This is a genomic window from Candidatus Nomurabacteria bacterium (assembly GCA_023898565.1).
Classification (GTDB): Bacteria; Patescibacteriota; Minisyncoccia; order Phycocordibacterales; family UBA918; genus OLB19.
In genome coordinates this window covers 114976-172646 of the sequence record CP060228.1, presented here as the reverse complement: position 1 = coordinate 172646, position 57671 = coordinate 114976, and the positions used below count along the sequence as shown (strand labels likewise).

Here is a 57671-nt window from a genome sequence, read left to right as displayed (position 1 = left end):
CAGCTTGCTTTCACTGTTCCAGTCAAGCTCAACCTTCGCCGGTACCGGCCTTGAGATGAATTTTGGTAATGGCACGGGGTCATTCTCTTCGTCCACATCTAAGTACCTCGACTTCCAAAACGGCGGCGCATCGGTCTTTACAGTATCAGCCTACGGCACGACTACCATCGGTGATGGTACCACCAACCATCTTGCAGGACTTCAGATTGGTTTTGGTGGTATTTGTGTCGATAATGATGGTTCGTGTACTGCTTCTACGTCAGGGCGCATCACTTCAGTAGAAAGTCTGACTGGAAATTCTGACCTCGCAGAAATGTATTTCAGCAGCACCAATCTCGAGCCAGGCGAAGTGGTGGTGCTTGATGGTGAGCTTTCAATTGATCGTGCAGAACAGGGAAGTGACATGCCGGTTCTTGGTGTGGTTTCTACCAAGCCGGGTCTGCTTCTTGGTTTTGACGATTCCTCACTTCGTGCCGGAGAGCGTGGGTACCCACTGGCGCTATCTGGACGTGTGCCAGTGAAGCTTTCAACCGAAAACGGTCCAATTAAGCGTGGTGATTCACTTATGCTTTCATCTCTGCCGGGCGTAGCCATGAAGGCAACTGGCACGGGAGCAACTATTGGTATTGCTCTAGAGGACTTTGATGATGCACGCAAGTACAGTGAAACATATCTCAATCAATTTGGTGACGACATGGTGGAGCCAGTGTATGAGCCAATTTATACCAATCTTGATCCGCGACTTGATGATGGTTGTTATTACGGTGGTGGTAATGCGGTAGGCGATGAACCGTGTGTGCCGCTCTCGGCCACCACTACACAAGGTCAGATTGATGAAGCAAACCACATCGCTGAAGCAGAGAGTGTGGCTGAGCAAATGGACGCGCTGCGTGATGAGCGAAGTGAAACAAAGCGATTGGCGGACGGTACGGCAGTGAAGGTCGGTCGCGTGGTAATGTTTGTTGATCGAAGCTACCGCTGGTTTGATGATTCACAGCTTGCGTCGCTCGGCACACTCTTTAGCACCTCATCGATTGAGACGGTTGGTGATAATGAAGACGAAACAATCTTCGATCGCCTAGTGACACTTGCCAACAACTTCGTAGACGGCGTTCTTTCAGTCTTTACACTTAAGGCAGACAAGGTTGAGACTAGTGAGCTCTGTGTCGACGGAGTGTGTGTCACCGCTGATGACTTGCGTACTATGCTGAACACAAATTCTAGCGCGCCAGTGAGTTCAAATAACTCACCAGTGACAGGAGAGGGTAGCGAATCCTCTGAAGAAGGTGCTGTATCGGAGCCACCAACTGAGGTGCTCCCTCCGAACTCCGCCACTTCCACCGACGAGGTAGCCACCACCACGGAAGAGCCGCCGGCGCCAGTGGAGACGGCTACTTCTTCATCTGAAACAGAAGCTGAGCAAGGTGTGCCTGTGACAGAAGCAGGTGAAGGGCTTGGGGACGAAGTCGTGGCAGAGAATGAAGAAAATATAGTCATAACGGAAGATGAGTCGCTGGAAGTACCGGAGCCGCCGGCTGCAGATACAACGGAAGCCGACCCCGTTTCGGCAACTGAGGAAGTAGAAGCAGAGTCTCCACATAGCGAAGATGCTGTGTAGTAAAGAAAAATTGTATGACAGTAGCCATTAAAAACATCATTGAGTACGTTAAAGCCGCGGTTGTCGCTGGTTGTGCTGTGATTGTGTTTGCGCCGATGCTGGCTGAGGCAGGTACATTTACGATTTCAGGTACAATTTATGATGATGAAGGTGCGACAGCTGCTTCATTTGCAGAATCTTTGTTTTTAGCAATTGGTACTTCGACTGTCAGCGTGCAGGCGACTTCATCAGACAATAGCGGGAATTTTAGTTTCACAGTTGATAATAGTAATGGTGTTGGTGTCGACACGCCATTTGTTATCTGGATTTGGAATTCTGGTTTTGACGAAGGAACTGTTGTGTCAAAATTTGCCTCGTCAACTGAGAATCTAACTGGCGTTGATATCTACAATAATCGGATAATTGTACGTCAGGAGGGAGCAACAAGTACTACGTTGGCTGATTTGGATACGTATGATGCAAGCCAACATGCTGATATTGGATACACCGCCTCTACTACGGGTGACACTCTTACCGTTGAAGACGGTAAGGAGTTATATATTTGGAGTAGTAGCACTTTCGTAAATGCTGCGTCATCTACCTTCTCTGGTTCATTCCATAACGACGGCGGAGTGTTTGATAATAATGGTGGTTTAGCAAAATTCACCGGCACCAGCAAAACGCTCTCTGGCACCCTCACCGGCTCTTCAGCTTTAGGCGACATCTCTATTGAGGGTTCATACACTGCCTCAAACAATGCGTCTACCTCAAACCTCACCATCTCTGGCTCTCTGGTCGCGCCAAGTCTTCTGACTATCGGTGGTGACTTTAGCCAGAATGGCACCTTTGATAACAACGGTGGCACAACCTACTTCACTGGACCAGATCCGCTCGTGATGGGTGACTTGGTGGGAGCTAACGCACTCGGAGATGTGGTGGTGGCGCCGAGTAGTGGAGGTGGGGCATGGACCGCGCGCAGTGCTGCGGGGGATAATGATGACTGGTATGATGTTACCTACGGCAACGGCCTCTTCGTGGCGGTGGGTTGGGCTAGTAATGGCGCAGACGACGTCGTCATGACCTCACCCGACGGCATCACTTGGACCGTCCGCTCCGCCGCCGGGGATAACGACAGCTGGCAATCAGTCACCTACGGTAACGGTCTCTTCGTGGCGGTAGGCAGCTCCGGCGACCGCGTCATGACCTCACCCGACGGTGTCAATTGGACGGTGCGTTCAGCCGCCGGAAATAACGACAGCTGGCTATCAGTCACCTACGGCAACGGTCTCTTTGTAGCGGTGGGGTACTCTGGCGACCGCGTCATGACCTCACCCGACGGTGTCAATTGGACGGTGCGTTCAACAACAGGCTCATGGAACTCGGTGGCTTACGGCAACGGTCTCTTTGTAGCAGTTGGAGCAGGCGCAGATCGCGTCATAACCTCACCAGATGGTATTACGTGGACTGTTCGCGAGGGTCTTGGCAGCTGGGAATCGGTTGTGTATGGCGATAGTTATTTTGTGGCGGTTGGTTGGAGTGATGATAATGTGATGCGAAGCGTGACTCCATCGCTAACAATCTACGATGCATTAAGCCTTGATTCTCTGACTAACGCAAGTACCAGTTATGCGACTGTAATTAGTACGTCTACAGTAACTGTCTCAGATTCTCTGACCAACGACGGTTACTTAAACCTGACTGACGCGACACTTTCTGTGGGTGGAGATTATACCAACAACGGCATCTTAGCAGCTTCTACTTCAGAGGTGATTTTCTCGGGTGTTACGCAACAAACCGCCACGGGTACATTGTCTGGTGACAGTGCATTCTATGATCTCACCATTTCAAACACGTCGCAGGATGGTACAACTACCCAATCAGTCATTTTCGGTATGCCGGTAGAAACAACCGGTACGTTTACCATGACTGCAAGTACATCTGCTCAGTTTGTGGCAGGCGCTACGAGTACATTTGAGAGCGTAGACTGGCAAGGCGGTGCTTCTTCTCCTGTGTGGCTTCGCTCAAGTGAGCAGGGTACGCAGTGGTACCTCGATATTCCAGGTAGTCAGCTGAATGTTCGATATGTAAATGTAGAAGACAGCGGCGCTTCGTCGACTGTTGCTGCTCTTGATTCGGTCGATTACGGAAACAATGTCAACTGGACGTTCAGCACGTCATCTCTCGTTGTTGGTTCCACCACGATTACAAATCATGACGACACGCAAGTGAATAATGCCTTTAACTTCCAAAACAAAACTGATGAAGCACTCTTTGCTTTCAAGCTTATCCCGGAGAGTGGTTCTGCTACGGTGACCGACCTCACTATTACCGTCAGCGGTGCGAAGAAGATTGATGCGAGTGACTTCTCAAATATTCGCTTATTCCGTGACCACAATAATGACGCTCTCTACGACGGAGGCGATGAGCAGGTTGGTGGTACAGGTGTTTTCACACTTGATGACAAGACTGGCACGATTGTTTTCACAACTGACTTCCTCTCTACTACTACCACGAACTACCTTGTAATTGCAGACTGGAATGCGCCGGAAAATGGCGCTGCTATGATGCTTGCGCTGTATGCGGATGATCTGGCAGTGGCGGATGAAGTGGGAGTACAGGATGTGTACGGTACTGTCGACTCAGTGCAGCACAATCGCAACAATCAAAGCGGCGGAGGCGGCAGTAGTGCAGCTGTCGGCGATTCGGCACCAGAAGGTCGTTCGGTCGAGACTGGCGGCACCGAAGAGGCAGGGGAACAGATTGGGGATGATCCAAATTACAAGTGGCCAACTGCTCATGCTGGTGACTTCACTACCGGTGCCAATGCCTATGACCAGACCGACGGCACCTATGCGACAACCAACACCACTAATGCCTCTTCTTCATACTCAGCGTACGGCTATGCGCTTGGCGGCAGTAGTGTGGTGACCGGTATTGAAGTGAAGCTCGAAGTGTCTGGTACTACCGCCGCCGGCGACATTGGTGTTCAGCTCTCGTGGGACGGCGGTACCACGTGGACTAGTGCCAAGACAACACCAACACTCACGACCGCTGATAAAGTCATTACACTCGGCGGTGCGAGTGATACCTGGGGCCATGGCTGGAGTGCTGGTCAGCTCAGTAATGCTAACTTTGCGGTACGCATTGTGGGTAATCCATCCAGCAATACAGTACAGGTTGATGCGATTCAGGTGCGGGTGTATCACTACGTTGGCGGCGGCGGGGCCGGCGGCGGCGGGGCTATTTAAAGTGTATAGTATGCTTACTTTATACACAGGCACAGCTCAAAACGGGCCGTAGGTGGCAGAAAATTGCTATAATTAATAGGTTAAAAACGCAACAAATTAATCATGAATTACAATCTTAAACATTTTGCTCAGTCTGGAATATTTGCTTTCTGGGCTAGTGTCACTATGGTAGCGACGCTTTTTGCGACGTATTTCCTAATCGAACCGGCAATCAGTCACGGCGACGAAAGTGTAGATATTACTGTTCGAGCCCAGATCACTGACGAAACCTCATTCTTGGTGCCGCCAGCAAACGTAACCATGGCTGGTACACTGAACGGTGTGACTGGTGGTCAAGCAACCGGTACCACACAGTTTGTGGTACAAACCAACAACACGGCAGGCTATTACGTAACGATCGATTTCTTTGATAATGGATCAGCGGAAGCAATGCAGGGAGACACCTCACTTAGTGATGCGATTCATGATTACCAGGGATACACCATTGGACAGCCAACCTACGGCTATGTAGCTAGTACTTCAGCTCAATTTGCGTACACCGTGACCGCTTCTTCTACTTCAGATCTTGATCAGTCATTCTTGAATAACGGCGCCGCTTGTAACTTGGGTGGTTCACAAAACGGCGCAGTAAGCTGTTGGATGGCGCCGAGTACCACAGCGTTCCGTATCATGGACACGTCAGCTGCTGCGGTGACCGGTGCCACCTCAACAGTAACCTTTAATCTCACTGTACCGAGTGGTGCCACTCCGGTGCCACAGGCAGAATGGTATACTGCAACAGTGACCTTGTCGGTTATTGCTAAGTAAGCTATTCTGTAGTCACTCTATGACTACCAGAACACAGATTCTCGTTGCGTTTATTTTTACTCTCATGCTCACACCTCTCTGCTTTGGAGAGGTGTTTGCGCAGTCTATTGGCGGTACAGATGTAGCAGATGAACTGGCTGCTGCCAGCTCTACCGAGGCTATCGCGTCAACTACAACACAAACAGTAGCTGTGACTGATTGGTATAAAGTGGAACGTATTTTTGGTAATGTCGAAGTGGGTGATTTTGTGGTTGGGCCTGGTCGAACAGAAATCGAACTTAGTCCGGGCCAAACGGTCGTGCGTGAAATCACGGTTGCCAACCGTGTGGCTAACGATAAAGAATATTTGCTAGAAATTGAGGACGTTGAGGGTTCGGCTGACGGAAGCTCAGCGGTTACGCTGCTTGGCGATAAAAAGGGGCCATATAGTGTGCGTGATTTTATCTCATTCCCAGAAGACACGGTGAGACTTAATTTGGGTGAACGAGCACGAATCCCGATCACTATTAGTGTTCCACCAAATACCAGCCCAGGCGGGTATTATGGTAGCGTATTGGTATCTACGGTGCAGACCGCCCCTGCAGAGGGCGAGGGAGTGGTGCCACGTTCTCCGATTATTGCTCGTGTTGGTTCGTTGTTCTTCATTCGCGTAAAAGGAGAGGTCGATGAATCTGGACAGACTAAATCAATTGATTTGATTGATGACAAGATGTGGTATGAGTCGGGACCGGTTAACATGGGTATTTTATATGAAAACACTGGTACCGTTCACCTTAATCCATACGGTGAGATTTCAATCACTAACATGTTTGGAGAAGAGGTCGGATTTGTTGAGCTGGAACCTTGGTTTGTATTGCCAAAATCGCTACGTGTGCGTGAAATTGAGTGGAATCGAGAGTTTTTACTCGGACGTTATACGGTTACTGCTCGGGTTAATCGTGGGTACAATGATATTGTTGATGAGGTGGCAGTTAGCTTCTGGGTGCTTCCTTGGAAGATTGTCGGGGGCGTGTTTTTGACTTTATTTATTATAATTTTCAGTGTGAGAGCATTTTTCCGTACGTTTGAATTTAAACGAAAAGATGCGTAAGCATGAAAAAAACTGTTCTTTTGCGTAGCATATTTGAAGCGGGGGCAACAACAATGATTGTCTTGTTGTTGCTGAATGTGAGTTTGGCCCAGGTGCGCTCGAGCGCAAGCTATCAATTGCAGAGTGATAGTCTTAATGTGGGTGGTGGTTTGTCTACGTCTACTTCATACATCAGTGAAAGTACCGTTGGCGAAGTTGCAACAGGAGAATCGAGCAGCGCGTCATACATGTTAAAAGCGGGCTATCAGCAAATGCAAGAGGTCTTTATTGGTTTGACTACCACGGGTAATGTAATTATGGATCAGTCAATTCCGGGTATTACCGGAGGTGAAGCAAATGGATCCTCAACGTTTACCGTTGTGACTGATAGTCCGTCTGGTTATCAGCTTACAATCAAGGGACAAAACGATCCTGCTATGCAAAACCCTCCCTATAGTATTGCCGATTACAATGAGGGAGCTGAGCCAGACTACTCCTTCACTGTTGGGGCAGGCGAGGCGTACTTTGGATACACTCCCGAAGGGATTGATATAACTCAGTTTTTCAAAGACGGCGGCGGTATTTGTAACACCGGCTCGCTAGATACTGCTTTTGCGTGTTGGGCTGGTGTGTCAACGACTGCTCAAGTAATCGCGGAGGGCGCAGGAGCGAACCACCCAAGTGGAGCGACAACTTCCGTGCGCTTTCGAGTGGGTGTCGGAAGTGGGGCAGGGGTATTAGATGGCGTGTATATCGCAACCACTACAATCACGGCTTTGCCGTTATAATGGGTTGATGAAGTATTTAATCACACGCGCACTGATTGTTTGCTTTTTTGTTGCCGCCGCGAGTTTTGCATCAGCTCAATCTGATGAAACCTTTGTAGTGCGTGTGTTCGGTGGAGTGGATGCTAACCCGCCGACTACACCAACGTTGCTTTCTGTCATTCCGGTTGCGTCGACACAAATTGATATTACCTGGTCTGCAGCAACAGACGACACCATGTTGTCAGGTTATTCGGTCTTGCGTGACGGCGTCCCAATTGCGACCACTACACTACTGTCATATTCCGACTCTGGTTTGGTTGCAAGCACCACCTACAGCTACGTAGTTCGAGCATTTGATCCATCATTTAATTACTCGTCTACTTCAAATGCTCTAGCAACTACCACACCAAATCCACCCGTGGTGCCGCCGGTGGCCACCACTACAGAACCAGTAAGTGGTCAGAGTGGAACCGCAGCGCGTGTAATAGCTGAAGCAATCGCGATTGATGTCGGTATGTCTACTACTAGTTTGCTTGTGACAACTGCGCATCAGGCTCGTCTCGAGGTGCGATGGGGAAGAACAGGATCGTATGAGCTTGGGTATGTGGTGAGTAGTGTATTTGCAATGGATCATACGGTGCTTTTGACTGATCTTGAGCCAGGCACCGAGTACGAGTATGAAATTGTTGGGTACACTCCATTTGGAGTTGCGACTGTAATCAAGCAAGGTTCATTTACTACGGTAAAAGACGAAGGACAATATGCGGTTTCAAACGTTGAACAATTTAGTGCGATTGCAGTAGACACCAATGTGCTGCTCTCATGGAAATTGCCTAGCCAGCCCGATCTTGCGCACGTTCGGATTGTGCGCAGTCATTTGGGGTTCCCAGAACATCCACAGGATGGTGCGATTGTGTACCAAGGAATAAAAGAATCTGCCACCGATGAGCGCGTGCTTAATCAGTACTCGCCTGTGTACTACACCGCTTTTGTGTATGATCAGTTTGGCAATATTTCGTCGGGAGCGGTGGCTGTTGTATATGCGGCTACTGTATTTCCTGGCGCAGGTTTTGAACAGACTGGACCAGGTCAAGGGCCGATAATCGGAGTGCCTGTGCCGGACACGAATGATGCCACGTCTTCGATTGATACTAAGCGGTTCACGGTTGAAATGAAAATGCCTCTGTTGTCTGAAGTGTTGGTTGCTCAGGGGAATCTTACGTATTTGTTTACCGACGCGCCAATTCAGCTTGATGCCGCTACTGCCTTTACCGTGTCTGTGCCGCGGACTGCGGTCGCGGGTAATTTGAAGTCGCTTATTGCCACGATTCAAAATCCAGTCGATCCTGAAAAAACGTATTCTTTCCTGCTTCGCATCAATCGAGATCGAACTGCCTATGAAGCACAAATCCCGGCCTTGTTTGTAGTGGGTCAATCACTGCTCATTTTAGAGATTTACGATTATGAAGCATTTGTAGTTGGTACGTACCAAACACCAGTAATCTTTATCGAAACGATTGATGAAACAAAAACACCGGTGATTTTCCCAGACTTACTTTTTGCATGGTGGCCATCAGTTGCGCTTGTGCTGGGAGTGTTACTTGTACTGCTTATTCTATTCCTTCTGCATAAACGACGAACTGAGGATAACGCGTGATGTCGAGTTGTCTGATTGCTTGTATAGTTACAGGAGTTAATTAATTTGTTTATTTCTTATATATGGTACGTGTAGCAATCAACGGTTTTGGTCGAATTGGTCGCAACTTTATGCGGTCTGCCTTTGGGCGTTCAGATTTTGAGATTGTCGCGGTCAATGATCTCGGTAGTCTCGATAATTTGGCGTATCTGCTTAAATATGACTCAGTCTACGGCCGTGCTCCGTTTGAGGTGGAAGTGATGGAAGGTGGTCTTAAGGTGGGTGGAAAGGAAGTAAAGTTCTTAAGTGAACGAGAGCCTGCTAAGCTACCGTGGAAAGATTTAAATATTGATGTTGTGGTTGAATCAACTGGCTTCTTCACTAAGTTTGGTGGTGCGAAGCAACACATGGATGCTGGAGCTAAGCGTGTGGTCATTTCTGCACCAGCTAAAGATGAACCAGCAGAATCTGGCGTGCGCGGCGCAACCGTCTTGATGGGGGTCAATCATGACCAGTTGGCTACTTGTGATATTTCTTCAAATGCATCATGTACCACTAATGCGACCAGTCCGGTAGTGGCCGTCCTCAAGGAAACAATTGGTATCGAGAAAGCAATTCTTAACACTGTGCACGCATACACGGCAACCCAGTCATTAGTGGACGGTCCGGCCAAGAAAGATTTGCGTTCTGGACGAGCTGCCGCTCTCAATATTATTCCGGCTACAACGGGTGCGGCTGTTGCTACAACAAAGGCGCACATTGAACTTGAAGGGAAGTTCGATGGAATCGCTATGCGTGTTCCGGTACCGGTTGGCTCAATTGTAGACCTTACCTTTATCGCGAAGCGCGAAACGACCGTCGAAGAAATTAATGAAGCATTACGTAAAGCGGCTGCTGATCCACGTTGGAAGAATATTTTAGCAGCAACCGATGAGCCGATAGTATCAACTGACATTATTGGTGCGCGTGTCGGTTCAATTGCTGATCTGTCATTCACACGCGTGGTTGGTGGTAACCTGGTGAAAGTGCTGGCGTGGTATGACAACGAAACCAGCTACACACAAACGCTTGTCGAACATGTGGCAGAGGCCTCCAAGTACATTTCGTAATTTACTATGGTGATTCATCTTGCTACAGATCATGCCGGACTTGAACATAAAGATGCGGTTTTGGCATGGCTAGAGCAAGAGGGGTTTGAGGTGGTAGATCATGGTGCGAAGGATTTTGTTTCTGATGACGATTTTCCAGATTTCATTTCAAAGGCTGCGGCGGCGGTGAGTGCTGCTGCAGAGTCGAGCCGCGGTATTATTTTTGGTGGTTCAGGGCAAGGTGAGGCTATGATGGCAAATCGGTTTCCGCACGTGCGAGCGGCTGTATTTTATGGAGGAGACAAGTCTATTGTGCCGCTTTCTAGGCAACACAATGATGCGAACATACTCTCGATCGGTGCGCGCTTTGTAGATATAAATCTCGCTAAAGAAGTGATTTGGACATGGCTCCATGAACCAGCGCTCACCGCTGAAAAATATGAACGCCGCAATTTTAAGATTGAAGATATCTCTAAGAAGATTCGTTAAAGAGTATGATGAAGTATAGCCAGGTTGTACCAGCCATAATCCCTGAAAGCAAAGAAGCGGTGCTCTCATATGCAAAAGATTTAGCGTTTTCGCGTGAGCTGCAGCTCGACTTGGTAGATGGAAAATTCGTCTCTTCTGTATGCTGGCCGTACCAACCAATTGGTGACCCTGTGTCAGTAAAGCACTTACTTGATGTCTATACGCTTGAAGTTGATTTGATGGTAGAGGAGCCACTGCCGGCTGCACGTGAGTGGATTAAGGCGGGGGCTGACATGCTCGTCTTCCATGTAGAGACAGTATCATTGGAGGCTTTTATAGCCTTTTCAGAACAAACTGATGTGTCACTTGGAGTAAGTGCACATGGTGACACACCGCTTGAAAAGCTTATTGAGTACGCGAAGCATGCTGACTACATTCAGCTGATGGGTATCTATGAAATTGGTGCACAAGGGCTACCATTTTACGAACCAACGCTAGATAAGGTGCGCGAGCTCCGAAAAGCGTTTCCTGATATGATGATTTCGGTTGATGGCAGTGTTAATAAAGACACCATCGTGCGCCTTAAAGAGGCCGGTGTGGATCGCTTCGTGTGCGGCTCGGCGATTGTAAAACAACCAGACCCCAAGGCGGCGCACGCAGCGCTCGTAGCACTTATTAACTAGCTCTCACCGTCATTGGTGAGAGCTTTTGCTATACTGGTGGTACATATGCAGTACCTTACGTCAGACGAAGTAACAGCGCTGGAGCGCAAGGCGAATAGTATTCGTCAAAGTATTATTGAGATGTTAGTGGAAGCGGGGAGTGGTCACACCGCTGGTCCTTTGGGCATGGCAGATATTTTTACGCTGTTGTATTTTGGGATTTTGCGGCACGATCCAGAAAATCCCGATTGGGAAGAGCGTGATCGTGTGATTCTTTCTAATGGCCACATCTGTCCGGTGTTGTACGCCACGCTTGCGCATGCTGGATACTTTCCGGTTGAGGAGCTGCTAACGCTACGTAAGCTCGGGTCACGTCTCCAGGGACATCCGCATCGCGGTACGTTGCCTGGGATTGAAACAAGCTCTGGTCCGCTAGGTTCTGGTCTGTCGCAGGCGGTTGGTATGGCAATTGCCGAGCGTATTGACAATCCGTATTCATCAAAGTTTTTCTACTGTCTGACTGGTGATGGTGAGCTGAATGAAGGGCAGGTATGGGAAGCACTCATGCACGCCGGCAAAGAGAAGCTCCATAATCTTATCGTCATTATCGACCGTAACGGTATTCAGATTGATGGCTACACCAAGGACGTGATGCCGCTTGAGCCACTTGCAGAAAAACTCGCCTCATTTGGCTTTGATGTGCAGGAAGTGGATGGGCACAACATTCGCTCAGTTAATGACGCGATTGGAAAGGCACAGTCGGTATACAGTCAGCCATCCGTGATTATTGCACACACAATTGCCTCTAAGGGAGTTGATGTCTTTGAGCGCGACTTCCGCTGGCATGGTAATCCTCCAGGGAAGGGGCCAGAAGATCGAGTAGATCGCAGCGAGCAGGCGGAAGTTGCGCTCAAAAAACTCCGCACTTTAGCAGATACTATTGAACCTCAAGACTCATAATATGTACGCCGAACATCTACAACCAAATCTTGCGTCAGGAGACGTAGAAAAAGTACCAACTCGCCACGGCTATGGTGATGGGCTCTTAGAGGCAGGGAAACGCGATGAGCGCATTGTGGCACTTTGTTGTGATCTGACTGAGTCTACACAGACACATAAGTTTGCCAATGAATTCCCGCATCGTTTTGTGCAGGTTGGTATTGCGGAGCAGAGTATGGCTTCAGTGGCATCAGGTATGGCGGCAATGGGTAAGATTCCATTTATTGCATCGTACGCAATGTTTTCTCCAGGTCGCAGCTGGGAGCAAATCCGCACGACGATTTGTTACAACAACAGCAATGTAAAAGTGGTTGGTGCGCACGCTGGTGTGTCGGTTGGTCCTGATGGCGCTACGCACCAAGCGATTGAGGATATGGCGATTATGCGCGTCATTCCAAACATGGTGGTAATTGCGCCAGCCGATGTACATGAAGCGCGTAAGGCAACCTTGGCTGCTGCCAAGTATGACGGCCCGGTTTATTTCCGTCTTGGACGTAGTGCGACGCCGGTAGTTACTACGCCTGAAACGCCATTTGAGATTGGTAAGGCACAGGTGATGTATTTGCGTGATGCTGCACATGAGCAGACGGTCGGTATTGTGGTGACTGGCTCACTCCTTTTCAACGCGATTAAAGCAGCTGAAGAATTAAACGCTGCTGGTATTGGTGCGTCTGTGCTCCATATGGCCACCATTAAGCCGCTTGATACTGAAGCGCTTCTCTCGTTTGCGAATGAGCATAAGACGCTCGTGACTGTTGAAGAACATCAGATTACTGGTGGGCTTGGTAGCGCGGTCGCAGAGTATCTCTCTAGCGTCCGTCCAACCAAGATTGCTCGAGTTGGGGTGAAGGACCGCTTCGGTGAGTCTGGCGAGCCAGATGAACTGATTTCGCACTTCGGTATGGATGTGCCTGGGATTGTGGCAGCGGCGAAAGAGGTGATTGGATAGATATATTGAAATAGAAAAACCGCTCATTCCTTGAGCGGTTTTTTGCTTGCCGGTTTTTTCGGCGGTCGGTTGTGATTTCGGCCCCGTGACATTCTTTCAATAAAATTGCCTGGAGGTGTGCTATATCTTCCACCAGTTCCTTTTATGGGTACGTCATTAGGTCCAGGTTTTCTGTCCATGTTGAGCTCCTTTGCTCGGTTGTCTGTTTTGACTATACAGTAAATTTAAAATAATAAAACTGGCTTTAGGCCAGTTTTATTATTTTGCACGTCTTAATCAATCTTCTTAGCCACGTAATCTTCTGGTCGTGATTCGAGATACTTGAGCAGTTCTTCGCGGGGGAGTAAGCCGGCTTGTGCACCGACGTATTGCACCACATTCATTGAATTGATTGGTCCCCAAGCGAGGGCTTCGGCTGGGTCTTTGCCGAGGATAATCGCTGCGGTGAAGGTTGAGGAGAATGAGTCTCCAGCGCCGGTGCGATCCACTGGTGGTGCTGGGTCTGGGTACATTGGCATGTGCCAGGCCTGATCGTCGGCGTCTACGGTGAAGGCACCGTTCGGACCGTCCGTTACTACCGGAATCGTTGGGCCAAGTTCGCGGATACCGCGAATGAGGGTTGGGATGTGCTGTTCCGTGGTCTTCAGAATTTCCTGAGCTTCTTCTTTGTTGCAGAAGAAGATTTCAGTAGCTTCGTAGACGTCGCGAATTTCTTCGTATCCTACCTTGATCTGGAAGGTGCCTGGTTGGAAGGCGAGCTTGGTCTCGTTATTTTTTACGTACTCGGCAATTTCATGATGGTAGGGGAGACCGTGTTCGCCAACCGAAGAGAAGTAGAAGAACTTCGGTGCTACCGGGAAGTCGGGTAGTGAGTACGGGTAATGCTCGTGGTTGATGAGGATCGTTCGCTCTGGGCCATACCGAAGTACGTAGTGGTAGTTGGTTACCTTGTCTTCATGAATCTTCACAAAGTCGGTATGAATCCCTTCTTGTCGGAGTGCATCGATACACTCCTTACCAAACTTATCGTGACCGAGGTTGGTGACGAGTGCGGTCTCAAGGCCAAGTCGGTGTGCCGATACTGCAGCGTTTGGTGAGTTGCCGACGGCTGGCACTACCACGACGTTGTCGTACGGCAGCTTGCTGCCGAAGGGCATTTGCAAGGTCTTGCGGCCAGTGTCCATATCAATGGAAACATCAGCCTGGTCTTTATTTAATTGGATAAAGGCGTCAATCAAAATGTCGCCAATGGCTACGAAATCATATTGTTGTGACATAGAAAAAGTATACCACTGGGCGGGTGCGGAGGAGGGTTTGATGGTGAGTACTACGGGCGGAAGCGAAGCTTCCGCCCAAGTGCGTACAGCAGAAAAGCTATCCATAGGTTTGTCGAGTTTGGCTGTGGCGCGCCTCTGGTATAATGTCGGCATGATACAGAGGATTGCTGCCGCCTTTTTTATTTTAATATTCTTGCTGCCGCCAACGACCGCATCAAGCGAAACTGACGCAGAGCGACGCAAGCGTCTTGAGACTGAGCTGCAGAATGTTGAGCGGCAAATTCTCACGCAACAGCGCTTAGTGGAAGACAAGCAACAAGAACGTCAATCGCTCGAGCGCGACATTACCATTATTGAAGGTGAGATTAAAAAAGCGCAGCTTGGTATTCAGGCGCGCTCACTGGCGATCGCACAACTCTCTGACCAAATTGGTGAGAAGGAAGTTGTGCTCGATATCTTGGCTGAACGTCTGGAGAAGCAGCAAGAATCTCTTGCAGATTTAGTACGGAAGTCTGCACTGGTAGATGAGTACTCTTTGGTAGAGGTTATGCTGAGTAAGCAAAGTTTCTCAGAATTTTTTACTGACGTCGCCACATATCAGTCAATCAAAGAATCACTCAATGAATCCCTTGGTGCACTCCATGAAATTCGGCGTGATACTGTCGAGCAAAAAAATGACCTTGAAAATAAGCAGCAGACCGAGGCTGAGATGAAGCGTATCCAGGAGTTACAGAAAGAAGAAATTGAGGACAAGGAAGCTGAGAAACATGAAATTCTGACTGTTACAAAAGGGGAGGAGGCACAGTATCAAGCACTCTTAGAGTCACAACGTAAGACTGCTGCGCAGCTACGAAACGCACTCTTTACGCTGCTTGGTGGAGGTGGTGGCATCCCGTTCCCCGAGGCTGTTTCTTTGGCACAGTACGCCTCGAAGGTGACAGGAGTTGATGCGGCACTGATTTTGGCTATTCTCGAACAAGAGACCAACATTGGCTCAAACCTTGGTAGCTGCCTTTTTACCGATAGTCATAGTGCTCGCCCAGTAATGCATCCGACGCGTGACGAGCCAGTCTTCTTGGCGATTGCAGATATTCTTGGGTTCGATCCATTTACTCGCACGGTGTCATGTCCAATTATGCAAAACGGTTCCCGTGTGGGATGGGGAGGTGCGATGGGACCATCGCAGTTCATTCCGTCTACTTGGGCGATTTATGGCGGCATTATAAATAATGGTAGTGGCTGGGTGTACGATAAGAATTCTGATGCGATTCGTCGTATCAATGGTACTAATAGTCCAGCAAACCCATTCAATAATAAAGACGCGTTCATTGCGACTGCGCTCTTGCTTCGCGACAATGGCGCGAATGGCACGTATAGTGGCGACCGCCTGGCTGCGCTGCGATACTATGCCGGCTGGGGAGGGGCCTCAAATCCTGCCAATGCTTTCTATGGTGACCAGGTAATGAATCGTAAATCTCGCTTGGCACAGGAAATTCAGATTCTGGGAAGCTAGTAAAAGTTGCTAAACCAGTATCTTCTGGTATAGTTGTCGCCACAAGTAATTAGGTGTTCCTGCTTATTATATTCCAGATTGGACGGGAAAATCTTTTCAAGATTTTCCCGTCCAATCATTGGGTTCGCCGAAGTAATTGAAAATATGCAAAAAGATATTCATCCAGAAAACTACCGCATGGTAATCTTCCACGATAACTCATCAAATGAGCGTATCTTGATTGGTTCAACTATCGAGACAGACGCTACTGATACGTGGACAGATGGTAACGAGTACCCACTCGTTCAGGTAGACGTAACCAGCGCATCACATCCTTTCTACACTGGACAGGAAAAGGTGATGGACACCGCCGGTCGCGTGGATCGCTTCAAGCAGCGTATGGCCAAGGCTGGCGCTCGCACCAAGAAGGCATAAGGAGAAGTATAAAAAAGCGCCGGTCCCACAAGGGACCGGCGCTTTTTTTATATAAGCCAGAGATAGTATCATTGACAAAAACTAATTATAATGTATTATTTTCTATAGATTTTCTTTTCACATCTTCAAACGGAGGAACTACCCATGACGCTCAACGAACTTCTGGAAATCGGCGATGAGGTCGTCTTCAAGGTCGACCCCGAAGCCCGCCACTGGACAAACATCTACGACAACGTGCCCGACGGCACGAAAGGCGTGGTCTGCCGCATCCACGACGCCATCATGTACTACGGCCGCACCCGCGTCCTCGTGCATGCCCCTGGCGTCTATCACACGAAGGGCGGCACAACCATCCTTCTCCCCGACGGTCGCCTCATTCCTGGCAACTACAGCGTCACGATGACAGACCAGGTCGAGGAGAGGCGGCGCGATGGCCTGAGACGTGACAAACGCGGCGTGTTCCAGGAAACGTACATCCGTCTCGGCGACCTGCCCCCGACTCCCTTCTGGGAAGAGGACAAGGTGCTCGTGCACCGTCACGACGGCGACGTCGAACTCGTCGTAAAGGGCATCAGCTATCATCAGTTGCACGAACGCAACGAAGACGGCTCGCCCTGCAATGCCTACGAGGTGCATCATGCCGACGGCTGGCAGACGGGCGCATCGGCAGACATGATGGAACTGATCGAACGCGGGAACGTCTGGAAGTACCATCACGGCGAACCGCTTTCGTTCGAGTCCCTCGCGGAAGAAGTTGCGTTCTTCACCACCATCGGTCGTACCGAGGAGGTGCGGAATCCCGAATCTGAACTCTATGACTGGACGCTGGAACAGGCGCTCCAAGCCATCAAGGACGGAATCGGGCACGGCTTCACGAACGGCATGATTCCGTTCGCCAACGTTGGGAGAATTTCGGTGAAGCGCTTCCAGGATGAAAACCTCGGTTGTCGCGTGGCCGCTGAAACCCTCAGGGGATTCAACGTCGCCGCCTGACCTTGTGTCGAGAACCGCTCGGCTCACAAAGTCGGGCGGTTTTTTATACTCCCTAAAACCTTGCGCTTACAACATAATTAAGTACACTGGTGCGACATGGATTTTAACCAAGACAAACTAGCTGAATTTAAAGAAAATCAGAAGACGCAATTTTTGGCGTCGCAGTTTGAGAGTGAGCTGGCGAAGCTCCGTGAAGCAGAAGAGCTTGCTGCATCAGATCCAGAAATGGCGGAGCTGGCGCAGGAAGAAATCACCAGACTGACTGAACAGCTCCAAGGGCAGTTTTCAGAAATGGAACGCATCATCGAAGCTAATAAGGAAGAAGAAGCTCGCCCGTATGGAGTGGTCCTTGAAGTGCGGGCGGGTGCTGGAGGGGACGAAGCGTCGCTGTTTGCAGGTGAGCTTGCGAATATGTATTTGAAGTACGCTGAGAATAATAACTGGCAGCGCTCTACGACGCATGTTTCTGCGACTGAAGCCGGCGGCTACAAAGAAGCAGTATTTGAAATTTTAAGTCCCGTAGTCTACGACCATCTTCGCTACGAGACAGGTGTGCATCGCGTGCAGCGCGTGCCAGCAACCGAAAAGCAGGGACGTATTCATACTTCGACCGCATCGGTAGCGATTCTTCCGATGCGTAAAAAGTCCACGATCGAAATTAACCCCGGCGACATCGACATGGAATTCTCACGCTCAGGTGGGGCAGGGGGGCAGAACGTAAACAAGGTAGAAACTGCTGTACGTCTCGTGCACCGGCCAACTGGTATTGATGTACGCTCTGAGACTGAGCGCTCACAGCTAAAGAACCGCGAAAAGGCGATGACGATTTTGATTGCGAAGCTTGAGTCACTTCACGAAGAAGAGGAGGCAAAGAAGCATGCGGAAACGCGCAAGAATCAAATCGGTACCGGCGACCGCTCAGAAAAAATCCGCACCTACAACTTCCCGCAAAACCGCATCACTGATCATCGCATCAAGCAAAGTTGGCACACTATTGAGGCTACCTTTGCTGGTAATCTCGGACCGATTGTCGAGGCCTTGCAGGCCGTAGCGGCTGGAGGAGAGATTGGGACCGATGAGGAGTAATTATGTTCTCAAAACTCCTTAAGGATGTTCAGAATTTATCGCTCCCTAAGGGCGAGTATGCGCTCTTTGGCTCAACTCCAATTATTGTGAGGGGGTTACGAGAAGCCTCTAATGATATCGATGTTTTGGTTACACAAAGGGTTTGGAATGAATACAGCGTATTGCCAGAGTGGCACGTGAGAGAGCTTGGGAGCGGAGAAGAGTACTTGGAGTGGTTAGGCCATAATATTGAACTGTATAAGAGTTGGGGGTCCTGGAGAATGGGATATTGATAAAATACTAGACTCGGCTGAGGAAATTGATGGCGTATATTGCGTTACTTTAGATACTGTTCTTGAGTGGAAAGTACGCTTAGGAAGACCCAAAGATGTGCGTGATATTCAGCTAATTAAGCACTATTTGCGTGATGATATTTCTTGATTTCAATATATGTCTATGGTACTATCTTGCCGCTAACGCGTTACGCGGCTTTTTATTTAGAAGTCGGCCGCCAGCGCTTCATAGACTCAGGCCATGTGCTCCTCTTAGCTAGTTGTACATAGGTTGCGTTGCCCAGGAATGCACTTACTCTAACCCGCACTCCAGCGTGACACCTCACATGAGTCTCCAGTAATAATAATTATGTCAACCAATAACCCAACATTCATCGACCGTCTCTTCAAGGCTGGAGCACACTTCGGTTTCAAGAAGAGCCGTCGTCATCCAAGTGTTGCGCCGTACCTCTACACAACCAAGGACGGTAGCGATATTTTTGATCTTGAAAAGGTAACTGCACTCCTAGATACCGCTAAGGAAACTATCAAGGAAGCTGGTCTTCACGGCAAGACTGTGCTCTTTGTCAGCACTAAGGACGAAGCGTCTAAGCTCGTAAAGGCTGCTGCAGAAAAGGTAGAAGCACCATACGTAACCAATCGTTGGATTGGTGGTATGCTCACTAACTTCAGTGAAATCAAGAAGCGTATCAATCGTCTTGAAGCGCTTACACACGAAAAGGAGTCAGGTGAACTGGAACGCAAGTACACTAAGAAGGAACGTGTGGTAATCGGTCGCGAAATCGACAAGCTCTCATTCAATTTCTTCGGTATCTCGAAGATTACTCGTATGCCAGACCTTATGGTAGTGGTTGACCCACGTCATGATGAAATCGCTGTTACCGAAGCGCTTGATAAAGGAATTGCAACAATGGCTATCATGAGCTCAGACTGTGATGCTTCAAAGATTACGTACCCAGTAGTGGTAAACGACTCACTCCAGAGCAGCGTGTCACTTATTCTCGACGAACTTGTTGCGTCATACGAAGAAGGGAAGGCAGCGTACGTGCCTAAGGCACCAGAACCACGAAAGTCAGCACCTCGCCGATAGTTAGACTTGCCCGCTGGCAATCATTACTCAAACTAGTTCATTAAATAATATGGAAATTACTTCAGCACAACTTAAAGAATTGCGTGAAAAGACTGGCATCTCAGTGATGCAGTGTAAGAAGGCACTTGAAGAAGCTGGTGGTGACATGGAAAAGGCGGTCATCATTCTTAAGAAGAAGCGAAGCGAAGCGGCAGAGAAGAAGTCTGACCGTGAGCTCGGCGCTGGCGCTGTTGGTGCGTACGTGCATAATACTAATGAAGTAGCAGCGATGGTGCTCCTTGCGTGTGAAACTGACTTCGTGTCAAAGAACGAAGAGTTTGTAGCGCTTGCAAAGGATATTGCCATGCACGTAGCAGCGACTAATCCTACCTATGTTTCAAAGGATCAGCTTCCTGCTGATGCACTTGAAAAAGCAAAGGAAGTATTTGCTCCTGAGCTAGAAGGAAAGCCAGAAGAGATGAAGGAGAAAATCATGGAAGGTAAGCTCAACTCTTACTTCAAGGATCAGATTCTTATGGAACAGGATTTCATCAAGAATCCAGACACTACTATCGGTGAAATGGTGAGTGGTGCGGTGCAGAAGTTTGGTGAGAATGTTTCAATCGCTCAAGTTTCTCGCTTGTCTGTAAAATAATTCAGAATGGTTTCTACCGCTCTCACAACCTTTCTACTTTGTAGTTTCGCGTTGGTGTTGCTGCTCGTAGTCACCAGCAAAGAACGTCGAATAGGTCGACGTTTTTTTGCTATCGGCTTGCGGTCGTGGCTTGATGGAGTGGTGGAGATGGTTAGCAATCGTATCACTGAATCAGTTACGCACTTTATGCGCTATATGGTGCAGCTTAACTGGTACTACAGTATTCATTCTGTCTTGCGCACAATACTCCGTAGCTTAGTCGCTGCGTACACCTTCTTTGAAAATATCTTTGAGCGTAATCGGAAGCGTACTAAAGAGCTTCGTGCGGAGAAGAAGCAGCTTAGTGAGCAGAATCATTTGCGACAAATGGCTGATCATCGTGAGAGCACGGCGCTGACGCCGGCAGAGCAGCGTCGCTTACGCAAAAAGACATTAGAAGGGAAAGAATAGCAAGGTAGCGCAATTTAAAAAAATTTGATAGGATTTCGGTCACTCGTGGTATTGAAAGCTACGAGCCAGCTTAGCTCAGTTGGTAGAGCAACGGATTTGTAACCCGTAGGTCATCAGTTCGACTCTGATAGCTGGCTCGTAGCTTTTAATGTATATGGTGGCCAGCTTTGCGAAGTTGGTGGAGTTAAAACAATCTGGGAGATTGTTTTAAAGATTTGTAACCCGTAAGCAAAAGCTTTCTTGCTGCGCTCGTGTCGATAATGAAAGTGAACTTTCATTTCGTACACTCGTTTGCAAGTAGGTCATCAGTTCGACTCTGATAGCTGGCTCTCAGAAATGTACTAGTATTACTACACGCATAGTCAATCCGCTAAATCATCAGTTCGCACCACCAGAGTATTTCTGAAATTATAGTCGAGCAAAACTCTCCTTAATTTCTAGGTCACTCTGATAGCTGGCTCGTAGCTTTTAATGTATATGGTGGCCAGGCTGGCCTAAAAAGGCGCCCGCTATGCGGGCGCCTTTTCTTTGTTTCAGCCTTTATTTTCTTGGTAAAAAGGTATATACTCCCGATACTCATGGATCTTAAAGACCAGTCGCATTTACTGCCGTATGCGCGCCGTTCCGATTTTAAAGTAGCGCGAGCCACCGAACTTTCAGGGAAAGATCGTCGTTTTTATCGCTTCTTAGAAATCTTACCAGGCGTTGCTGCGTGGGGTACTATCATTGGTATTATTCTCGCGTCAATGTACGCGCCGTTTTTTGCTGCGTACTTTATTATTGCCTTTGCTATCTACTGGGTGCTCAAAACTATCTTTCTTTCGTATCACGTGCGATACAACTGGAAGCGACTGAAGCATCACATGGAGCTCGATTGGGGTAAGCTCATCACTCGATTTGAGTACGACCACTTTTACCACTTGGTAATCTTTCCATTTTACGAAGAGCCTCGTGAAGTGCTTGAGGGTGCCATTCAGGGCCTGAAAAAATCTAAGTACAATCCAGAGCGACTCATTGTTGTCTTGGCTGCTGAAGAGCGAGCAGGGGAAGAGGCGACGGCGCTTGCTACAGAAATGGAGGTAAAGTACGGGAAAGATTTCGGTCACTTCCTCGTAACCACTCACCCAGCCAATACCCTTGGTGAAATTGCTGGCAAGGGTTCAAACACACACCACGCCCTTCATGAAGTGAAGCGAAAGGTGATTGATGTACATAATATTCCGCTGAAGGATGTATTGGTGTCTATTTTTGATGTAGACACGGTGATTTATCCTGACTACTTCAACTGTCTTATCTGGTATTTCATGACGGTCGAAAATCCGTATAAGAGCGCCTTCCAGCCGGTGCCACTCTTTACCAACAATCTCTGGGATGCGCCGGCACTCTCACGCGTAATGGCTATGTCGAGCACGTTCTGGCAGATGATTATGCAGGAACGACCAGACAAGGCGGCGACATTTTCTTCGCACTCTGTGAGCTTTCAGGCGCTCTATGAAATCGGCTATGGACAGCCAAATGTCGTAAGTGAAGACTCACGTATCTACTGGAATCTTCTCGTGGCAAACGATGGTTACTTCGATGTAATTTCGCTCTCGTATCCAATCGCTATGGATGCAACCACCGCACCAAGCATGTGGGGGACGGTGAAGAATATCTATAAGCAGCATCGCCGCTGGACGTATGGAGTCGAGAACTGGGTGTACCTCATCTATCATTTCACCAAGAATAAAAACATTCCACTAAAGCGTCGCTGGTCAATTGCGCTCTTGCAAGGTGAAGGATATTGGTCGCTCGTGACCAACCCTATCATGCTCTTTATTCTCGGGTGGGCGCCGATTTTCCTTGGTACACGAGAATTTCATGAGACAGTACTTTCATACGAGCTTCCACTCATGGTGCGCAATCTTTTGATTGTAGCAATGGGAGGGTTGGTGGTATCTTCAGTAATCTCGCTTTCATTAACACCGCCACGGCCAGATCATCATAGTCGTTTTCGTTATGTCGTGATGGCGGTGCAGTGGATTATGGTCCCAATGACCATGATTGTCTTCAGTGCAATTCCCGGACTTGATGCGCAGACACGTCTTATGTTTGGGAGATATATGGGATTCTGGGTGACGCCAAAACGATTAAAATAAACACATGCCAACCGAACCACAAATCGAGATAATGTCAGTTAAAAAACGCAAAGCCTTTTTTGCGTTGTTAGTGCTGGTATTTGTGCTGCTGCTCCCTGCGATGATTTTTTACACGACTGGGTATCGTCTTGATTTTACTAATGACGAGCAGACGGTGGTAACAACCGGCGGAATGTACGTGACGGCGGAGGCTGATGAAGTTGATGTGTATCTTGATACTACATTGGTCAATAACCGTCTTCGAATCTTTCGTTCTGCCTATTACATTCAAGATATTTCAGCCGGGCAACACCGAGTGGTGGTGCAGCGACCAGACCTTGTTACCTGGGTGAAGGAATTGCCGATTGACCCTCATATTGTTATCGAGGCTTCCGCATTTAACATGCCAGTAGTGCCTCACGTACGTCCAATCACTGAGTATGTTACTACGACAGGGGAGGCGATATATCTTGGCGTCGCTAGTACGTCAGAGATGTTTGTGAAAGCAACGTCGACTACGCCTGTGATTTTCTCAGAACGTCTTTCACCAGCTACGCTTACTATTAATCAAGAATATGATTATGTTGTAAGTCTTTTTGCGACTACTTCTTCCAGCACGCGTTCTGTCTTCGAAAGTTTTTTGGATGAAGTCGACCGTTTCCGCTTTGCGACCACAACACCACTTGTGCCGGTGGCATCAAACACTGTGTCGTACATTGAGCGCGGTGATATGCGTATCGCAGAGCGTGAGACAGATTTGTATGCAGTATGGCTTGGTCCAGTTGATCGAATTCCGTATTACTTCTGTGCTACGGAGGGTACCGCTTCCAGCTCAATTGCTACAAGGTATGGCGAACATGTGGCGGAGCAGATAGAAGTACTAAAAACTTCTACCACCACACCACTGATTGTTGACGGCAATCGTGTCTGTCGACCGCAGATTAAACTCAATCGCTTGCGACAAGACGTGTACTTTTATGATTTCTTCCCGAACACTAATCATCTCGTATTGCTTCAGCTCGAAGACGGTCTCTATGTGACTGAAATCGACGACCGTGCCTGGCAGAACGTTCAGCTTTTGTATCCCGGTCGTGATCTGCAGGTGGTGGTAGAAAACAACACTATCTATGTGCATGACGGTGACTATTATTTTGAAGTAATTACCCAAATTGAACCAAACTAATCCTGTGATACAGTAACCATATTATGCAAACACCAAAAGGACACCAGCATCCGCTCACGCAGATGATCGCGGAGATTAATAGTATTTTTGCTGAGATTGGTTTCGTGTTTGCGGAAGGTCCGGAGGCGGAGACAGAGCACTACAACTTTGATCGTCTCAACGTGCCGAAGGATCATCCGTCACGAGACATGCAGGACACCTTTTGGTTTAAGGCAAAAGACGTGCGTGAACCAATGGTGCTCCGTACCCACACAAGTCCGGTACAAGCGCGCTATATGGAAGCGCATAAAGACCAGCTGCCGATTCGTATCATTGCGCCAGGGAAAGTGTTTCGAAATGAGGCGACTGATGCAACTCATGAAGCGCAGTTCTATCAGCTCGAAGGGCTGTATGTTGATGCTGATGTAAACCTGGGACACCTCAAGGGTACGCTTGAGTATTTCTTCTCGAAGTTTTTCAACGGCAAGACAGAAGTGCGTTTCCGGCCGAGCTTCTTTCCGTTTGTTGAGCCAGGGTTTGAGGTAGATATGAAAATTCTTGAAGGTGAAGGGAAGCTCGTAGGGAAGTGGATTGAAGTGATGGGTGCTGGTATGGTACATCCAAATGTACTGCGTGATTCAGGTCTTGATCCCGAGAAATATTCTGGCTTTGCCTTTGGGATCGGTATCGATCGCCTCGGCGTAATGAAGTACGGTATTGATGATATTCGCGATTATTACACGGGCGATCTCCGCTTTGTTAATCAGTTCTAAAGTATGAAAGTAGTACACAGTTGGCTAAAAGACTATCTTGGCGATGCGCTTCCGGAGGTGAGTGAAGTAGAGGAGCTGCTCACCAAGCATGCGTTTGAAATTGATGGCGTGGAGGAAGTGGCTGGAGAGTCGGTGATTGATGTTGATGTATTGCCGAACCGCTCGAGTGATTGTCTCTCTCATCGAGGTGTTGCGCGCGAACTCGCGTCGATTTTAGATGTGTCACTTGCGAGTGATCCGCTTACCGCCGCAATTACCATTCCAGAAATTACCGATATCAAAATCTCGGTAGCTGACGAAGTTGCTTGTCCGCGCTTCACAGCTGTTTTGATGGAGGGGATTGAAATTAAGGAATCGCCGGCGTGGCTGAAGGCTCGCCTCGAAGCGCTCGGGCAGCGGTCTATCAATAATATAGTGGACGCGACCAACTACGTGATGTTTGCACTCGGGCAGCCTATGCATGCGTATGATGCGGATAAAATTCCTAAGGTAGACGGCGTGCTGCAGATTGGCGTGCGTATGTCCAAGGAAGGGGAGACGGTGAATCTTCTTGGTGAGAGTGGTTCTACTGAAAATCGCACTATCGAGCTGCAGGGTACTGAGCTGTTGATTGTAGATGGTAATGATGTGCCCGTGGGGCTTGCGGGGATTAAGGGCGGGCGGTTTGCGGAGCTTGGCGCAGACACCAAAAATATCATTCTTGAAGCGGCGTATTTTCACCCGACGGTTATTCGCAAAACCGCCCGCCGCTTAGGCATCCTAACTGACGCCTCAAAACGCTTTGAAAATGAACCATCAGTTGAGCTGCCGGGCTATGCGCAGCAGATGATTGTAGAGCTTATTGCAGAAATTGCTGGTGGTACAGTGCGTGGTATGGCGGAGGTTCGTGTACCAACGGTAGCTATGCCAGAGGTGATGGTAACTAAAGCGCGCGTAAACAAACTGCTCGGCTCTGATTTGTCTATTGAAGAAATTGCCGCGCTCATTGCGCGTGTTGGTGCAAAAGTGGATGTAAAAGATGACACATCGCTTGCTGCTGTATCGCCTTGGGAACGCAATGATCTCAAGGAAGAAGTTGATTACATTGAAGAAGTAGGGCGCCTCTATGGACTTGATCACATTACTTCGGTTGTGCCTACGGCTATTCTGATTACAGAAGTAAATCCTCGTCAGTATTACACTGAGAAAATTCGCCAGGCACTGCTTGAGATTGGGTTCTCAGAAGTGATTACTTCTTCATTCGCTAAAAAAGCTGATATTCAGCTCATGAATTCACTAGCAAGCGACAAGAGCTACGTACGCAAGACGCTCATGAAAAATATCGAGGCGGTCCTTGATGCAAACTATATCCATAGCGATTTGCTTGGGATGGATGGTATGCGTGTATTTGAAATTGGCACCGTCTTTGAAAAGACTGAAGATGGCATAGGAGAGTATACTGCGCTCACTATCGGTGCGCGTCTTAAGGGTAATGGTTACAATCAAAAAGACGATGTGGTACAGCAGGCTGGTATCGCGGCAGCAGAGGCAGTGCTTGGTGCTGGGCTTTCATGGAAGATCGAAAAGGGAGTAGCTGAACTGAATGTGAGCGAAGTGCTCAAGAACCTTCCGGTGCCCGAAGCATATGACGCGTATGAAAAATCAGCGGCAGTCACGTACCGTCGACCATCTGCGTATCCAGCGATGTCGCGAGACATTGCGTTGTGGGTGGCCGGCGGCGAAGCAGCTGCGGCAGTAAAGGGCACGCTTACTACCGCCGCCGGCCCACTATTAGTACGAGACACGCTCTTCGACACCTTCGAAAAGGATGGTCGCACGTCGTACGCGTTTCGTTTTGTCTTCCAGTCTATGGAACGCACGCTGACTGATGAAGAGATAAATGGCGTAATGGACGCTGTTTACGCAGTGGCTAAAGAGAAGGACTGGGAAGTGAGGTAAATTATAGAAATATTTAAAGCCGCCCTTCGGACGGCTTTTGGTTGCTTAGAACATGAACTCTGCATAGACTGGGTGGCTGTTGCGGAACTGGGAGATGGCGGTTTGTTTGGTTTGCATCCAGTGCCAGTGATGATACAGGGGCCAGGTTGAAACGACTGCAATCACAACAATCGCATCCTTAAGGTTGTCTGTGCCAGTCCAGTGCTGCATCATTGCCAATGTCGCCATGGCTAGGAATGTTGCTACGAGTAGCTTTGCTGCGAACCAGATATCCATACCGTTAGTCCGGTTCCGGACGTACCTACGTTCTGCTCTTTGAACTTTCTTTAGCTCTGAGACTAATGCTTTTCCTTGTTTGATGGAAAGATCAGGGTGCTGCAAGGAATTTTGCTTGGAATACATAATGTGAACTCCAGTGTTGTGCCGATGGCATAGTAGATCTGCTTAACAATTTCGTCAATATAAAAAAGCGCAGCCGGAGGCTGCGCTTTTGCAAAAATACGTTCTCTAGCTGATGTGTTGTTTGTGTAGCTGGTTCAGCTCATTGAGTCTAGGGTTGTGCTCCAAAAACTCAGCTTTGTATTTCTTTTCTATGCGAGCTCGAATCAACTCAGGCATTAAGACAATCAAGCTTCCGACAAGAATCGGAATAAGCAAAGAAGTAATACTGTCTTCTTCAAAGAGATTAAGGGGTGTGAAAATGCCTGATAATTCGAGGCCGTAGTACACACCAAACAGAATTGCAATGAGAACAGTGTAGGTAGTGCTCAAACGCAATAATCCTAGTCGGCTTTGTACATATCTATACTGCTCTTTTTTTAATCCTGACCACTCGTTCGGACAAACGAGGTGCTCCAGGTTGGTTTTTGGATCGGTGTAGTAGATAGTTTCGGACATGATGTCCTCCTTAAATGTAAAGGGCGGGTACTGAGCGAATATTCCCATAAATAAATGTAATGTCAATATCTAATTACTCAACAAAAGCATCATTTTGGCACGGGAAAGGGTGGCAAAAATTTGCTATACTAGGACGTTATTTATCATACTGAATTGACTCGATTTATTTATGGCTGCAGCAAAAAAAGGTTCTGAAAAAAGCTACGACGCGTCATCCATCTCGGTCCTAGAAGGGCTAGAGCCGGTGCGAAAGCGTCCAGGTATGTACATCGGTACGACTGGTCCGGAAGGTCTTCATCACATGATTTGGGAGATTTTCGATAACTCACGAGACGAGGCGATGGGTGGCTTTGCCAACCGAGTCGAGGTGGCGCTCTTGCCAGACAACTACATTCGCGTGGTCGACAACGGTCGTGGTATTCCGGTTGATATTCATAAGCAGACCAAAGTATCAGCGCTCGAGACTATTATGTGTACGCTGCACGCTGGCGGTAAGTTTGGTGGCGATGAGTCTGGCTACAAAGTATCTGGTGGTCTTCACGGTGTAGGTGTGTCGGTGGTAAACGCGCTGTCTACTCATACTCGAGTAGACGTACACAAAGATGGTTTTCATCACATGCAGGAGTACAACATCGGTGTGCCAAAGGCGAAGGTAAAGAAACTGGGTGCAACCAAGCACAATGGTACGATTGTGATTTTCCAGGCTGACCCGACCATTTTCCCGGAGATTAAATTTGAATGGAAGAAAGTAGTGAATCATCTTCGTCAGCAGGCATACCTTGTGAAGGGGATGCAGATGTCAGTGATTGACGCGCGTGAAAGCGAGGAAAAACTCGATCCTAAGTCACTCGAGTCAGTAGTGTATCTCTCTGATGAACACATGGCTGTGCCACATCAACACTTCTATTTTGAAGGTGGACTTAAGTCGCTCGTGGCTTTCAATAACCACTATCAGAAGCCAATCAACAAAAATATTTTTTATGTTGAAAAGACTGATGTGAGTCCTGAGGTGCTTACTGTAGAAGTGGCGCTGCAGTATATCGACGATATTTCGCCGCGCATTACTGCGTTTGCTAACAATATCTACAACCCAGAACACGGTACGCATGTAACTGGTTTTAAGACGGCACTTACTCGTACGCTCAATAACTACGCTAAGAAAGGTAATTTTTTCTCAGTGAAAGATAAGGATGCTGGTTTTACTGGAGATGACGTACTTGAAGGACTCACTGCAGTGGTATCGGTCAAGATGCCGGAAATTCAGTTTGAAGGACAGACGAAGGCGAAGCTTGGTTCGGTAGAAGCGCGTGGCGCGACTGAGCAAGTATTTGCGGAAGCATTTGCAATGTATCTGGAAGAAAATCCAGATGACGCTAAGGCGATTATTAATAAGGTAATCTTGGCGGTAAAGGCGCGTAAAGCAGCGAAGGCGGCGAAGGACAGCGTGCTTCGTAAAGGTGCACTTGAGGGTATGTCACTTCCCGGAAAGCTGGCTGACTGTCAGAGCAAGCGGGCAGAAGATTCAGAGCTCTTTATTGTAGAGGGAGACTCAGCGGGTGGTAGTGCCAAGATGGGGCGTGACCGCAAGACGCAGGCGGTGTTGCCGCTACGAGGTAAAATCCTCAACGTTGAGCGCGCGCGAATCGACAAGATGCTTGCTTCTGAGCAGATTAAAAATCTCGTAATTGCGCTTGGTACCGCGATTGGTGATGTGTTTGATGTTTCAAAGCTTCGTTACCACAAGATTATTATCGCAACTGACGCCGATGTGGACGGTGCGCACATTCGCACACTCTTGCTGACACTCTTCTTCCGCTACTTCCGTACGTTGATTGATGAGGGGTATATCTACATTGCGCAGCCGCCACTCTACAAGATTCAGAAGGGTCGTGAAGTACATTATGCTTTCACCGATGAGGAAAAGTTCAATATTCTAAAGGGAATGGGAGAAGAAGTGACCGACGAGGTGGATGAGAGCGAGGAAGGTGAGGGTGGAGAAGAGACTGAAGAAACAACTGCTAAGAAATCTGGCAAAGCGCGTATCCAGCGCTACAAAGGCCTTGGTGAAATGAACGCTGAAGAGCTTGCTGAAACCACGATGAAGGTAGAGAACCGTATCTTGAAGCAAGTGCAAATCGAAGATGCACAACAGGCTGACAAGATATTCGATATCTTGATGGGTACTGATGTATCAAGTCGAAAGTCATTTATCCAGAGCAACGCCAAGATGGCGAATCTTGATATTTAGAGAAGTATAAAACAGCCGGCGCCCGAAGGGCGCCGGCTGTTTTCTAGTTTTAGTAGAAGCTCACTGTCTTCTTAAATGCGTTGTTGATAGTGGTGGTGTCAGTGCTGTCTTGTACTGTTACCGCAAAAGTGTGTGATGATGTATTGGTAGTACTAAAGCCAATAGTGAGTAGTGCTCGCTCATTTGGCTTGAGTGGTAACTGGCTGTCTGAAGTATAAGTGGTTCCGTCAGGAAGTGCAGCTGAGAAGGTCCAATTGCCTGAAGTCTTGGTCCCGTAGTTCCTAACTTCAAATTGAATTGCGCCGCTTTCGTTCTTTTCAATTTTTCCGGCAAAGAATGTCTTACCAACAATGGTTCCTGTGCCAAGGTAGGCGATACCCAGATCAGTGCGACCATTTGGATTAGAAACCGGCACGGTGTACACATATTCTTCTGTATAGGTAGGAGTACTTGGTGTTGTTGGAGTCGGTTCAGTTGGCTGTGCTGGCTCGGGCGAAATGGTTGGTGTTTCTACGGTAGAGACAGCTTCTTCGTTGGTCGTCGATTCTTCCGTTGCGACGATTGAGCCGGTTGCTTCGGTGTTGAGGACAGTAAGCTTATTGTTTCCACTGGCTCGTGGAGTGGTGTCATTAGTGCCCAAGAACGCAACGGTATATGTGACATCAGCATATCGATCTTTTGTGGAGCTGATTGAGAGGTTGAGGTTAGTTACCGTACCAATATTGTAGTTTGTAGCACAGTCGATACTTCGCACGCCATCAGTGTCGATTAGGTCGATGGTAATACCTTCTCGACATTCATACGCAAAGGTAAATGTGCCAGGCACACTTGCTTCACCCCAAGAAAGAGTGATAGTCTCGTCAGTATTTGCAAGACTAACGTTGCTCGTTATGGTGATTTTTTTAGCAGTGTTGGCATCGAGTGCGGCCTGCTCGCGACGTTCGTTTAGACTTTCTGCTAGAGATGCTAATGATGAAAAAGCACTCGGTGCCAGGTTTACGATTTTTATGGAAATCCAAGCCATTAAGACAATAATGCCGATAAAGCCCAGTATCATCAGTGGGAGCGGAAGTGCTCGTTTTTTCTCTTGTGGTGTCACATCGTTCATAGTGAGCGAAAACTACCACAATCTATATGTGGTGTCAATATACATGCAAGCTAAAGTTTCGTAGTCTTTGAGAACGCGGAGCTTACGGAGAATCTGTTGACATTATTTAAATTTGTATTATAAATACAGAATATTTTTACGACTCGTAGTTATGAATGACTTGTTCGACCGTGTTTGGGAGCGAAAGTTTGCGTTTTTGGGCGCGTTCTTTTTGGTGTTTACCATCACATATGTATTGCTTATGGCAATCGATTTTTTGCCTGAAGCTCCGGCCGCTACAGCGGATACGCATATTGAGATACTAGACGCACCAGCAGAAGTATCTTCAGTGGAAGTCCCTGAGGTTGCCGTTGTTACCGAGCTTGCAAAGGAGCAAGAGCTTGCAATCATAGATTCTGTGGAAGCATTTCCGATTAGTATCACAATTCCAAAACTTGATAAAGCTGTGACAGTGCTAAATCCTCAGTCGCGCACGATTGCTGATCTCGATGCAGCGCTCCTTGATGGCGTAGTGCGCCACCCTGATTCTGCTACGTTAAACCAAGAAGGGAATGTGTTTATTCTTGGTCATTCAAGCTATTTGCCACAAGTCTTCAATAAAAATTTTCAGGCCTTCAACGGCATACAAAATCTTGAATGGGGGGATACGATTGAGGTGAAGACTGAGGACTCAGTGTATTCATATCGCGTTGAAAAGGTGTATCGAGCTAAGGCGCAGGATGTGTCGGTACCAATTGCCGGTGCTGGATATCGTTTGACCTTGGCCACTTGTAACAGCTTCGGTTCGACTGACGACAGGTACATTGTGGAGGCCAAGCGAGTGGAAGTGGAGCGTCTGTAAAGCCTTGACAAACAGACCTTTTATACCTATTGTAGCGATACTTTACTGTTCTCTTTGGTCTTGGTGGCCGTGTTCTTACGTTGTCATTTCGTAAAATTAAATACTCTTGCGTAACAGGGTGTAGGTAGGAGTATAGGTTTTATGAACGAATTATCATCTACTATTATGAACAAATATTTTAAAACCATCGCAAGTGTGATGGTGGTTTTCGCGTTACTGTTGTCTGCCTTCGCAACGCCGGTGGCAACCGTGGTAGCAGTCACCAGTCTGGAAACTCCAACTGGCTGGAATACTCCCGCCAATCCGGACAGTACAACAGCTGGCGTTTCATACACTGAAACTGACTATAACTATGTCCGGTGTGTACTGGAAGCAAATAAGCAGTTGGTGGCTACTGGGGAAAGTATTACGCTAAGCTGGCAGACCAGTGGCGTGTCTGATATCACTATCAACGGTGAAGCAGTGTCACAGACTTCAGGCACTAAGACTATTACCAACTTGCAGCAGAGTACTATCTTCACACTGAAAGCAATCAATGATGCAGGTTCTTCATGTACTCAGAATGTTGTTGTAACGTGTTTGCCGCCAGAAGAACCAAAGATTTGTGAACTTACCCTTACCAAGGTCGTGAACAAATCTACAGCTGTTCCTGGTGATGAACTTGCCTACACCATTACCGTAAAAAATATCGGCGACGGTGATTGTACTGGTGGTGGTGTGAAGATCGAGGATGTTCTCGATACAAATTTGACATATCTTCGCTACTCAGTTTCGAGCAATCTGACTGCCGGCTACGGTAGCGACCCGGTGTATACGAGCGCTAATCGTACGTTGCATTTCAATGCGGGTACACTCACTCCTGGTGAAGTGGGGACTGTCTCTGTATATGCAAAAGTAAATAATCCTACACAGTGTGGTGATTTTTCAGTGAAGAATCAGGCAAAGGTAACTGCGGCTGAACTCAATAACTTCACAACTTGGGTGTACAGTCCAACCGTTACAACGGCGGTTGATAATGATTGTTACGTACCAAAACCACCTACTTGTACCCTCACTCCAGCAACACAGACGGTGCCATACGGTGGCGCTGGTTCACTTAACTGGACAACTACCAACGCAACAGCGGCAACGCTCACTAGTTTTGGTGCGGTATCACTAAATGGTGCAACTTCAACCGGAGCGCTCTACGCAACAAAAACCTATACTCTTACAGCTACTGGTCCAGATGGTCAGGTATCATGTGCCGCTAAGGTAACCGTGGAGCCGCAGACTCCATCACCTACTTGTACCCTCACTCCAGCAACTCAGACTGTGGGGTATGGTGCCGCGGCTGGCCTAACGTGGACTACGAGCAATGCTACCGACGTATCACTGTCAGGTTTCGGAGTCGTATCGCTAAACGGTGCGACTACCACACCAGCACTGTTTGGGAATGCGAGCTACAAACTTACTGCAACTGGCAATGGCGAGACAGTGTATTGCGATGCGGTAGTAAACGTAAACACTGCTCCAGCGCCAAGCTGTGACTTGTTTACCGCTACGCCAAGCACAATTATGACTGGCGCTAGCACAACGCTCGCCTGGCAGACATCAAATGTAACCGAGGTATTTATTAATAATGGCATTGGTAAGGTAAGTGAAGATGGCACTATCAAGGTGTCACCGCTTTCAAATCTTACCTACACATTAACTGCAGTAGGGGTAAATAATCAGCAGGTAACCTGTGCTGTTCCAGTAACGGTTGCTGTAGATCCCGTGCCGGTTTGTGAAGCATTTACAGCAACTCCAAGCCAGCTCCCGGTTGGTGGAGGACAGACTACGCTGGATTGGAAGGTAACCAATGCAACACAGGTCAGCATTGCACCATCTATTGGTGCGGTAGCCACCACTGGTTCTAAGATGGTAAACCTTACGCAGTCGGTCACGTACACCCTTACCGCAACCGATGATAATGGCGACACCGTAAGCTGCGCGGCTCCGGTAGTAGTGCCAGATCCAGAAGCACCACTTACCTGTGCGGATAATGTGTCATTCACTGCGTCAGATTACTCAATTCGCCGCGGAAGTAACACGAACCTAACTTGGAGTACGACTGATGTTGATTCAGTGTCCATCAGCGGTATTAACGCAACAGCGCTCTCTGGTAGTCAGTCAGTGTCACCATCAAGTGATACTACGTATACGCTTACAGCAAAGCGTGGTACTGAGACAGTGAATTGTCCAGTAACTATTGATGTTTCAACTGGTGGCGGTGGCGGCGGAAGTGCTTCGCCTCGTTGTGAGCTTGATATTTCAAAGCAAACAATCAAAGCTGGTGAGTCAGTTACCCTTACATGGGACACTAACAATGTTACCGAAGTTACTTTGACCGATAGTCATGGCAAAGAACTTCTCAGTACAGACGATTATCTTGCAAGTGAAAAGAAAGAATATTTTGATGGCAAACTGACAGTAAAGCCAACGCGCGACACGACGTACACATTGCTCGCTGAGCGAGGTTCCCGTGATGAAGAGTGTACCGTTAAAGTAAAAGTAACTGACAGCGTGGTAGTGCTTCAAACTCGTGATCAACAGCCATTGGTAAGCAGCATTTCATTGTCACAGGTTCCATACACAGGTTTTGAAGCTGGTCCGTTTATGACGGCGATGTTTTACACCTTACTTGTTGCTTGGTCACTTTTCATCGCATACCTCCTAGTAGCGCGCAATCGAACTGCTCCGGCAGTAGCTGCGATTACAGAAGATATTCGACAGGAAGAAATTCGAGTACAGAATCTTGAATCAATGAAAAAGGCTGAAGCAGTGCGCCCAGATGTATTTCCCGCTTCAACTGCTCCAATTAAGCCAGTAACGGCGCGTGTGGTACCAGCGAATTTGCCAACCGGCAATGTACAGATTGGGTATGCGAGCACCGTGGCCGACGTGGTCGAGGAAAAGGTGATTGATGTGAATCCACATCAAGTAAATGACGCTGTTGTGACTGAGCTTGAAAACCGGGCACATGCACAGCACGCGCTCCTTTCAAGTGATGCCGTGCGCCACTTCATCAGTACGACTAGTGGTGAAGTAGAGCGCAATGAAGCACTTGATGCGGTAATCGCTGAGGCAAAGAAAAGCTATCCGCTTGAAGACGGTTGGATTGTGATTAATGAATCACGTATGCAGAATGTTTGCGAAGTGTGTAAGGTAAATGAGACCGCTTCTAGCGCTGAGCCATTTATTCCAGCAACCGTACCAGAAGGTACCGGTTCGCTTGCAGAAGCAATTGTGACAGGCAACATTGTGGCGGCGTATGCCATGATTGGCAATCGTCCAATGTTTGCGCTGGCTGATGCTGCGGCCGACCTCGACGCGGTCTATCGTATCCGTCGTGGTGAGAAGAAGGAAGTGTCTGAACTCCTTAAGGCTGAAACGGAGAAGCTTTCAGATGAAAAGGTTAAGAACATGATTGCTGCACTTACTGGTGCGCTCGACGGTACCTACAATGACGAAGCATCGGCGGTGAAGATGGCGATTATGAAGGCAGTGAAGGAAGTTGCGTAACGCAACGAGCGGAAACTTGTCTACGAAAACAGAAAAGGCCGCGCCCATAGGGCGCGGCCTTTTCTGTTGTGCTGTCTGCATTTCTATACGTTCACTTCGTCACTTAATTTCACCACCAGTTCATCAAACGAGAGGGAAGTTGATTCTGCAGTGTCGCGACTTTCAAGTGTCACGCTGCGGCCTTCTACTTCCTTATCGCCAATGACGATAAAGTACGGCAGTTTCTGCTGCTTGGCGGTGCGAATCTTTTTGCCCATACTGTCCTTTGAGGTGTCGAGCTCAACCCGGAAACCTTTCTCGCGAAGCAGGGTAGCTACTTCAGTCGCGTATTCAGCGTGTACGTCTGCGACAGGAATAATGGCGAGCTGTACCGGTGAGAGCCAGAGTGGGAAGTTGCCGGCAAAGTGCTCAATCATAATGGCCATGAAGCGCTCAAGTGAACCAGCAATGGCACGGTGAATCATAACCGGGCGCTGCTTCTTGCCTTCGTTGTCGACATATTCAAGGTTGAAGCGTTCTGGCATCACGAAGTCGAGTTGAGCAGTTGCAAGCTGTCGTTCGCGACCAAGTGCATCCTTAAACATGAAGTCGAGCTTTGGGCCGTAGAAGGCTGCTTCTCCTTCAACTCGCTTGTATGGCAAGTTGAGTCGCTTGGCTACATCTTCAAGCATGCCTTCAGCCTTCTCCCATGTCTCAGGATTGCCAAGGTATTGGTCTGGCTCCGCTGGGTCACTGACTGAAAGTGATACCCAGAATTTACCTTCCTCATACATGCCGAGCGCGGAGTAGAATTGTCGAATCACATTCACGATATTTTCAACTTCTTGGTCAATCTGGTCGACTGTACAAAATACGTGACCATCATCTTGCGTGATGCTGCGTACGCGGCCAAGGCCGATGAGTTCTCCGGCTTGTTCATCGCGATAGACCATTGTTGTTTCGGCGTACCGAATTGGCAAGTCTTTGTATGAGCGTGGCTGCGAGTCAAAGATTTGGGTGTGGTGCGGACAATTCATTGGCTTCATCACAAATTCTGCATCAGACTGACCTTTTACTTTAAAAAGCTCGTCTTTAAATTTGTCCCAGTGACCAGAAGTCTTGTACAGGTCGCTTTTTGTAATGTGCGGAATGGCGACTTTGGTGTAGCCAAACTTGCCTTGGATGTGCATGATTTTGTCGACAATCAAATCACGAAGCAATGTGCCTTTTGGAGTGAAAAGCGGCAGGCCAGGCCCGACAAGTTCGGAAAATGTAAACAAATCTAGTTCCTTTCCAAGCTTGCGGTGGTCGCGCTTTTTCGCTTCTTCGATTTGCAGTTCGTAGGCAGCCAGTTCTTCTTTGGTCTCAAACGCAATACCATAGATGCGGGTAAGCATTGGGTTTTTCTCATCGCCGCGCCAGTACGCGCCGGCAACTTTATCGAGCTTGAAAGCATCGGCATCGATGTCTTTATTTGGGTGCTCGCAGTGTCCGCCACGGCAGAGGTCAGTAAAACCGCCACAGGTGTAGAGGGTAACGGTTTCGCCCTTGGCTTCAATCTCAGAAATAAGCTCAAGTTTAAATTCATTGCCAGCAAACATCTCGCGCGCCTTGGCGGCGGTCACTTCCTCATGAGTAAATTCAGTCCACTTGTTGAGGAGTTTTTTCATATCCTTCTGGATACCTTTGAGGTCGGTATCGCCCGGCGCTTCGCCGGCAGAAAAATCGATGTCGTAGTAAAAGCCAGTGTCGATGGCTGGGCCAAGAGTAAGCTTGGCGTATGGGTACCGCTGCAGTACCGCTGCCGCCAAGAGGTGGGCAAGGGTGTGTCGTTTATGTTCGAGTTGTTGGTTCATGGTTGTTTTGATTGTTTACTCCTAACTTTCCCCAGACACGCATCCTCGCCTCCTGCGGGCTCGGTGCTCTGCTCGCTCGATTTTCGCACCGGTGTGCGTCCGAGCAAAATCGAGCTGTGCAAGGTCTGTTAAAAGTTAGGAGTAAACAATCTTGAGAGGTCGCTGTTGCAGCTTTTGCTAGACCTCGCGGAGCAGCGGTTCTGTCAAGATACGAAGCATCTTGACAGGTTCGCGTCGCGAGCGGAGAGCTTGACTCGTGTCTAGAGAAAGCTGTAAGCAGTGCTCAGAATTAGTTGTTTGGTAAATAGAAAATCGCCCAAGTGAATGTACGAAAATTCGTACGCTCACTCGGACGATTTGGGATCGCGGTTCCACCGAGTTTCCAAGCTGGTATGCCGGCCTGGCACTTCATTGGTCAGATTAGAAGAGAAGGGGATTCTCATGGCGGCGAGGACTTCGTCCTCGCCGCCTGATGGTTGGTAGCCATCACAATCTCTGATGTTCTTAATCCTAGCGCGAGTTGGGAGATTGTCAAACAAAAACCGGCTCAAGCAGATTCCTTGAGCCGGCAATTTTACCAGTCGAGATGTAGAATAATATGATTGGCTTTAATGTACAGATTGGCAACATTTCGCTGTTTACCAGAAGCCCAAAGACCTTGAGCACAAATTACTCCGTACACGGTATACCGTGTCTTTCTAGGTTCGGCTGTACCGTTGTTGGTAACAGCGTCAAAATACTGAGTTTCTGGGACATTATACGCTTCAACATGGTCACCGTTCTTTCGCTGAATAGTGACCTTGAGCAGTTCGTTTTTGGGATGGGTGACCATCATGATCCACTGACCCATAAATTCATGCATAAAGTCAGCAACTAGGCGATAAACTGGTTTACCAGCGTCGTCGCGTCGAACGATGTCTAGGTAAGCGTCGATTTGAATTTCCATCTCCTTACTCCTGTACTGTTTCTGCTGCCGCAATAGTGCCTGAGTTACGTGGAATGTCAATTAGTAGAGATGGGTTCACCGACCATCTCATTGTTGCCTAAGAGCTTCACTTTATCGATAAGGATTGATGGCTCGTCGTTACGTAGATTAAATTTGCCCTTGATAGCGACGCAGTTGCCGGGTTGGAGCAGCTCATGATTCTCTTTGTACGTTTCAGGGAAGGCGACTGTTTCGATGCTGTCGACTTGGTTGGCGAGTTTGATGAACGCCATTTTGTCACCCTTCTTGGTGAGGAGTTCTTTGGTGACTTCTACCAGGCCGGTGGTAATCACAGTGGTGCCTTTATGGCTTTGCTTTACTTGGGTAATACTCGGGCGTTTGTCGACTTCTGCCTGTACAGCGTCGAGTGGATGGCCAGACACGTACACACCAAGGAGCTCTTTTTCCCAAATGAGCTTTTGTGCCATCGGTGCGTCGTTGGCTGGGTCGAGTACGAGACCGTTCACTTCTTCCATGCCGCCAAAAAGAGAGTCTTGACCAGTTTCTCTGCCGCTGACTTGCTCACGGTTGTAGGCGAGGAGGTTGTCGAGATTGGCATACAGCACCCCGCGTTCATTGAAGCAATCAAATGCGCCGGTCATAATGAGCGCTTCGAGCGACTTTTTGTTGAGGCCGCGATCGTGAATGCGGGAGAGAAAATCCTGCATTGATAAAAACGCACCGTTCTGTTTTCGCTCTTTGATGATTACGTCAGCGATACCTTCACCAAAGTTTTTGATAGTAGTGAGACCAAAGCGAATTTGGTTTTTCTTTGGCACTACCGAGAAGTCGGCAAACGATTCATTAATATCAGGGGGCAATACCGGTACTTCCATACGGTCGCACTCATGAATAATCTCCGAAATTTTTTCGGTGTCGCCCGAGTCGGCAGTGAGCACAGCCGACATATATTCCACCGGGAAGTTGGCCTTCATGTAGGCAGTCTGGTACGCCACACGACCATAGGACGCCGCGTGTGCTTTGTTAAATCCGTACGCCGCAAATGGCTCAATGAGTTTCCAGAGCTGGTCTGACTTTTGCTGCGAGAGGCCGTGCTCCAAAAAGCCGGCAAAGAGTTTTTTCTTTTGCTCTTCCATGAGCTCAGGAATTTTCTTACCCATCGCCTTACGCAGCTTGTCGGCCTCGAGCCAAGAGTAGCCAGCGAGCTCGATGGAAATCATCATAACGTCGTCCTGGTAGGTAATAACTCCGTATGACCGCTCAAGAATTGGCTCGAGGCGTGGGTCGAGGTAACTTACGAGCGTAGGGTTTTGCTTGCGCTCAATATAGGTCGGGATCATTTCCATCGGTCCTGGGCGGTAAAGCGCCACCATCGCGTTGATGTCGTGAATGGTGGTGGGTTTCAGCTGCTTGAGGAATGACGTCATGCCCGAGCCGTTTAGCTGGAAGAGCCCCATGGTCTCGCCGCGGGCGAGCATCTCAAAAGTCTTTTGGTCATCAAGCGGAATGTTTTCGATATCAATTTTAATGCCGTGGAGCTTTTCTACCCGCTTCACCGCATCGGCCAAAATCGCCAGGTTTTTGATACCAAGAAAGTCGAACTTGAGAAGTCCAACACCGTCTTCGCCCACGCTATGCATTTCGTACTGGGTAATCTGCTTGCCGGTTTTGGAGTCGATCTGAATTGGCACAAAGCGATTGAGCGGCTCTGGCGCAATTACCACACCAGCGGCGTGTACACCGAGGTGACGGACACGACCTTCGATTTGTTTGGCGAGGTCAATAATCTCGCGACTTTCCGCGTCTTTTTTGTAGAGTTCAGCAAGCTCAGGTTCGATATCAATCGCGCGGTCGATGGTCATAGCAAACCCTTGGCTGCCCATTGGGATGAGCTTCGAGATGCGGTCACCGGTGTTGTATGAGTGACCAAGTGCGCGCGCCACGTCACGCACGGCGGCCTTCGCCATCATCGTACCAAAGGTGCCAATCTGCGCTACTTTATCGGCGCCGTACTTTTGCTTGGCGTAGTCAATAATTTCGTCACGCCGATTGTCGGCGTAGTCCATGTCGATATCAGGAGCTGATGGACGTTCTGGGTTGAGGAAACGCTCAAAGGGAAGGCGGTACTCCAAGGGGTCCACGTTGGTAATTCCGAGCACATAGGTGGCATAACTACCCGCCACCGAACCACGAATAGTAGTATAGATGCCACGCTCGCGCGCTTCACGCAGCAAGTCTCCCACGGCGAGGAAGTAGGTGGCATAGCCCTTGGTCTTGATTACATCGAGCTCGTAGTCGATTCGTTCTTTGATTTCGCTATCAGCGATGTTGTGTCCGCGCCACGCGACGCCTTCGTAGGCGCGATCCTTGAGTTCGTCGTCGGGGGTTTTGCCACTCTCGATGATGTAGTTTGGGAACATCCAGGCATCTTGTCCGAGTGTGATGTGGACGTTGCACTGATTAGCAATCTTCACGGTATTAGCAATTGCTTCGGGTGTGTCGGCAAACGCCACTTTCATTTCTTCCTGGGTCTTGAACGAAAAGTCTTCCCCGGTGTCGTGATCGGCAGTGGTATCGACAATGCCACCGGTACCAATCTTTACCATCGTTTCGCGCGCGAGGCGATCGGTCGGCTTCATGTAATAGATGTCTTGCGCGGCAACGAGGGGGGTGTTGGTTTCAGTCGCAAGCTGTTTGATGAGCGCTTGATTTTCTTGGTGACCGAAGATTTCTGGGTGGTGAGAAATCTCCAAATAGCAATCATCACCAAAGACGCGCTTATACCAATCTAGTCGTTCGGCGGCTTTGTCGTGATTGCCATCCTTAAACGCCTGCACTACTTCGCCAGCAAAAGAGGGGATGATACAAATAAGATCATCCTTGTGTTTTTCCAGTAGCTCATCGTCGATACGGGGGCGATAGTAGAAACCGTCTACGTTGGAACGGGTAACCATCTCAATGAGGTTTTGGTAGCCAGCGTGCGTCTTTGCAAGTAGTACTACACGTGAGCGTGGTTTGTCGGTCGGGTTTTCTTTATCGAAGCGTGTGCGCGGCGATAGGAAAGCGTCGAGGCCAATGATTGGCTTAATTTCCTCAGCGGTACAGGCTTTATAGAAATCAATAGCGCCGTAGAGGGCGCCGGCATCGGTGATAGCAAGAGCGTCTTGCCCATCAGCTTTGGCTGCTTTGGCGAGTTCCTTGGGAGTCGGTACGGCGTTAAGTAGGGAGTACATCGAGTGTACGTGCAAGTGTACAAATTCCGCGGTCACGTTTGGGTAATCAGATTCTGCCATGGTGGGGGAATTATAGCAGATATGGCTTGCAAACAAACCAGACACATCACTCGATTCGTGTCGCTCCTTGCACGCCCCAGCCAAACCCACCCGTGCATAGTCGCTACCTCACTGAGTGATGTGTCTAGCCTCTATGTGGTCGTAATTTTCGTCTCTAGCTCCTTGTAAAACAAATAGCTCTCCGTAAGGCTGTTTTGGAAGGAGCGCCTCGCTTGGGTGAAGCTAGAGTATGTTTGATAAGTTATAGAAAAGCCCCAGACCGAAGTCTAGGGCAGGTCGTTGTATATTGCATTGTGGGTAGTCGACCCATACTCCCACGCTCACCGCTGTATATGCCTTATCTGTGCTCGCGGATCAACGTTCAGAAAGGCTCGACTGTTTTCGCGCTGCACCGTCGACGTGTAATCAGCACAAATATATTATCACTATTTATGCAAAAGTCAATAGTCTGATATAATTTTACGTATCATGAAAACTAAATGGCTTGTCGGAATAGATGAAGCAGGGCGCGGGCCACTGGCGGGGCCGGTGTCGGTAGGAGTGGTAAAAGTACCCGTCGATTTTGATTGGAAGTTAATCCCGGGGGTGGGGGATAGTAAGCAGATCAAGCCGGAAAAGCGCGCAGCGCTTTTCCGGCAGGCCAAAGACTTGCGTCACCACCGGCAGCTTGATTTTGCGGTGGCAATGGTCGGATCTTCGGTTATTGATGAGAAAGGAATTGTGTATGCGATTAATCTCGCCATGTCTCGCTGCTTAAAACGCCTGAAGCTCGATGTGTCCGAGTGTCATATTCGCCTCGATGGCTCGCTTCACGCACCGAGCGAATACTCGCAAGAAACCATCATCAAAGGCGATGCGACAGAGCCAGCAATCGGTTTGGCGTCAATTATTGCCAAAGAAACGCGCGATACATATATGAGACGCATCGCTAGGCGTTATTCGCGCTATGGCTTTGAACAACATATGGGTTACGGCACCAAAGCCCACCGGGCTGCGATTGCGACATATGGAAAATGTCCAATTCACCGCGTCAGCTATTGCAAAAATATAAAAGTATTGTAGAGTATTTTAACGACGTTTGTCGAAGTTCTTTTGGTGGCAAGGAGGCTGCATGAACAAAAATAAGCGGAAGGGCGCCGAAGTGTCTTCCGGCGGTAAGGCCAATATATCAACGGTAAAGTTGGTGCTTAATGTCGGGGCGTGTACTGATTGCCCTGATCATAACAGCATGCGGCCTTTCAAAGGGGTCCTGGTGGACGGTGAGTTGATTGTGCAATCGATACACTGCATGGTTGCCTCTCGATCGGGTCAAGGGGCGCAGGTGAAGCCTATGTTTAACATTGCCGACTGGCATGAGTGTCCTCGGCAGCAAAAAGGAAAATAGTGCATTCTGACACCCAGATGTCACAAATCAGGCCAGCAAAGTGCTGGCCTTTTGCATGCTTCTTTAAACCATTGCGTTTTCTGGCAATTCTGCTATAGTTCTGCCACTATGGTAATTCGAATGCGTCACACGCGGTCACACACCGCGAACCGTCGTTCACATCACGCGCTCCAAGCGCCAGCTTTGGCGACTTGCAGCAATTGTGGTGCCAAGCATCGACCACATCACATGTGTCTCGATTGTGGCTTCTACAAAGGGCGTATGGTTGTCGATCTGACGGCTAAGAAACAAGCTCGCGAAGCACGTCTTCAGGCAAAGCGCGAAATGATGAGCGCAGAGCAGGGTGAAGTGACTCCAGAGGTTTCTGCAGAAGAGGTTAAGGAAGAAACAAAGTAATCACAATAAGCCCCGCGTAAGCGGGGCTTTGTGGATTTGTCCTTGGGTAGATTTATCCGGGGTGATACACTGTTCTCAGTAGTAGCTTAGTACATTAAATATGGCAAATCGACATTTATCACGCAGTATCGTTCTTCAGTCACTCTTTGAGTGGGATTTAAACACGCTCGAAAAGAAAGCGGTGCATGAAGTATTAGAGCGCAACGTTTCAGAGTTTGCGCCCAATAAAACCGATTTGCCATTTATGGAAAAGCTTTTGGATGGGGTGATGGCGAAGCAGCCAGAACTCGATCAGGTAATCGAAAAGGCCGCGCCTGAGTGGCCAATTGACCGTATCTCTCCAGTTGATAGGAATATTCTTCGGTTGGGCTTGTATGAGCTTTTGTTTGCTGACCGCAGTGAAGTGCCTGCAAAAGTTGCCATCAATGAAGCGATTGAGCTCGCGAAGCAGTTTGGTGGCGATAATAGTAGTCGCTTTGTAAATGGTGTGCTGGGCGCAGTTTACAAAGAAATCGGTGAGCCTGGCAAGGATGAGCAGAGTAAGCGTCGCAAGAAAGATGTGCCGTTTGACCAGATGCCAATCGAGCGATTGGCTGGTGCTGTTGTGTACGCTGAGCAGGACGGGCAGATATATTTAGCACTCGTACACGATATCTTTGGGCATTGGACGCTGTCTAAAAGTAAGGTTCGTGAAGAAGAGACGGTCGAGCAGGGTGCTACTCGCGCGCTTCTTGAAGAGGTTGGATTGCCAGTTGAGATTGAAATAGAGCTTGGCAACAATGAATATGTTGCTTCGCAGCCGGAAAAGGGCAAAATCCGCAAGCAGGTACACTATTTCCTCGCTAAAGCACCATACCAGGAAGTCGAGTTGCTCAAGAAGGGTGGCTTAGACGATGCAAAATGGTTCCGTGTTGCTGATATTCTTGAGCTAAATTTCTACGAAGACATTCTACCAATCGTCACCAAAGCCGTGACGGTACTGGTTGGCAGAGGCAGTAAATAATGCTAGTGTTCGAAAAACACTGTTATGGAAGAACAAAACATACAAACGGACCTCGTAAAGCTACAGCATCTCCTCGACGTTCAGTTTAATGATACGTCATATCTCTTGACTGCGGTGACGCACCGTTCATATCTCAATGAGCATCGTGAGGCAACTTGGGATCATAATGAACGCCTAGAGTTTTTGGGCGACGCAGTACTGGAGTTGGTGGTCACCGACTTTCTTTTCAAAAAATATCCTGATAAGCCTGAAGGAGAACTTACTGCAGTGCGGGCCGCGCTCGTAAACACTGTTTCACTGGCGGCTGCTTCCGAAAAGCTTGGCATTAATGATTTTTTACTGATGTCAAAAGGAGAAGCGAAAGACGTGGGTCGTGCGCGACAGTACATCTTGGCGAATACGTTTGAGGCATGTATCGGTGCGCTATATTTGGATCATGGATATGACACTGCGGCGCAGTTTATTGCCAATCAGCTCTTTGCAAAGACTGACGAAATTGTTCGCAAGCGTTTGTGGCAAGATCCAAAAAGTCGTTTTCAGGAGTTGGCGCAAGAACATGTCTCAATCACGCCAACCTATGAAACAATTGCTCAAGACGGTCCGGATCACGATCGAGTCTTTACTGTCGGTGTGTATCTCAAGTCTGATTTAGTAGCTGAAGGCAAAGGGCGCTCAAAACAGGAAGCTGAACAAGCGGCAGCAGAAAAGGCGGTTGAGGCGAAAGGTTGGGAGGTTGCATAACAGGCTTTTTTAAAAAACTGCGTGATATACTGCTGGTATGAAACGATCGGTAGCTGGTTTTACGTTTGTTGAAATGCTAGTAGTGATTGCGGTGATTGGGGTTTTGGCTGCAGTTATTTATCCAAACTTTAGTCAAAGTTCCGCTGTGGCCCGCGACGCTAAACGCAAAGCTGATTTACGCGAACTTCAGGCAGCGATTGAACTATATAAACAAAAAAACGGCCGATATCCAGAAGGTTGCAAAGGTCCAACTACCAATCTCACAACGGTGTGGTCTGGTCACAGCGGCACTTTCGCGTGTGCGTCGGGCAATCAGTACATTATTGATCTTGCGCCTGAATTCATTTCCGTTTTGCCGCAAGATCCAAAATTAAACGGCGCTAATAGTGGGTACGTGTACGCAGTGAATGATACAGGTTCTGTGTACAAAATTATGGCACTTGGTACCGTAGAAACTGAGACGGTGACACAAAGTGATGATTTTTTTCGGTGTGATAGCAGTTGGCCTCTTGGATTGGCTGTAGATCCAATTACTGGAACATTGACTGGTCGGGATATGTCATTTTATGACCCGGCTATTTGTCAGCGTACGCCGCACCAGCCAAATGGTGGATATGCACTTGGTTCTTATACCGAGTATGGAGAGTGTACCAGCGCTGCTTCGTACGCCAATGTATATGCTCTCTCGGGCGGTATTTCTAAGGATAATCGAGGTAATACGAGTTTCCCTGACAAGGGAATGGAGTATGATACGGTAATTGTGCGCTGTAAGTAGTGGGTAATATCATTTCAGTAAGTTCTGGCTTGCTACAATGTAGACATGTACGGAAAACTAAACAGAGCCTTCACGCTTATTGAGATATTGGTTGTGATTGCGATTATTGGCATTCTTTCTTCAGTGCTATACGCAAATTTCAATGATGCGCGAAAGGATGCACGCAATAAGTCACTCCAAGGTGAGCTCAAAGAAATTCAGCTAGCGCTTGAATTATACAAATCTCAAAACGGAGTATATCCAGATGTTCCTGCTTGTGGTTCGGCCCTTGGGCCGTTGGCTTGGGCTCAGAGTACTGTCTGCACCGGTGACTACATTGCGAGTATTCGACCAGATTTCACGGCAGATTTACCACAGGAAGGAGATAGCGCTAATACAAGCTGCGACATTATTTATCTGACTGACGATGGAGTCAATTCCTGGTATAAGCTTTTGGCTAAAAATTGCCATAGCGGTGATGCAATTACCCAAGACGACCAGTTTGCTCACTGTCCGAGCTCTTGCTCTGCTTCTGGAGATTGTGATCCTACCAGCTCAGTGTTCCAGCAGTCATACGCAGTGTATAGTGCCGGCGGTGAGTGTCAGCAGAAGTAGTCATGTATCTTAAAGAACTATCAATTAATGGTTTTAAATCATTCGCTAAAAAGAGCGAGTTGGAATTTTCTGCGCCCATTACCGCAATCGTGGGTCCAAATGGTTCAGGCAAGAGCAATATTGCGGAGTCGTTTCGGTTCGTGCTTGGTGAGCAGTCAGTGAAGTCTCTGCGTGGAAAGCGTGGCGAGGACTTAATCTGGGGTGGTTCGGAAAAGGTGTCTCGAGGTAATCGAGCGAGTGTGGAAGTGGTGTTCGATAATAAGAGTCGGACGTTTGCGCTCGATTTTGACGAAGTCAAAATCGAGCGCATTGTTCATCGTGATGGGCAAAATGAATACAAGCTCAACGGCTCTGCAGTGCGCCTTAAAGATATTCATGAGCTGCTTGCTAACGCAAACATTGGATCAACGGGTCACCATATTATTTCCCAAGGTGAGGCCGATCGTGTGCTTGCAGCTGGTCCCAAGGAGCGGCGGGAAATGATCGAAGACGCACTGGGGCTTAAGGTGTACCAACTTAAGAAACAGGAAACTGAACGAAAGCTTGATAAGACCATTGAAAATATCGCACAAGTAGAATCGCTGCGTCGTGAAGCAGCCCCGCATTTAAAATATTTAAAGAAGCAGGTTGAAAAAGCTGAGCGGTCACTAGAGGTGCAAAAGGAACTAAAGACCAAGTACGCCGAGTATTTAAAGCGCGAAGATACGTACGTAGCTGTGCAGTCAGACAAACTGAAGCTCGCTCGCGTAACACCAGCAGAAAAATTGGTGCAGATTGCCGAGCGAATTGAGGAGGTGAAGCACATTCTTGCTGCAGCAGAAGAGAAGCCAGTTAAGTCAGAAGCGCTCTCTGAGGCTGAGGGCGTGTACCGTGTGGCTGCTGAAGCAAGGCGTAAGGCAGACTTGGAGCTTGGAAAGCTCGAAGGGCAAATTTCTTTTATTGAGCGTCGCATTACGGCTGCTGAAAATCGCCCGAAGGACAAGGTACCCGCGTTTGTGTCTCGAGCAGAGCTTGAGGATTTGGTGCGTGATATTGAAAAAGCAGCTGAAAAGGCGCTTAGCAATGGCGAGTCGCCAGCTTTGGAGCGTACGCTGGCAGATGTGGTTAGGCAACTTCACGCCTTCTTAAAACATGAGCAAGGTGAAGTGATTGATACTTCTGCTGCCGATAAGAGCGAGCTTGAAGCGCTTCAATCTGGCTTAACGGCACTCCAGGCAGCAGTAGCGGCCGCAGCTGAAAAAGAGGATAGTGCAAAAGAAAAAGTTGCGACACTGCAAGCGGCACAAGTAGAGAATAGTGAAAAGAATCGTGAGATTGAACGTGAGATGTTTACGCTTATGGGTGAACGACGCGAGCTCGAGGCTTCGGTGCGAACCATTGATGCTGAACTCACAGTGTTGGAGCGCGACCGCAACGACTTTAAGCAACAGCTACAAGAAGCGGTCGCGCTCCTTGGCCGCGGCGCCAGCGAATACTTCACCTTTCAGATTTTAAATGAAGCAGGGGAAGTAGTGACCGATGAGCAGATTGCAGCCGAAGATCGTGCAAAGCAGCGCACGCGTCAGTATGAGCTCGAGAAACTAAAGATTCGTCTTGAAGAGCTCGGTGTAGGCGCTACTGAAGATTTGTTGAAAGAATATAATGACGCAAAAGAACGAGACGAATTCTTAGCTACAGAGCTCGAAGATCTTGAAGCATCAGTAGAAAATCTTAGGCAGTTGATTGTAGAGATGCAGGAAAAGCTGCATGAGCAATTTTCCGCGGGAGTAGAAAAAATCACCAAAGAATTCCACACATTTTTCACCCTGATGTTTGGTGGTGGTGCCGCTTCATTAGAGCGAGTGAAAATCAAAGCTCGTACCCAAGACGACGAAGAGTCTACCGAAGAAAGCGCTGAAGAGGGAGTAGGGCTTTCTATTTCACTGCCAAACAAACGTGTAAAGGGCCTTGAGATGCTGTCTGGCGGTGAACGAGCGCTTACCTCAATTGCACTTATCTTTGCGATGAGTCAGGTAAATCCACCGCCGTTTATTATTCTTGATGAGACAGATGCTGCGCTCGACGAGGCAAATAGTCGTCGCTATGGCGATATGATTGAAGCCTTGGCAAAACGATCGCAGCTCGTACTCATTACACACAACCGCGAGACGATGAGCCGAGCCGGTATTTTGTACGGTATCACGATGGGAATTGATGGTGTTTCAAAAGTGTTGTCAGTGAAGTTTGAAGAAGCGGCAGCGGTAGCTAAGTAATCTATGTCTGAAGGGGAATTTAAAGTCATAAAAGAGACAGAATATGGTCCGCAGTTGGTGCGCGTTGGTTCGGCCGCCGATCCTGAAGCGGGGAGGGAGGATCTCGGGGTAATGACCGACGAAAGTCGTCGAAAATTTATGTTTGGTGTTAGTGCCCTCGGGGGAGCATTGGCGCTCCTTGGTGGTCGCGCCCTACTCCAGGGTGATGACGAATCGCCTTCGACTCAATCGAGTGGTGGCAAAATACGCGGTGCTGCACAGAATGCTCATGAACATCAAGACGAAACTTTAGAAAGTGGTGTGCGGTCATTTGAAGGTGAGCTTGCGGGGTATCGTGAATGGTTTGGCCTTAAAAAAGATGAAGTGGTGTTTGTTGACGAGAATAATGTACCGGTTGGGCGTCCTGTGCAGCTGCGTGAAGTGGTGGCACCGAAGTTTCACAGAGATGGACGGGTGGCGATGCGTGAATATAAATATTCACCAGGTCCACTTAATGAGATTGGTATTCCGGGAGAAGGAATTTCTGGTGAATGGCTTGATTTAATCAGAGATGGTCTTGCCTACAATTTTCCTGACCGTAAGGCTGTGCGGCCGCTCCATGCAGTGATTGATTTCAATAAAGCTTTGCACGAAGATGATGAGCCTGGACTGGTTGATGCGCTCAAGGCTGGACAGATTACCGACTACAAAGGTTTGGTGGAATATTTTGCTGATAAGCCGGTGGTGGGCGCGGAACACTTATCTCGTGTTGAGTATGTCGAGCAGATGATTCAATTTGAAGACTTTGTGCCTGCTATAGTCCAGGCGGAGTTGCGCAGAATACTGCCTGGTCTATGTGCTCAGGAATCAAAGTTTAATAACGGCCTCACCAGTGTGGCTGGTGCCCGGGGTATTTTCCAGTTTATGCCAGATACGTGGGCACACTATGGCGGTACGCCTGAAGAAGTACATTCACTGCGACGTCAGGTGGAGATCGCCGGTCATTTTTTCTCTGATTTGTATCGTGAGGTGTTAGTGAATGTGGGCACAGAGGCGATACGCTTTTTGGAGATGAAATTTGGTAGCAGAGAGCTACTTGAGCGACAGCTGATTGTGCCGCTTATGGTTAACTCGTACAACGCTGGTTCGTCTCGAGTGGCAGATGCGGTAAAGGGGTATATACGAAGTACTGAGGTGGAAGATATGCCTGACGGTCAAGATCTTTTTCTGGCAATCGCTGATTTTGCCGTGGCGAGTAAGCGGGGAAGGCTTGGTGGTTATGGTAAGCACGCTCGCGAGTATGTGCCACGGATTTATGCGCAGGCAGAGGTGTTGCGTGGCGAGCAGTAAAATGGCCGGGGCGCAAGCGCCCCGGCCATTTTACTGCTCACTGCTACTTCTTCGGTTCGACCAGCTCAAAGTCGAGTTGGCGCTCATCTTTATCGGCGCGGGTGAGTTTGACGCGAACCACATCGCCAAGGTGGTACACTTTACCGGTACGTTGACCTTTTACGCGGTACTTGCTTGCTTCGTGTTCGAAGAAATCGCTTTTAATGCTTGAAAGTTTTACCATACCATCTGCCATCGATTCTTGCTCTTGCACATAGATACCCCAGTCAGTTACACCGGTGATGACACCGTCGAATTCTTCGCCGACTTTGTTCATCATGTATTCCACCTGCTTGAACTTAATTGAGTCACGTTCGGCAGCCACCGCTTCCATTTCTCGTTCTGAAGATTGAATTGAGATTTGCTCGTACTTAGCAGTTTCTTTTTGGCCAATGGTTGAGCCATCCAGGTGACGGCGAAGCATGCGGTGCACCATGAGATCAGGGTAGCGACGAATCGGCGACGTGAAGTGGGTGTAGTACTTGAACGCCAAACCAAAGTGACCGATGTTTTTGGTTGAGTAGATTGCTTTTGCCATCGAGCGAATGCTGGCAGTTTTGATGAGGGCTTCTTCTGGCTTGCCTTCAACTGCGGCCATGAGCTTATTAATCTCAGTCGCTTTTACAAACCCTTTCTTGACTTCAAACTCATAGCCGAGAGCGTGCACAAAGGTGGCAAGTTCTTCAATTTTGTCTGGGTTTGGCAGGTCGTGAATACGATACACAAAAGCTAAGTCCTTATTCTGACTTTTAGCTTTTTCATTTATATACGTGGCCACCTCTCGGTTGGCAAGGAGCATGAAGTCCTCAATCATGAGCATTGTCTCAGTACGGTGTTTTTTGTATGCACGGATTGGCGCGCCGCGCTCATCGAGTTCAAATTTTACCTCTGGCTGCTCAAAGGCGATGGCACCATTAGCGTATCGTTTGCGACGAAGGATGCGTGAGAGACGCATGAGTTCATTAAGTTCAGTGAGGTATTCACCAGCTTGATCGGTAATGACTTTTTGCGCGTCTTCATAGGAGAAGCGCTTGTCCGAGTGAATGATAGTCTGGCCATACCAGGCGCTGGCGATTTTGGCTTCAGGCGTGAGCTCAAATACCGCTGAGAAGGCGAGGCGGTCTTCATGTGGACGAAGGGAACAGAGGTCGTTGGAAAGCACTTCCGGCAGCATCGGGATCACCCGGTCGACGAGATAGACTGACGTGCCGCGCTCTTTGGCCTCCTGGTCGAGCGGTTCTCCTTCAACTACATAATGAGACACATCAGCAATGTGGATGCCAACCTCGGTATTGCCGTTCTCCAGAGTTTGGATTGAGAGGGCGTCGTCGAAGTCTTTGGCGTCGTGCGGGTCGATGGTCATGGTCGTGACACCGCGGAAATCGCGTCGCTTTGGATCAGCGATAGCGTCAGCAAAAATCTGCTCTTTGGTTTCGTAGAGTTTGTGTGCGGCTTCTTGGACTGATTCTGGGAAGGCTTTTGAGAATCCTCCTGAGCGAATGATTGCCTGCATTTCGGTTTCGTGATCACCGGCGCGGCCGATGGTCTCGACAATCTTGGCAAGCGGGTCGAGGAGTGGTTGTGACCACTTAGTGATCTCAACGACCACCTTCATGCCGAGGTCGTTTGCAGTGGCTTCAGAAAGAATGGGGCGAATATGAATACGGTGGTTGTCAGGAGCTAGGAAAAGAATTTTCCGTCCACCCTCGGCTTTTTCTTTAACCGTACCAATGAGCTCACGGTGCACTGCTTTCACTACACGCAAAACCTTACCTTCTTGGCGCTTGCCTGGTACTTTTTTCTTAAGCTCCACTTCGACGATGTCGCCATCGAGCGCGAAGCCAAGGGCTTCGCGCTCCACTACAATATCTTCCTCTAGGTCTGGATGGGCGACAAAACCAGTGCCTTTCCCGCGAACCATAATCGCGCCTTCATGGGTTGTATTCATTTGCGCAGTATACCTTTTATAGGTGTAATTACAACGTTCTAATTGCCATAAGTCAGGCTCCTGTGTTTTAATTTAGGGTAATGAATCAAGAAAATTTTTCTTCAGCTCCAGCTGAATTATTGGGCCCCGATGAAGAGGTGGTGAAAATGGTTAATGCATGGACTGTTGCTGAGCCTGGCACGCGTGAGCGCAGGGAGGCGGGCCGAGTACTCGAAAGCGCAGTACTTGACTTGATTAGCGATGAAGATTTTAAATCCTTAAGCCTGATTCTTGAGACTCCCAAAATGCACTTAGGTGTAAAAGAGATGGCAGGAACTGCGATAGTTCAGATGATTGTCGGTGAAACTTTGAGTGATGGTGCCATGATTGACTTAGTGGAAAATGGGAAAATTGCACGAGCTTCGCAGGTTCGATATGCTGCAATAGATAAATTGATAGAAAAGTTAAAGGCTGGAGAAATCACTGATCAGGCAATGTTAGAACGGCTAGTCACAGTTGGGAACACTGAGTTGCGGGTTGAAGCCAAGGATGTCTTGCGTACTCGCGGCTAAACTATTGACGAAAACTATTAATTTGCTATGCTAGCGCCACTATGTTAATGATGCGTTTACAACGAATCGGCCGCCGCAACGATCCTTCATATCGTATTGTGGTTACCGATAAGCGAACTGGCCCGAAGAGCGACAAGCATGTCGACCGCCTTGGTTCGTACAACCCAAAGATGAATCACGTTCAAATTGATGCTGCAAAGGCAAAGGAATGGCTCGCCAAGGGCGTACAGCCATCTGATACTGTGCACAACATCCTCGTTGGACAGAAAGTGATTGAAGGTAAGAAGATTAACGTTCTTCCTAAGAAGTCACCAATTATCGATGAAGAAGCGCTAAAGCGCGCTGAAGAAGAAGCGGCTGCCAAGGCAGAAGCTGAAAAGGCTGCTGCTGAAGCTGAAGCAGCTAAGGCTGCAGAAGCAGCTGCACCAGCTGAAGAAGCTCCGGCTGCAGAGACTGCAGAAGAAGCACCAGCCGAAGAAGAGAAGAAGGACTAATTTCTCGCATACGCAAACTCCTATAATGCACGGTGTCGTATTGACGTCGTGCATTTGCTTGCGTATGATTTTAGTAGCACGTTACATTCCGTGACGGTAGCTTAACAGTATAGCCAAAATTGATGTATGGATACGCACGAAGACAAGCAGTTTCTCGAAAATCTTGTAAAAGCGTTGGTTGATCGCCCAGAAGCAGTTTCTATCAACCGGACCGTTGACGAAATGGGAGTGCTTCTCACGCTTGATGTTCACGCGGATGATATGGGAAAGATTATCGGTCGCTCGGGCAACACCGCGAAAGCAATCCGCACACTCCTTCGCGTTGTTGGTATGAAGCACGATGCTCGCGTTAATCTTAAGATTAACGAACCGGAAGGTGGAAAAGGAATGAGTCGTGAAATGGCTGACGCAATGCAGGAAGATAATCCTGCTGCTGCGCCTAAGTCACTCGATGAGGCAATCGACGACCTCAAGATTTAAGCTGCAAATTTCTTTGTCGAACTTCGAAAAGGCCCGCACTGGACAGTTGTCCTACTCGGGTCTTTTTTGTGACCTGGTTTTTAAGGAGGACTTGTTCCGACTATAAAAATGGAAATACTCTTGTGGTGTGTTCTTCGCGAACTTTACTCAGCTTATAGTCTTGAGGAAACCTCAAATGTAATATGAAAAGCGCCACAACCACGCGCACAAGCACTCACATTATTTATGGTTGTGAACTTCCTAAAAATTAGGTCGAGTGGGCGCGGCGCTTTTTCTGTGCTAGGATTTTTCTATGCAATTTCACGTCATTACATTATTTCCAGAAGTGTGTCGGGCGTACACGGACGCGAGTGTACTTGGCCGTGCGCAAAAGACCGAAAAGGGAAAAGGGGCAAAACATCGCGGCAAGAAGATTGAGGTGAAATACTACAACCCGCGCGACTATACCAAAGATAAGCATCATAAAGTCGATGATAAGCCCTACGGTGGTGGGCCAGGTATGGTGATGAAGGCCGAGCCGGTTATCAAGGCCTGGGAAAAAGCGGTGGGGCGCAAGCAAGACAAAAAGAAAATCAAGACGCTCGTTATGTCGCCGCGCGGGCAAGTCTTCGACCAGGCCCGCGCCAAAGAGTACGCGAAAAAGTACGACCACGTGGTATTGATTTCTGGTCGCTACGAAGGAATTGATGCTCGTGTCCTTAGTGCACTCAAAGCCGAAGAGGTGAGTGTGGGCGACTACATACTGACGGGTGGTGAACTACCAGCGCTGTCCATTATTGATGCGACATCGCGGCAGATTCTTGGTGTACTTGGCGACATCGAATCGCTTGAGGATGGTCGGGCGACTACTGGTGAATCGTACACCAGGCCGGAAGTGATTGAGTATAAAAAGAAAAAGTACAAAGTACCGGAAGTGTTTTTAAACGGCAATCACGCTGAGATTGAAAAACGCCGACAAGTACGAGAATAATCGTGCTAGCATAGAAGGATGAGGTTTATTTTCTAAGATAAGAAGACTATGGAACCAAACATAAACACAGAGCAGTCTAAACAGACGGATTCAGAAGCATCAACAACCGAGCACACAACAGCTCCTGAAGTCGGGACGGTGTCTGGAGTAGAGCAGTATCGCACTTTTGCTATACTCGGCTATATTCTGCCATTTTTGTTTTTCTTGCCACTGCTTGATGATAAGACAAAAAATGTACCGTACGTACGTTTTCATGCCAATCAGCAGCTAGTGTTGTTGGTGGTAGTAGTGGCAGCTTCTATTTTGCATAATTTCCTGTTTGTCATGCTTATGTCCCTTGGTTATATGGTGTATCAGGTGTTGAATTTGGTAATCTTGGCGTTGGCTGTGTTTGGGGCATATAATGCGTACCATGATCGCATGAAGCCATTACCGTTTGTGGGACAGTTTCAGATTTTAAGGTAATGAGAGCAGAAAAGGCCTGAGCGCATGCGCTCAGGCCTTTTTTATTACAAATTTTTTCAAAAAAAAGTACTGGAGTTCTGATTGTTTTTTAAAGCCGATGCAGACGATGTCGCGAAAGTCGCGTCGGGGACGAGGGCGTTTGTCGGTGGCTTTTTCCATGTCATCGAGAGCCAGTGTGCGGTACGTACACTGACCATTGCTTTTGTGAAGATAGAACAATCGTTCCCCTTTGGGGTATGTGACAAAACGGTGGTTATCTTGCACATATGACTTACGTGACAGAGCAATCAAGTACCAGCCGTTCTCCAGCATTCCCGCGATACGGGGCCATTCATCATATGAATAGCAACGCATGGTTGGGTCTCCTTTTGTGAACAAAGCTGGAGGCATAATGCCTTGTAAGAAGCAAAAGTCAAGTAAAGGCGGCAAAATATGCTTGCATATTTTGCCGCCTCCTGTATACTGCCGGCACAAACGCAGTCATGCGATCTCGAATGAGTTTTGGGTGGTGAGATTCATATCCGCGGGGGTAAAGAAAGCACTTTCTCGTCGTTTTTGTGTTTTGGATGTTCACAAAGGCAGGTAGTGGTGTGTAAATCACAATAGTGATGTTTTTATTCATCGGGTAGACAAACAAAGTGAAACAAGAGCGCTTCAGGCGCGATTTTTCTGCTGTCTTTCCAAATTATTACAATAACTTCAGTTAGCTATGAGCAAACAGGATGTTACCGAACTGTCAGTGGGACACTGGCCACAGCGACGCTTTGAAAAAGCGGCTGCGCCACGTATTCCGCTTCCAGACCTCATTGAGCCACAGCGTGAAAGCTACACGTGGTTTGTTGAGACTGCACTTAAGGAAATCTTCAAGGAGTTTTCTCCAATTGCAGACTATTCAGAGAAGAAGTTTGAACTTGCCTTTAAAAAATATGAGATGGGTGCGCCAAAGTACTCACCAGAATTCGCGAAGGAAAATAAGCGAACCTACGAAGCGCCACTGCGTGCAACCGTAGTTCTTAAGAACAAGACCTTTGATTCTGACAAGGAACAGGAAATCTTCATGACCGATGTGCCGGTAATGACCGACAACGGTACATTCATTATCAACGGTGTGGAGCGCGTTATCGTGCCACAGCTTGCTCGTAGTTACGGTATCTTCTTTACCGCAGCTGAGTCTAAAGGCAAGACACTCTTTGGAGCAAAGATTATTCCAGCTCGAGGAGCTTGGGTAGAAATCGAGTCTGAAGCCGACGGCGTAATTTACGTAAAGATTGATCGCAAGAAGAAGTTCCCGATTTCTTCACTCCTCCGTGTACTTGGTGTCGAAAAGGATGCTGACATGGTCAAGCTCATGAAAGGCGTTGAGCGTGGTGAAGAGTACATGAAGGCGACGATTGAAAAGGATCCTGCTAAGACGACTGATGATTCATATATTGAAATCTACAAGCGTCTTCGTGATGGTGACTTGGCGACGATCGATAACGCAAAGGAATTCGTAAATTCTATCTTTGCACCAGAGCGCTATGACCTCTCAGAGATTGGTCGTCACCACTTCAATGGTCGTTTTGGTTTGCCTATTGATGCAAAGGCAGTAGCGAATCGGACTGTTTCAACTGAAGACTTGCAGCGTATTCTAAAGTACATCATTGAGTGCAATCACGATGTGACCGCGCTTCCTGACGATATCGACCACCTCGGTTTCCGTCGCGTGCGTTACTTTGGCGAAATGCTCCAGCAGCGTGTGCGTGTTGGTATGACTCGCATGAAGCGAAACATTCAGGATCGTATGTCTACGATTGAAGCTGAAACGTCGCTTCCGATGCAGATCATCAACCCACGTCCACTCCAGGCTGCGATCAAGGAATTTTTCACCACCAACCAGCTGTCACAATTCTCACAGCAGCAAAACATCCTCGCTGAGGTAGAACACCTCCGCACCCTTTCTGCGCTTGGTCCAGGCGGTCTCACTCGTGAGCGCGCTGGCTTTGAAGTGCGTGACGTACACCCAAGTCACTACGGACGTCTCTGTCCAATCCACACGCCAGAAGGTCCAAACATTGGTCTTATCTTACGTCTTTCAATGTACTCACGCGTCAACCGCTTCGGTATCATTGAAACACCGTACATGAAGGTGCATAAAGGAAAGCTTCAGGATGAAGTGATCTACATGAACGCTCATGAAGAAGAGGGCTTTACGATTGCGCACGCTGCTGTAGAGGTAGACGACAAGGGCAAGATTAAGCCAGAGCTCGTGGAGGCTCGCTTTAAGGGCGAACCACGTGTAGTGGCTCGTGAAGATATCGACTACATCGATATCGCTACCAATCAGCCATTCTCAGTGGCGACTTCAATGATTCCATTCCTCAATCACGACGACGCCAACCGTACCCTCATGGGCTCAAACATGCAGAAGCAGGCTACTCCGTGTGTTGTGCAGGAGGCGCCGATTGTGGCAACTGGTGTTGAAGGTGAAGCGGCACGTGACGTTGGTCGCGTACTCTACGCTCGCGAAGCGGGTGAAGTAGTAGAGGTA

At 48.3% G+C, this 57671-nt stretch carries 47 protein-coding genes and 1 tRNA gene (2 of these 48 only partly in view); 40 read left to right on the top strand and 8 right to left on the bottom strand.

What is annotated here, in order from left to right; translation table 11 throughout:
- From H6780_00810 to H6780_00760, 11 genes are all read left to right on the top strand, one after another.
- A protein-coding gene (locus H6780_00810) for a right-handed parallel beta-helix repeat-containing protein (protein USN88951.1) crosses the window boundary here: on the top strand, positions 1-1618 show its end. It extends 4577 nt beyond the left edge of the window; the window shows 1618 of its 6195 coding nt (coding positions 4578-6195); the start codon falls outside the window, past its left edge; the stop codon is at positions 1616-1618.
- Positions 1619-1632: 14 nt separating this feature from the next.
- Complete coding sequence (locus H6780_00805) at positions 1633-4845, top strand: hypothetical protein (protein USN88950.1); 3213 nt, start codon at positions 1633-1635, stop codon at positions 4843-4845.
- Between the two features lie 102 nt (positions 4846-4947).
- The gene (locus tag H6780_00800; GenBank protein ID USN88949.1) at positions 4948-5652 is read left to right on the top strand and encodes a hypothetical protein; all 705 of its coding nucleotides are present in this window, start codon (positions 4948-4950) and stop codon (positions 5650-5652) included.
- A 19-nt stretch (positions 5653-5671) separates the two neighbouring features.
- The gene (locus H6780_00795; protein ID USN88948.1) at positions 5672-6742 is read left to right on the top strand and encodes a hypothetical protein; all 1071 of its coding nucleotides are present in this window, start codon (positions 5672-5674) and stop codon (positions 6740-6742) included.
- Between the two features lie 2 nt (positions 6743-6744).
- Positions 6745-7509 carry a hypothetical protein gene (locus H6780_00790; protein USN88947.1) on the top strand — a complete coding sequence of 255 codons (765 nt, stop codon included), beginning with the start codon at positions 6745-6747 and terminating at the stop codon, positions 7507-7509.
- A 7-nt stretch (positions 7510-7516) separates the two neighbouring features.
- Positions 7517-9145, top strand: coding sequence for a fibronectin type III domain-containing protein (locus H6780_00785; protein USN88946.1), 1629 nt, complete (start codon positions 7517-7519; stop codon positions 9143-9145).
- A 62-nt stretch (positions 9146-9207) separates the two neighbouring features.
- Entirely contained in the window at positions 9208-10233 is a 1026-nt protein-coding gene (gene gap, locus H6780_00780) for a type I glyceraldehyde-3-phosphate dehydrogenase (protein ID USN88945.1), read from the top strand.
- Between the two features lie 6 nt (positions 10234-10239).
- Complete coding sequence (locus tag H6780_00775; GenBank protein USN88944.1) at positions 10240-10701, top strand: RpiB/LacA/LacB family sugar-phosphate isomerase; 462 nt, start codon at positions 10240-10242, stop codon at positions 10699-10701.
- A gap of 5 nt (positions 10702-10706) precedes the next feature.
- Positions 10707-11363 carry a hypothetical protein gene (locus H6780_00770; GenBank protein ID USN88943.1) on the top strand — a complete coding sequence of 219 codons (657 nt, stop codon included), beginning with the start codon at positions 10707-10709 and terminating at the stop codon, positions 11361-11363.
- 45 nt (positions 11364-11408) lie between these two features.
- Complete coding sequence (locus tag H6780_00765; protein USN88942.1) at positions 11409-12302, top strand: transketolase; 894 nt, start codon at positions 11409-11411, stop codon at positions 12300-12302.
- Position 12303: 1 nt separating this feature from the next.
- Positions 12304-13290: a transketolase family protein gene (locus H6780_00760; GenBank protein ID USN88941.1), complete on the top strand. Its 987-nt coding sequence runs from the start codon at positions 12304-12306 to the stop codon at positions 13288-13290.
- A gap of 272 nt (positions 13291-13562) precedes the next feature.
- Here the strand turns inward: H6780_00760 and H6780_00755 are convergent, their stop codons facing one another.
- Positions 13563-14567 (bottom strand): carbohydrate kinase family protein, encoded by a 1005-nt coding sequence (locus H6780_00755; protein ID USN88940.1) that lies wholly within the window; start codon positions 14565-14567, stop codon positions 13563-13565.
- Between H6780_00755 and H6780_00750 the strand changes: the two genes are divergently transcribed.
- The 12 genes from H6780_00750 to H6780_00695 all read left to right on the top strand — a co-directional run bounded on the left by H6780_00750 (position 14539) and on the right by H6780_00695 (position 27009).
- Positions 14539-16080: a lytic murein transglycosylase gene (locus H6780_00750; protein USN88939.1), complete on the top strand. Its 1542-nt coding sequence runs from the start codon at positions 14539-14541 to the stop codon at positions 16078-16080. The genes H6780_00755 and H6780_00750 overlap by 29 nt on opposite strands.
- 144 nt (positions 16081-16224) lie before the next feature.
- On the top strand, positions 16225-16494 hold the full coding sequence (locus H6780_00745; protein ID USN88938.1) for a type B 50S ribosomal protein L31: 270 nt from the start codon (positions 16225-16227) through the stop codon (positions 16492-16494).
- A gap of 144 nt (positions 16495-16638) precedes the next feature.
- A complete protein-coding gene (locus tag H6780_00740) occupies positions 16639-17487 on the top strand; it encodes a hypothetical protein (GenBank protein ID USN88937.1) in 849 nt (282 codons plus the stop codon).
- A gap of 96 nt (positions 17488-17583) precedes the next feature.
- Positions 17584-18573, top strand: a complete 990-nt coding sequence (locus H6780_00735) for a PCRF domain-containing protein (GenBank protein USN88936.1) — start codon at positions 17584-17586, stop codon at positions 18571-18573.
- A 621-nt stretch (positions 18574-19194) separates the two neighbouring features.
- A complete protein-coding gene (gene rpsB / locus H6780_00730; GenBank protein USN88935.1) occupies positions 19195-19935 on the top strand; it encodes a 30S ribosomal protein S2 in 741 nt (246 codons plus the stop codon).
- 49 nt (positions 19936-19984) lie between these two features.
- Complete coding sequence (tsf, locus tag H6780_00725; protein USN88934.1) at positions 19985-20569, top strand: elongation factor Ts; 585 nt, start codon at positions 19985-19987, stop codon at positions 20567-20569.
- 6 nt (positions 20570-20575) lie between these two features.
- The gene (locus H6780_00720) at positions 20576-21019 is read left to right on the top strand and encodes a hypothetical protein (GenBank protein USN88933.1); all 444 of its coding nucleotides are present in this window, start codon (positions 20576-20578) and stop codon (positions 21017-21019) included.
- A gap of 64 nt (positions 21020-21083) precedes the next feature.
- A tRNA-Thr gene (locus H6780_00715) sits at positions 21084-21156 on the top strand.
- A gap of 441 nt (positions 21157-21597) precedes the next feature.
- Positions 21598-23157, top strand: coding sequence for a glycosyltransferase family 2 protein (locus H6780_00710; GenBank protein USN88932.1), 1560 nt, complete (start codon positions 21598-21600; stop codon positions 23155-23157).
- A gap of 4 nt (positions 23158-23161) precedes the next feature.
- Positions 23162-24319, top strand: a complete 1158-nt coding sequence (locus H6780_00705; GenBank protein USN88931.1) for a hypothetical protein — start codon at positions 23162-23164, stop codon at positions 24317-24319.
- 23 nt (positions 24320-24342) lie between these two features.
- The gene (gene pheS, locus H6780_00700) at positions 24343-25071 is read left to right on the top strand and encodes a phenylalanine--tRNA ligase subunit alpha (GenBank protein ID USN88930.1); all 729 of its coding nucleotides are present in this window, start codon (positions 24343-24345) and stop codon (positions 25069-25071) included.
- A 3-nt stretch (positions 25072-25074) separates the two neighbouring features.
- A complete protein-coding gene (locus H6780_00695; protein USN88929.1) occupies positions 25075-27009 on the top strand; it encodes a phenylalanine--tRNA ligase subunit beta in 1935 nt (644 codons plus the stop codon).
- A gap of 45 nt (positions 27010-27054) precedes the next feature.
- On the opposite strand, the gene H6780_00690 is transcribed toward H6780_00695, so the two are convergent.
- Positions 27055-27411 carry a hypothetical protein gene (locus H6780_00690; GenBank protein ID USN88928.1) on the bottom strand — a complete coding sequence of 119 codons (357 nt, stop codon included), beginning with the start codon at positions 27409-27411 and terminating at the stop codon, positions 27055-27057.
- Positions 27412-27516: 105 nt separating this feature from the next.
- Positions 27517-27906 (bottom strand): hypothetical protein, encoded by a 390-nt coding sequence (locus tag H6780_00685; GenBank protein USN88927.1) that lies wholly within the window; start codon positions 27904-27906, stop codon positions 27517-27519.
- Positions 27907-28075: 169 nt separating this feature from the next.
- On the opposite strand from H6780_00685, the gene H6780_00680 reads away from it, so the two are divergent.
- Entirely contained in the window at positions 28076-30154 is a 2079-nt protein-coding gene (locus tag H6780_00680; GenBank protein ID USN88926.1) for a type IIA DNA topoisomerase subunit B, read from the top strand.
- A 49-nt stretch (positions 30155-30203) separates the two neighbouring features.
- Here H6780_00680 and H6780_00675 read toward each other — a convergent pair whose 3' ends face one another.
- The gene (locus tag H6780_00675) at positions 30204-31262 is read right to left on the bottom strand and encodes a hypothetical protein (protein USN88925.1); all 1059 of its coding nucleotides are present in this window, start codon (positions 31260-31262) and stop codon (positions 30204-30206) included.
- A 151-nt stretch (positions 31263-31413) separates the two neighbouring features.
- Between H6780_00675 and H6780_00670 the strand changes: the two genes are divergently transcribed.
- On the top strand, positions 31414-32103 hold the full coding sequence (locus H6780_00670; GenBank protein USN88924.1) for a sortase: 690 nt from the start codon (positions 31414-31416) through the stop codon (positions 32101-32103).
- Between the two features lie 141 nt (positions 32104-32244).
- Positions 32245-35646, top strand: a complete 3402-nt coding sequence (locus tag H6780_00665; protein ID USN88923.1) for a DUF11 domain-containing protein — start codon at positions 32245-32247, stop codon at positions 35644-35646.
- Between the two features lie 83 nt (positions 35647-35729).
- Here H6780_00665 and H6780_00660 read toward each other — a convergent pair whose 3' ends face one another.
- The 3 genes from H6780_00660 to dnaE all read right to left on the bottom strand — a co-directional run bounded on the left by H6780_00660 (position 35730) and on the right by dnaE (position 41696).
- Positions 35730-37481 (bottom strand): threonine--tRNA ligase, encoded by a 1752-nt coding sequence (locus H6780_00660; GenBank protein USN88922.1) that lies wholly within the window; start codon positions 37479-37481, stop codon positions 35730-35732.
- 574 nt (positions 37482-38055) lie between these two features.
- Positions 38056-38427, bottom strand: coding sequence for a hypothetical protein (locus H6780_00655; protein ID USN88921.1), 372 nt, complete (start codon positions 38425-38427; stop codon positions 38056-38058).
- A gap of 56 nt (positions 38428-38483) precedes the next feature.
- Entirely contained in the window at positions 38484-41696 is a 3213-nt protein-coding gene (dnaE, locus tag H6780_00650; protein USN89251.1) for a DNA polymerase III subunit alpha, read from the bottom strand.
- 492 nt (positions 41697-42188) lie between these two features.
- Between dnaE and H6780_00645 the strand changes: the two genes are divergently transcribed.
- The 8 genes from H6780_00645 to H6780_00610 all read left to right on the top strand — a co-directional run bounded on the left by H6780_00645 (position 42189) and on the right by H6780_00610 (position 50194).
- Positions 42189-42782: a ribonuclease HII gene (locus H6780_00645; GenBank protein ID USN88920.1), complete on the top strand. Its 594-nt coding sequence runs from the start codon at positions 42189-42191 to the stop codon at positions 42780-42782.
- Between the two features lie 430 nt (positions 42783-43212).
- On the top strand, positions 43213-43500 hold the full coding sequence (gene rpmF / locus H6780_00640; protein ID USN88919.1) for a 50S ribosomal protein L32: 288 nt from the start codon (positions 43213-43215) through the stop codon (positions 43498-43500).
- Positions 43501-43600: 100 nt separating this feature from the next.
- Complete coding sequence (gene nusB, locus H6780_00635) at positions 43601-44503, top strand: transcription antitermination factor NusB (GenBank protein USN88918.1); 903 nt, start codon at positions 43601-43603, stop codon at positions 44501-44503.
- Between the two features lie 24 nt (positions 44504-44527).
- On the top strand, positions 44528-45244 hold the full coding sequence (rnc, locus tag H6780_00630) for a ribonuclease III (protein ID USN88917.1): 717 nt from the start codon (positions 44528-44530) through the stop codon (positions 45242-45244).
- A 37-nt stretch (positions 45245-45281) separates the two neighbouring features.
- Complete coding sequence (locus H6780_00625; GenBank protein ID USN88916.1) at positions 45282-46019, top strand: prepilin-type N-terminal cleavage/methylation domain-containing protein; 738 nt, start codon at positions 45282-45284, stop codon at positions 46017-46019.
- A 45-nt stretch (positions 46020-46064) separates the two neighbouring features.
- Positions 46065-46613 carry a prepilin-type N-terminal cleavage/methylation domain-containing protein gene (locus H6780_00620; GenBank protein USN88915.1) on the top strand — a complete coding sequence of 183 codons (549 nt, stop codon included), beginning with the start codon at positions 46065-46067 and terminating at the stop codon, positions 46611-46613.
- A gap of 2 nt (positions 46614-46615) precedes the next feature.
- Positions 46616-48865 (top strand): AAA family ATPase, encoded by a 2250-nt coding sequence (locus H6780_00615; protein ID USN88914.1) that lies wholly within the window; start codon positions 46616-46618, stop codon positions 48863-48865.
- A 3-nt stretch (positions 48866-48868) separates the two neighbouring features.
- The gene (locus H6780_00610) at positions 48869-50194 is read left to right on the top strand and encodes a lytic transglycosylase domain-containing protein (GenBank protein USN88913.1); all 1326 of its coding nucleotides are present in this window, start codon (positions 48869-48871) and stop codon (positions 50192-50194) included.
- Between the two features lie 43 nt (positions 50195-50237).
- Here H6780_00610 and rnr read toward each other — a convergent pair whose 3' ends face one another.
- Positions 50238-52181 (bottom strand): ribonuclease R, encoded by a 1944-nt coding sequence (gene rnr, locus H6780_00605; protein USN88912.1) that lies wholly within the window; start codon positions 52179-52181, stop codon positions 50238-50240.
- Between the two features lie 80 nt (positions 52182-52261).
- On the opposite strand from rnr, the gene H6780_00600 reads away from it, so the two are divergent.
- From H6780_00600 to H6780_00575, 6 genes are all read left to right on the top strand, one after another.
- Positions 52262-52732 carry a hypothetical protein gene (locus tag H6780_00600; GenBank protein ID USN88911.1) on the top strand — a complete coding sequence of 157 codons (471 nt, stop codon included), beginning with the start codon at positions 52262-52264 and terminating at the stop codon, positions 52730-52732.
- A 41-nt stretch (positions 52733-52773) separates the two neighbouring features.
- Positions 52774-53226 carry a 30S ribosomal protein S16 gene (rpsP, locus tag H6780_00595; GenBank protein USN88910.1) on the top strand — a complete coding sequence of 151 codons (453 nt, stop codon included), beginning with the start codon at positions 52774-52776 and terminating at the stop codon, positions 53224-53226.
- A 126-nt stretch (positions 53227-53352) separates the two neighbouring features.
- The gene (locus tag H6780_00590; GenBank protein ID USN88909.1) at positions 53353-53706 is read left to right on the top strand and encodes a KH domain-containing protein; all 354 of its coding nucleotides are present in this window, start codon (positions 53353-53355) and stop codon (positions 53704-53706) included.
- Positions 53707-53998: 292 nt separating this feature from the next.
- Positions 53999-54676, top strand: a complete 678-nt coding sequence (trmD, locus tag H6780_00585) for a tRNA (guanosine(37)-N1)-methyltransferase TrmD (GenBank protein USN88908.1) — start codon at positions 53999-54001, stop codon at positions 54674-54676.
- A gap of 48 nt (positions 54677-54724) precedes the next feature.
- Positions 54725-55141, top strand: a complete 417-nt coding sequence (locus H6780_00580; GenBank protein ID USN88907.1) for a hypothetical protein — start codon at positions 54725-54727, stop codon at positions 55139-55141.
- Between the two features lie 709 nt (positions 55142-55850).
- A protein-coding gene (locus tag H6780_00575; GenBank protein ID USN88906.1) for a DNA-directed RNA polymerase subunit beta crosses the window boundary here: on the top strand, positions 55851-57671 show its 5' portion. 1392 nt of this gene lie beyond the right edge of the window; only the first 1821 of its 3213 coding nucleotides appear in the window; it begins with the start codon at positions 55851-55853; its stop codon lies beyond the right edge, outside the window.

Coding starts and splice junctions, on each gene's coding strand:
- H6780_00805 (USN88950.1), top strand. CDS start 1,633: ATGACAGTAGCCATTAAAAACATCATTGAGTACGTTAAAGCCGCGGTT.
- H6780_00800 (USN88949.1), top strand. CDS start 4,948: ATGAATTACAATCTTAAACATTTTGCTCAGTCTGGAATATTTGCTTTC.
- H6780_00795 (USN88948.1), top strand. CDS start 5,672: ATGACTACCAGAACACAGATTCTCGTTGCGTTTATTTTTACTCTCATG.
- H6780_00790 (USN88947.1), top strand. CDS start 6,745: ATGAAAAAAACTGTTCTTTTGCGTAGCATATTTGAAGCGGGGGCAACA.
- H6780_00785 (USN88946.1), top strand. CDS start 7,517: ATGAAGTATTTAATCACACGCGCACTGATTGTTTGCTTTTTTGTTGCC.
- gap (USN88945.1), top strand. CDS start 9,208: ATGGTACGTGTAGCAATCAACGGTTTTGGTCGAATTGGTCGCAACTTT.
- H6780_00775 (USN88944.1), top strand. CDS start 10,240: ATGGTGATTCATCTTGCTACAGATCATGCCGGACTTGAACATAAAGAT.
- H6780_00770 (USN88943.1), top strand. CDS start 10,707: ATGATGAAGTATAGCCAGGTTGTACCAGCCATAATCCCTGAAAGCAAA.
- H6780_00765 (USN88942.1), top strand. CDS start 11,409: ATGCAGTACCTTACGTCAGACGAAGTAACAGCGCTGGAGCGCAAGGCG.
- H6780_00760 (USN88941.1), top strand. CDS start 12,304: ATGTACGCCGAACATCTACAACCAAATCTTGCGTCAGGAGACGTAGAA.
- H6780_00750 (USN88939.1), top strand. CDS start 14,539: ATGGCTACGAAATCATATTGTTGTGACATAGAAAAAGTATACCACTGG.
- H6780_00755 (USN88940.1), bottom strand. CDS start 14,567: ATGTCACAACAATATGATTTCGTAGCCATTGGCGACATTTTGATTGAC.
- H6780_00745 (USN88938.1), top strand. CDS start 16,225: ATGCAAAAAGATATTCATCCAGAAAACTACCGCATGGTAATCTTCCAC.
- H6780_00740 (USN88937.1), top strand. CDS start 16,639: ATGACGCTCAACGAACTTCTGGAAATCGGCGATGAGGTCGTCTTCAAG.
- H6780_00735 (USN88936.1), top strand. CDS start 17,584: ATGGATTTTAACCAAGACAAACTAGCTGAATTTAAAGAAAATCAGAAG.
- rpsB (USN88935.1), top strand. CDS start 19,195: ATGTCAACCAATAACCCAACATTCATCGACCGTCTCTTCAAGGCTGGA.
- tsf (USN88934.1), top strand. CDS start 19,985: ATGGAAATTACTTCAGCACAACTTAAAGAATTGCGTGAAAAGACTGGC.
- H6780_00720 (USN88933.1), top strand. CDS start 20,576: ATGGTTTCTACCGCTCTCACAACCTTTCTACTTTGTAGTTTCGCGTTG.
- H6780_00710 (USN88932.1), top strand. CDS start 21,598: ATGGATCTTAAAGACCAGTCGCATTTACTGCCGTATGCGCGCCGTTCC.
- H6780_00705 (USN88931.1), top strand. CDS start 23,162: ATGCCAACCGAACCACAAATCGAGATAATGTCAGTTAAAAAACGCAAA.
- pheS (USN88930.1), top strand. CDS start 24,343: ATGCAAACACCAAAAGGACACCAGCATCCGCTCACGCAGATGATCGCG.
- H6780_00695 (USN88929.1), top strand. CDS start 25,075: ATGAAAGTAGTACACAGTTGGCTAAAAGACTATCTTGGCGATGCGCTT.
- H6780_00690 (USN88928.1), bottom strand. CDS start 27,411: ATGTATTCCAAGCAAAATTCCTTGCAGCACCCTGATCTTTCCATCAAA.
- H6780_00685 (USN88927.1), bottom strand. CDS start 27,906: ATGTCCGAAACTATCTACTACACCGATCCAAAAACCAACCTGGAGCAC.
- H6780_00680 (USN88926.1), top strand. CDS start 28,076: ATGGCTGCAGCAAAAAAAGGTTCTGAAAAAAGCTACGACGCGTCATCC.
- H6780_00675 (USN88925.1), bottom strand. CDS start 31,262: ATGAACGATGTGACACCACAAGAGAAAAAACGAGCACTTCCGCTCCCA.
- H6780_00670 (USN88924.1), top strand. CDS start 31,414: ATGAATGACTTGTTCGACCGTGTTTGGGAGCGAAAGTTTGCGTTTTTG.
- H6780_00665 (USN88923.1), top strand. CDS start 32,245: ATGAACGAATTATCATCTACTATTATGAACAAATATTTTAAAACCATC.
- H6780_00660 (USN88922.1), bottom strand. CDS start 37,481: ATGAACCAACAACTCGAACATAAACGACACACCCTTGCCCACCTCTTG.
- H6780_00655 (USN88921.1), bottom strand. CDS start 38,427: ATGGAAATTCAAATCGACGCTTACCTAGACATCGTTCGACGCGACGAC.
- H6780_00645 (USN88920.1), top strand. CDS start 42,189: ATGAAAACTAAATGGCTTGTCGGAATAGATGAAGCAGGGCGCGGGCCA.
- rpmF (USN88919.1), top strand. CDS start 43,213: ATGGTAATTCGAATGCGTCACACGCGGTCACACACCGCGAACCGTCGT.
- nusB (USN88918.1), top strand. CDS start 43,601: ATGGCAAATCGACATTTATCACGCAGTATCGTTCTTCAGTCACTCTTT.
- rnc (USN88917.1), top strand. CDS start 44,528: ATGGAAGAACAAAACATACAAACGGACCTCGTAAAGCTACAGCATCTC.
- H6780_00625 (USN88916.1), top strand. CDS start 45,282: ATGAAACGATCGGTAGCTGGTTTTACGTTTGTTGAAATGCTAGTAGTG.
- H6780_00620 (USN88915.1), top strand. CDS start 46,065: ATGTACGGAAAACTAAACAGAGCCTTCACGCTTATTGAGATATTGGTT.
- H6780_00615 (USN88914.1), top strand. CDS start 46,616: ATGTATCTTAAAGAACTATCAATTAATGGTTTTAAATCATTCGCTAAA.
- H6780_00610 (USN88913.1), top strand. CDS start 48,869: ATGTCTGAAGGGGAATTTAAAGTCATAAAAGAGACAGAATATGGTCCG.
- rnr (USN88912.1), bottom strand. CDS start 52,181: ATGAATACAACCCATGAAGGCGCGATTATGGTTCGCGGGAAAGGCACT.
- H6780_00600 (USN88911.1), top strand. CDS start 52,262: ATGAATCAAGAAAATTTTTCTTCAGCTCCAGCTGAATTATTGGGCCCC.
- rpsP (USN88910.1), top strand. CDS start 52,774: ATGTTAATGATGCGTTTACAACGAATCGGCCGCCGCAACGATCCTTCA.
- H6780_00590 (USN88909.1), top strand. CDS start 53,353: ATGGATACGCACGAAGACAAGCAGTTTCTCGAAAATCTTGTAAAAGCG.
- trmD (USN88908.1), top strand. CDS start 53,999: ATGCAATTTCACGTCATTACATTATTTCCAGAAGTGTGTCGGGCGTAC.
- H6780_00580 (USN88907.1), top strand. CDS start 54,725: ATGGAACCAAACATAAACACAGAGCAGTCTAAACAGACGGATTCAGAA.